This is a genomic window from Rhodococcus sp. NPDC080181, from assembly GCF_040702225.1.
In the GTDB taxonomy this organism is placed as follows: domain Bacteria; phylum Actinomycetota; class Actinomycetes; order Mycobacteriales; family Mycobacteriaceae; genus Rhodococcoides; species Rhodococcoides fascians.
On record NZ_JBFBKN010000007.1, the window covers coordinates 57672 to 114423 of the forward strand.

General features: G+C 64.8%; 59 protein-coding genes (1 of these 59 running past the window's edge). 20 read left to right on the plus strand and 39 right to left on the minus strand.

The annotated features are described in order from the left end of the window. Nucleotides 1–178 precede the first annotated feature (178 nt). Together AB0O58_RS10605 and AB0O58_RS10610 are read left to right on the plus strand one after the other, a co-directional pair. Nucleotides 179–433: a hypothetical protein gene (locus AB0O58_RS10605; RefSeq protein WP_032370974.1), complete on the plus strand. Its 255-nt coding sequence runs from the start codon at nucleotides 179–181 to the stop codon at nucleotides 431–433. A gap of 127 nt (nucleotides 434–560) precedes the next feature. Continuing rightward, nucleotides 561–1484 (plus strand): YdcF family protein, encoded by a 924-nt coding sequence (locus AB0O58_RS10610; RefSeq protein ID WP_283550138.1) that lies wholly within the window; start codon nucleotides 561–563, stop codon nucleotides 1482–1484. Here AB0O58_RS10610 and AB0O58_RS10615 read toward each other — a convergent pair. Then, nucleotides 1478–2071, minus strand: coding sequence for a TetR/AcrR family transcriptional regulator (locus AB0O58_RS10615; protein WP_222096921.1), 594 nt, complete (start codon nucleotides 2069–2071; stop codon nucleotides 1478–1480). The two genes, AB0O58_RS10610 and AB0O58_RS10615, sit on opposite strands and share 7 nt — an antisense overlap. Nucleotides 2072–2152: 81 nt before the next feature. Between AB0O58_RS10615 and AB0O58_RS10620 the strand changes: the two genes are divergently transcribed. Then, nucleotides 2153–2632, plus strand: a complete 480-nt coding sequence (locus AB0O58_RS10620) for a DUF4188 domain-containing protein (protein WP_283541486.1) — start codon at nucleotides 2153–2155, stop codon at nucleotides 2630–2632. Between the two features lie 11 nt (nucleotides 2633–2643). Here AB0O58_RS10620 and nuoN read toward each other — a convergent pair whose 3' ends face one another. The 14 genes from nuoN to AB0O58_RS10690 form a co-directional block, all read right to left on the minus strand. Beyond that, complete coding sequence (gene nuoN / locus AB0O58_RS10625) at nucleotides 2644–4206, minus strand: NADH-quinone oxidoreductase subunit NuoN (RefSeq protein ID WP_052067050.1); 1563 nt, start codon at nucleotides 4204–4206, stop codon at nucleotides 2644–2646. After that, on the minus strand, nucleotides 4203–5741 hold the full coding sequence (locus AB0O58_RS10630; RefSeq protein ID WP_283541487.1) for an NADH-quinone oxidoreductase subunit M: 1539 nt from the start codon (nucleotides 5739–5741) through the stop codon (nucleotides 4203–4205). Before AB0O58_RS10630 ends, nuoN begins: the two co-directional genes overlap by 4 nt. Further along, a complete protein-coding gene (nuoL, locus tag AB0O58_RS10635; protein ID WP_283541488.1) occupies nucleotides 5738–7609 on the minus strand; it encodes an NADH-quinone oxidoreductase subunit L in 1872 nt (623 codons plus the stop codon). Before nuoL ends, AB0O58_RS10630 begins: the two co-directional genes overlap by 4 nt. A gap of 16 nt (nucleotides 7610–7625) precedes the next feature. Then, nucleotides 7626–7925, minus strand: coding sequence for an NADH-quinone oxidoreductase subunit NuoK (gene nuoK, locus AB0O58_RS10640; RefSeq protein ID WP_032383367.1), 300 nt, complete (start codon nucleotides 7923–7925; stop codon nucleotides 7626–7628). Then, the gene (locus AB0O58_RS10645) at nucleotides 7922–8689 is read right to left on the minus strand and encodes an NADH-quinone oxidoreductase subunit J (RefSeq protein WP_283541489.1); all 768 of its coding nucleotides are present in this window, start codon (nucleotides 8687–8689) and stop codon (nucleotides 7922–7924) included. Before AB0O58_RS10645 ends, nuoK begins: the two co-directional genes overlap by 4 nt. Continuing rightward, nucleotides 8686–9231 carry an NADH-quinone oxidoreductase subunit NuoI gene (nuoI, locus tag AB0O58_RS10650; RefSeq protein WP_027496782.1) on the minus strand — a complete coding sequence of 182 codons (546 nt, stop codon included), beginning with the start codon at nucleotides 9229–9231 and terminating at the stop codon, nucleotides 8686–8688. The genes AB0O58_RS10645 and nuoI overlap by 4 nt, the downstream gene beginning before the upstream one ends. Next, nucleotides 9224–10504: an NADH-quinone oxidoreductase subunit NuoH gene (gene nuoH / locus AB0O58_RS10655; RefSeq protein ID WP_032391636.1), complete on the minus strand. Its 1281-nt coding sequence runs from the start codon at nucleotides 10502–10504 to the stop codon at nucleotides 9224–9226. The genes nuoI and nuoH overlap by 8 nt, the downstream gene beginning before the upstream one ends. A 26-nt stretch (nucleotides 10505–10530) precedes the next feature. Next, entirely contained in the window at nucleotides 10531–13104 is a 2574-nt protein-coding gene (locus AB0O58_RS10660) for an NADH-quinone oxidoreductase subunit G (RefSeq protein WP_366238172.1), read from the minus strand. Beyond that, the gene (nuoF, locus tag AB0O58_RS10665) at nucleotides 13101–14402 is read right to left on the minus strand and encodes an NADH-quinone oxidoreductase subunit NuoF (RefSeq protein ID WP_032366451.1); all 1302 of its coding nucleotides are present in this window, start codon (nucleotides 14400–14402) and stop codon (nucleotides 13101–13103) included. The genes AB0O58_RS10660 and nuoF overlap by 4 nt, the downstream gene beginning before the upstream one ends. A 1-nt stretch (nucleotide 14403) precedes the next feature. Further along, a complete protein-coding gene (nuoE, locus tag AB0O58_RS10670; protein WP_032366450.1) occupies nucleotides 14404–15300 on the minus strand; it encodes an NADH-quinone oxidoreductase subunit NuoE in 897 nt (298 codons plus the stop codon). Next, nucleotides 15297–16595: an NADH dehydrogenase (quinone) subunit D gene (gene nuoD / locus AB0O58_RS10675; protein WP_032366449.1), complete on the minus strand. Its 1299-nt coding sequence runs from the start codon at nucleotides 16593–16595 to the stop codon at nucleotides 15297–15299. Before nuoD ends, nuoE begins: the two co-directional genes overlap by 4 nt. Continuing rightward, entirely contained in the window at nucleotides 16595–17275 is a 681-nt protein-coding gene (locus AB0O58_RS10680; protein WP_032370971.1) for an NADH-quinone oxidoreductase subunit C, read from the minus strand. Before AB0O58_RS10680 ends, nuoD begins: the two co-directional genes overlap by 1 nt. Nucleotides 17276–17295: 20 nt before the next feature. Continuing rightward, nucleotides 17296–17850, minus strand: coding sequence for an NADH-quinone oxidoreductase subunit B family protein (locus tag AB0O58_RS10685; RefSeq protein WP_027496776.1), 555 nt, complete (start codon nucleotides 17848–17850; stop codon nucleotides 17296–17298). 71 nt (nucleotides 17851–17921) lie between these two features. Further along, nucleotides 17922–18281 carry an NADH-quinone oxidoreductase subunit A gene (locus AB0O58_RS10690; protein WP_027496775.1) on the minus strand — a complete coding sequence of 120 codons (360 nt, stop codon included), beginning with the start codon at nucleotides 18279–18281 and terminating at the stop codon, nucleotides 17922–17924. Nucleotides 18282–18571: 290 nt separating this feature from the next. On the opposite strand from AB0O58_RS10690, the gene AB0O58_RS10695 reads away from it, so the two are divergent. After that, nucleotides 18572–19285: an aquaporin gene (locus AB0O58_RS10695; RefSeq protein WP_032400591.1), complete on the plus strand. Its 714-nt coding sequence runs from the start codon at nucleotides 18572–18574 to the stop codon at nucleotides 19283–19285. 1 nt (nucleotide 19286) lies between these two features. Here the strand turns inward: AB0O58_RS10695 and AB0O58_RS10700 are convergent, their stop codons facing one another. Continuing rightward, on the minus strand, nucleotides 19287–19736 hold the full coding sequence (locus tag AB0O58_RS10700; protein WP_048318482.1) for a chemotaxis protein CheY: 450 nt from the start codon (nucleotides 19734–19736) through the stop codon (nucleotides 19287–19289). A gap of 89 nt (nucleotides 19737–19825) precedes the next feature. Next, nucleotides 19826–20461 carry a hypothetical protein gene (locus AB0O58_RS10705; RefSeq protein ID WP_141215095.1) on the minus strand — a complete coding sequence of 212 codons (636 nt, stop codon included), beginning with the start codon at nucleotides 20459–20461 and terminating at the stop codon, nucleotides 19826–19828. A 100-nt stretch (nucleotides 20462–20561) separates the two neighbouring features. On the opposite strand from AB0O58_RS10705, the gene AB0O58_RS10710 reads away from it, so the two are divergent. Further along, nucleotides 20562–20837, plus strand: a complete 276-nt coding sequence (locus AB0O58_RS10710; RefSeq protein ID WP_027496773.1) for a hypothetical protein — start codon at nucleotides 20562–20564, stop codon at nucleotides 20835–20837. 2 nt (nucleotides 20838–20839) lie between these two features. Here AB0O58_RS10710 and AB0O58_RS10715 read toward each other — a convergent pair whose 3' ends face one another. Both AB0O58_RS10715 and AB0O58_RS10720 read right to left on the minus strand, forming a co-directional pair. After that, nucleotides 20840–22297, minus strand: coding sequence for an amino acid permease (locus AB0O58_RS10715; RefSeq protein WP_032400590.1), 1458 nt, complete (start codon nucleotides 22295–22297; stop codon nucleotides 20840–20842). 125 nt (nucleotides 22298–22422) lie between these two features. Further along, complete coding sequence (locus AB0O58_RS10720) at nucleotides 22423–22857, minus strand: hypothetical protein (protein ID WP_027496771.1); 435 nt, start codon at nucleotides 22855–22857, stop codon at nucleotides 22423–22425. 70 nt (nucleotides 22858–22927) lie between these two features. On the opposite strand from AB0O58_RS10720, the gene AB0O58_RS10725 reads away from it, so the two are divergent. Further along, entirely contained in the window at nucleotides 22928–23695 is a 768-nt protein-coding gene (locus AB0O58_RS10725; RefSeq protein WP_366238173.1) for a 2-phosphosulfolactate phosphatase, read from the plus strand. 86 nt (nucleotides 23696–23781) lie between these two features. Next, nucleotides 23782–24525 carry a polyprenol monophosphomannose synthase gene (locus tag AB0O58_RS10730; RefSeq protein ID WP_027496769.1) on the plus strand — a complete coding sequence of 248 codons (744 nt, stop codon included), beginning with the start codon at nucleotides 23782–23784 and terminating at the stop codon, nucleotides 24523–24525. 19 nt (nucleotides 24526–24544) lie between these two features. On the opposite strand, the gene AB0O58_RS10735 is transcribed toward AB0O58_RS10730, so the two are convergent. Together AB0O58_RS10735 and AB0O58_RS10740 are read right to left on the minus strand one after the other, a co-directional pair. After that, nucleotides 24545–25342, minus strand: coding sequence for an SDR family oxidoreductase (locus AB0O58_RS10735; protein ID WP_366238174.1), 798 nt, complete (start codon nucleotides 25340–25342; stop codon nucleotides 24545–24547). Further along, entirely contained in the window at nucleotides 25339–26013 is a 675-nt protein-coding gene (locus AB0O58_RS10740) for a lysophospholipid acyltransferase family protein (RefSeq protein ID WP_366238175.1), read from the minus strand. Before AB0O58_RS10740 ends, AB0O58_RS10735 begins: the two co-directional genes overlap by 4 nt. A gap of 53 nt (nucleotides 26014–26066) precedes the next feature. On the opposite strand from AB0O58_RS10740, the gene AB0O58_RS10745 reads away from it, so the two are divergent. Continuing rightward, complete coding sequence (locus tag AB0O58_RS10745; RefSeq protein WP_366238176.1) at nucleotides 26067–26639, plus strand: TetR/AcrR family transcriptional regulator; 573 nt, start codon at nucleotides 26067–26069, stop codon at nucleotides 26637–26639. Here the strand turns inward: AB0O58_RS10745 and AB0O58_RS10750 are convergent. From AB0O58_RS10750 to AB0O58_RS10765, 4 genes are all read right to left on the minus strand, one after another. After that, a complete protein-coding gene (locus tag AB0O58_RS10750) occupies nucleotides 26620–27879 on the minus strand; it encodes a pitrilysin family protein (protein ID WP_366238199.1) in 1260 nt (419 codons plus the stop codon). The genes AB0O58_RS10745 and AB0O58_RS10750 overlap by 20 nt on opposite strands. 94 nt (nucleotides 27880–27973) lie before the next feature. After that, nucleotides 27974–30235, minus strand: coding sequence for a polyribonucleotide nucleotidyltransferase (locus tag AB0O58_RS10755; RefSeq protein WP_027496765.1), 2262 nt, complete (start codon nucleotides 30233–30235; stop codon nucleotides 27974–27976). A gap of 393 nt (nucleotides 30236–30628) precedes the next feature. Then, nucleotides 30629–30898 (minus strand): 30S ribosomal protein S15, encoded by a 270-nt coding sequence (rpsO, locus tag AB0O58_RS10760; RefSeq protein WP_027496764.1) that lies wholly within the window; start codon nucleotides 30896–30898, stop codon nucleotides 30629–30631. A 136-nt stretch (nucleotides 30899–31034) separates the two neighbouring features. Beyond that, complete coding sequence (locus AB0O58_RS10765) at nucleotides 31035–32003, minus strand: bifunctional riboflavin kinase/FAD synthetase (protein WP_027496763.1); 969 nt, start codon at nucleotides 32001–32003, stop codon at nucleotides 31035–31037. A gap of 103 nt (nucleotides 32004–32106) precedes the next feature. Between AB0O58_RS10765 and AB0O58_RS10770 the strand changes: the two genes are divergently transcribed. The 4 genes from AB0O58_RS10770 to AB0O58_RS10785 are packed head-to-tail and all read left to right on the plus strand — an operon-like array spanning nucleotide 32107 to nucleotide 35493. Beyond that, a complete protein-coding gene (locus AB0O58_RS10770; protein ID WP_222080536.1) occupies nucleotides 32107–33069 on the plus strand; it encodes a metal ABC transporter substrate-binding protein in 963 nt (320 codons plus the stop codon). Next, a complete protein-coding gene (locus tag AB0O58_RS10775) occupies nucleotides 33066–33863 on the plus strand; it encodes a metal ABC transporter ATP-binding protein (protein ID WP_045841827.1) in 798 nt (265 codons plus the stop codon). Before AB0O58_RS10770 ends, AB0O58_RS10775 begins: the two co-directional genes overlap by 4 nt. A 3-nt stretch (nucleotides 33864–33866) precedes the next feature. Beyond that, on the plus strand, nucleotides 33867–34739 hold the full coding sequence (locus tag AB0O58_RS10780; RefSeq protein WP_032370821.1) for a metal ABC transporter permease: 873 nt from the start codon (nucleotides 33867–33869) through the stop codon (nucleotides 34737–34739). A 19-nt stretch (nucleotides 34740–34758) separates the two neighbouring features. Continuing rightward, nucleotides 34759–35493, plus strand: coding sequence for a metal-dependent transcriptional regulator (locus AB0O58_RS10785; protein WP_094622522.1), 735 nt, complete (start codon nucleotides 34759–34761; stop codon nucleotides 35491–35493). 43 nt (nucleotides 35494–35536) lie between these two features. Here the strand turns inward: AB0O58_RS10785 and truB are convergent, their stop codons facing one another. From truB to AB0O58_RS10800, 3 genes are read right to left on the minus strand one after another with little or no spacing between them, the layout of a single operon-like run. Further along, nucleotides 35537–36469, minus strand: coding sequence for a tRNA pseudouridine(55) synthase TruB (gene truB / locus AB0O58_RS10790; protein WP_027496758.1), 933 nt, complete (start codon nucleotides 36467–36469; stop codon nucleotides 35537–35539). A gap of 35 nt (nucleotides 36470–36504) precedes the next feature. After that, complete coding sequence (gene npt, locus AB0O58_RS10795; RefSeq protein WP_027496757.1) at nucleotides 36505–37170, minus strand: 4'-phosphopantetheinyl transferase Npt; 666 nt, start codon at nucleotides 37168–37170, stop codon at nucleotides 36505–36507. Next, the gene (locus AB0O58_RS10800) at nucleotides 37167–38090 is read right to left on the minus strand and encodes a metallophosphoesterase (protein WP_027496756.1); all 924 of its coding nucleotides are present in this window, start codon (nucleotides 38088–38090) and stop codon (nucleotides 37167–37169) included. Before AB0O58_RS10800 ends, npt begins: the two co-directional genes overlap by 4 nt. A 232-nt stretch (nucleotides 38091–38322) precedes the next feature. Here AB0O58_RS10800 and AB0O58_RS10805 point away from each other — a divergent pair, with 232 nt between their 5' ends. From AB0O58_RS10805 to AB0O58_RS10820, 4 genes are all read left to right on the plus strand, one after another. Then, on the plus strand, nucleotides 38323–38721 hold the full coding sequence (locus AB0O58_RS10805) for a TOBE domain-containing protein (RefSeq protein WP_032372598.1): 399 nt from the start codon (nucleotides 38323–38325) through the stop codon (nucleotides 38719–38721). A 66-nt stretch (nucleotides 38722–38787) separates the two neighbouring features. Further along, nucleotides 38788–39519 (plus strand): molybdate ABC transporter substrate-binding protein, encoded by a 732-nt coding sequence (modA, locus tag AB0O58_RS10810; protein ID WP_161631831.1) that lies wholly within the window; start codon nucleotides 38788–38790, stop codon nucleotides 39517–39519. Then, the gene (locus AB0O58_RS10815; RefSeq protein ID WP_027496753.1) at nucleotides 39516–40325 is read left to right on the plus strand and encodes an ABC transporter permease; all 810 of its coding nucleotides are present in this window, start codon (nucleotides 39516–39518) and stop codon (nucleotides 40323–40325) included. Before modA ends, AB0O58_RS10815 begins: the two co-directional genes overlap by 4 nt. Continuing rightward, nucleotides 40322–41416, plus strand: a complete 1095-nt coding sequence (locus tag AB0O58_RS10820; protein WP_032387248.1) for an ATP-binding cassette domain-containing protein — start codon at nucleotides 40322–40324, stop codon at nucleotides 41414–41416. Before AB0O58_RS10815 ends, AB0O58_RS10820 begins: the two co-directional genes overlap by 4 nt. 15 nt (nucleotides 41417–41431) lie before the next feature. Here the strand turns inward: AB0O58_RS10820 and AB0O58_RS10825 are convergent, their stop codons facing one another. From AB0O58_RS10825 to rimP, 8 genes are all read right to left on the minus strand, one after another. Continuing rightward, a complete protein-coding gene (locus AB0O58_RS10825) occupies nucleotides 41432–42760 on the minus strand; it encodes an MATE family efflux transporter (protein ID WP_032400581.1) in 1329 nt (442 codons plus the stop codon). Beyond that, a complete protein-coding gene (locus tag AB0O58_RS10830; RefSeq protein ID WP_032366435.1) occupies nucleotides 42757–43755 on the minus strand; it encodes a DHH family phosphoesterase in 999 nt (332 codons plus the stop codon). Before AB0O58_RS10830 ends, AB0O58_RS10825 begins: the two co-directional genes overlap by 4 nt. A 1-nt stretch (nucleotide 43756) precedes the next feature. Then, the gene (gene rbfA / locus AB0O58_RS10835; protein WP_027496749.1) at nucleotides 43757–44245 is read right to left on the minus strand and encodes a 30S ribosome-binding factor RbfA; all 489 of its coding nucleotides are present in this window, start codon (nucleotides 44243–44245) and stop codon (nucleotides 43757–43759) included. 100 nt (nucleotides 44246–44345) lie between these two features. Next, nucleotides 44346–44636 carry a DUF503 domain-containing protein gene (locus AB0O58_RS10840; protein WP_366238177.1) on the minus strand — a complete coding sequence of 97 codons (291 nt, stop codon included), beginning with the start codon at nucleotides 44634–44636 and terminating at the stop codon, nucleotides 44346–44348. 157 nt (nucleotides 44637–44793) lie between these two features. Beyond that, the gene (gene infB, locus AB0O58_RS10845; protein ID WP_032366434.1) at nucleotides 44794–47727 is read right to left on the minus strand and encodes a translation initiation factor IF-2; all 2934 of its coding nucleotides are present in this window, start codon (nucleotides 47725–47727) and stop codon (nucleotides 44794–44796) included. A gap of 97 nt (nucleotides 47728–47824) precedes the next feature. Next, nucleotides 47825–48157 (minus strand): YlxR family protein, encoded by a 333-nt coding sequence (locus AB0O58_RS10850; protein ID WP_366238178.1) that lies wholly within the window; start codon nucleotides 48155–48157, stop codon nucleotides 47825–47827. Nucleotides 48158–48253: 96 nt separating this feature from the next. Next, nucleotides 48254–49261: a transcription termination factor NusA gene (gene nusA / locus AB0O58_RS10855; RefSeq protein WP_027496745.1), complete on the minus strand. Its 1008-nt coding sequence runs from the start codon at nucleotides 49259–49261 to the stop codon at nucleotides 48254–48256. Further along, nucleotides 49258–49833 carry a ribosome maturation factor RimP gene (rimP, locus tag AB0O58_RS10860; RefSeq protein ID WP_032370966.1) on the minus strand — a complete coding sequence of 192 codons (576 nt, stop codon included), beginning with the start codon at nucleotides 49831–49833 and terminating at the stop codon, nucleotides 49258–49260. The genes nusA and rimP overlap by 4 nt, the downstream gene beginning before the upstream one ends. Before the next feature lie 185 nt (nucleotides 49834–50018). Here rimP and AB0O58_RS10865 point away from each other — a divergent pair, with 185 nt between their 5' ends. Both AB0O58_RS10865 and AB0O58_RS10870 read left to right on the plus strand, forming a co-directional pair. Next, the gene (locus AB0O58_RS10865; protein ID WP_027496743.1) at nucleotides 50019–50528 is read left to right on the plus strand and encodes a hypothetical protein; all 510 of its coding nucleotides are present in this window, start codon (nucleotides 50019–50021) and stop codon (nucleotides 50526–50528) included. Continuing rightward, complete coding sequence (locus tag AB0O58_RS10870; RefSeq protein WP_366238179.1) at nucleotides 50525–50965, plus strand: ferritin-like domain-containing protein; 441 nt, start codon at nucleotides 50525–50527, stop codon at nucleotides 50963–50965. Before AB0O58_RS10865 ends, AB0O58_RS10870 begins: the two co-directional genes overlap by 4 nt. On the opposite strand, the gene AB0O58_RS10875 is transcribed toward AB0O58_RS10870, so the two are convergent. Next, nucleotides 50928–52385 (minus strand): MFS transporter, encoded by a 1458-nt coding sequence (locus tag AB0O58_RS10875; RefSeq protein WP_051365127.1) that lies wholly within the window; start codon nucleotides 52383–52385, stop codon nucleotides 50928–50930. The genes AB0O58_RS10870 and AB0O58_RS10875 overlap by 38 nt on opposite strands. A gap of 83 nt (nucleotides 52386–52468) precedes the next feature. Between AB0O58_RS10875 and AB0O58_RS10880 the strand changes: the two genes are divergently transcribed. Beyond that, on the plus strand, nucleotides 52469–53083 hold the full coding sequence (locus AB0O58_RS10880; RefSeq protein ID WP_032366433.1) for a TetR/AcrR family transcriptional regulator: 615 nt from the start codon (nucleotides 52469–52471) through the stop codon (nucleotides 53081–53083). Nucleotides 53084–53086: 3 nt separating this feature from the next. On the opposite strand, the gene AB0O58_RS10885 is transcribed toward AB0O58_RS10880, so the two are convergent. Beyond that, nucleotides 53087–54808 (minus strand): acyl-CoA dehydrogenase family protein, encoded by a 1722-nt coding sequence (locus AB0O58_RS10885; protein ID WP_057474085.1) that lies wholly within the window; start codon nucleotides 54806–54808, stop codon nucleotides 53087–53089. A 91-nt stretch (nucleotides 54809–54899) separates the two neighbouring features. Beyond that, a complete protein-coding gene (locus tag AB0O58_RS10890) occupies nucleotides 54900–56651 on the minus strand; it encodes a proline--tRNA ligase (RefSeq protein ID WP_167327077.1) in 1752 nt (583 codons plus the stop codon). A gap of 70 nt (nucleotides 56652–56721) precedes the next feature. Between AB0O58_RS10890 and yaaA the strand changes: the two genes are divergently transcribed. Further along, a protein-coding gene (gene yaaA / locus AB0O58_RS10895) for a peroxide stress protein YaaA (protein WP_027496738.1) crosses the window boundary here: on the plus strand, nucleotides 56722–56752 show its start. Its footprint extends 713 nt past the window's final position; 31 of the gene's 744 nt are visible here — the first part of the coding sequence; it begins with the start codon at nucleotides 56722–56724; the stop codon falls past the right edge of the window.

Consider the following 56752-nt stretch of genomic DNA (forward strand, 5'->3'; position numbering starts at 1 on the left):
TGTCTACGGTATGCCTCAGCGGCCGGTGACTCCATCGATCTGTTCTAGAACAATGATTGTCGAACATGCGTCGACAACTCGCAGGGGCTCGAGTGGAGCCTGCACGACGACCAGTGCGAATCCGGGATCGGGGACCGAGCAACAACCCATTCGGACAATTCACACTACGGTGGGATTCATGACAATCGAAGATGTGGGCGGCAGGCGAACGGTGACGGCGGATGAGCTTCTTCTGTTGGTGGGTGATCATCTCCTCATCGAGGAGGGTGTCGCGACCGGGTTCATCGAAAGCGCTGGGCAGGTTGCCGAGAACGTGGCGGTGACGGTCACCGACGGCGTCGACGGAACCACCACGACCGAGCGAGTTTTCCTTCCCGACGCCGAGGTGACCATCGAACCAGCCGACCGCGGACGCGCTCCGGTCACGATGTGACGATCGAGTTCAGCCGACACCGAAGTACATTCCTGTAACTCGAGCAACTCGGATCACACCAGCCACACTGGCACCGAACTGAGCTAGGGTGACGAAAACCCGTCATCGTTCAGGAGGGCAGCCGACAATGCGATCCGGCCGACAACAACCGTCGATTCGCGTTGCCGTGGTCTCTTGTATCGCCGTGTTCGGACTCGCCATGGGATCCAGTTCGGCGACGGCCGAGCCCGCCGCGCCGATCTCGACCCCAACGATTGCCGACGCAGTACGTTCGGCCGACGCGCAGCAGTACAACGATGCGCAGAATGCTCTGGTCAAGGGTCGCTACGAGGCCGGTTTCGCCGCACTGGACGCGGTTGCCACCGCCGCACCGAACGATGCCAATGTCGCAGCACTGCAGACGTTCTACGCCAACGCAACCGATGATGCCGACGCGCGAGCGCTGCACTCGGCCCGCCTGCGCGCCCTGTCTCCCCCGCTTGCCGATGCGGTGGATCGGGCTATCGAAGTCATCGACGAGGCGGCGACGGAGGCGATCGACTTCGCGCCTGCGACCGATGGCGTGAGGACGGCAATCGTGGTGCTCGGCCTGGGCCTGAACGACGACGGCAGTATGGCACCGGAATTGGTGCAGCGACTGAAATCCGCTGCCGCGGTCGCCGAGCGTTCTCCCGAATCACCCATCATCGTCACCGGTGGAAATCCGCAGCGCGGCGTCACCGAAGCCGAAGCGATGAAGAAGTGGCTGATCGACAACGAGATTGTGGCCGACCGCATTCACGCCGAGTCCACTGCGAATTCGACGGTGCAGAATGCGCAGCGCGCCACCTCACTGGCCGCTGAGATCGGTGCTGTGAATCTGGTGCTCGCAACAACTCCCAGCCATCTTCGGCGAGCGATCTCCGACTTCGAGATCGCCGGTGCCGACGTGATCGGTGCCGCCACATCCACCCCCGACGATCTTCCGGCCCTGCCCGCGCTCGCACCGACAGCACGGTTGGGCATGACCGTCGACGCCACCAAGATCATCGGGATACCGCGCACCTACTGACGCATCCACCCGCGCAGCACCGACGCCGCCCCGGCGTCGAACATCACCCGACGGTCCTCGTCGTCGGACATCGCGGGTATCGACAACTCGAGCGACACCAGACCGTGCACGATCGCCCAGAACGAGTGGCTGATCACGTCCACCGACGCGCCGCTCATCGTGCCTGCCTCGACGGCGCTCGCCACCGCCGCCCGAAGCGGATCCATCGCGGCGGCGGCGAGGTGTGCCTGATCGGATACGTCGACCGAACCGAGCACTCCGCCGAACATCACTGCGTAGAGGTGTGGGTTGGCCATGGCCCAGCGGCGGTACGCATATGCCAGTTCGCGCAGGTCGACCTCGGATTCCCCGGTGACAGGAACGCTGCGTTGCGCGTCACCGAAACTCGAGAACGACGCGCCGAACAGCGCCACCAGCAGCTCCGCTCGACCGCCGAACAGCGAGTAGATGGCCGTGGTCGAGGTGCCCTGCGCGGCCGCGAGTTTACGCAACGACAACGAGTCGACACCATGGCGCGCAACGGTTTCCGCTGCGGCTTCGAGTAGCCGGGTGCGCAGTTCGGCATCGTGAATTCTGGGTCTCGCCACTTGCGAAATCTATCACAACAGTGTTTTATAACAGTGTCACGTCATGCACTCGGCCCCGAAACGAACAGACGGGAACACGTCATGCAATCCATCATCGACGGCCGCACCACGGTCGAATCCGACCGCGACACCGTCACGGTCTTCCTCATCGGAATGCGCATCAACAATCCCCTTGCCGTTCGCTCCTGGCTTCCTGCCGCGCGCGCGATGCCGCGGATGCTCAGCCACCTCGAGCAGGATCCCACCTCCGGACTGCTCGGCTACCACTCGTGGTTGGGCCGCACCACCATGCTCGTCAGTTACTGGCGCAACGCGGAAGACCTGACGCGATTCGCCTCCGATCCCGACGCACCACATGCCCCCGCATGGCGTGCCTTCAACCGATCGGTCGCTGCGACCGGCCATGTCGGCGTATGGCACGAAACCTATACCGCGACAGCCCAGGACAGTGAAGCGATCTACGTCAACATGCCGACATTCGGCCTCGCGGGAGCCATCGGTGGAATCCCCGTCGGCGCCGGCTCGCACACGTGGAAGCAGCGAACGAAGTCCGCGAAGTAAGCCTGTACGAGCTAGAGGAAGTTCCCGGCCCGCGCGGCGATATCGAGAACGGGCTGAGGAAAGACCCCCAGTGCCACGGTGACGACCACCGACACCCCGATCGCACAGGCCACCGGCGCGGTAGGACGCACCACCGTGGCGGTCCGTTCGCTGGGTTCGGTGAAGAACATCAGCACGATCACGCGCACGTAGAAGAACGCTGCAATCGCACTGCACACCACTCCGACCACGACCAGTGCGGCTCCCCCCGCACCCGAGGCTGCGCTGAACACCGCGAACTTACCGATGAACCCACTGGTGAGCGGGATCCCGGCGAACGAGAGCAGGAACAAACCGAACACAGCGGCGACGAGCGGCGAGCGGCGACCGATACCCGCCCATCGCTCCAGGTCGCTCACCTCACCGCGTTCGTCTCGGGCCAAACCGATGACCGCGAATCCACCCAGCGTGCTGAAGGCATAGGCAAGCAGGTAGAACATCGTGGCCGACACCCCCGAATCACGTACATCACCCGAACTACCCAGCGCAGTCACTCCGGTGAGGATGAACCCGGTGTGCGCCACGGACGAGTAGGCCAGCATCCGTTTGACGTCGGTCTGCGTCACCGCGACAACCGAACCGAGCACCATCGTCGCGATGGCGATCACCCACAACATCGGACGCCAACTCGACTCGAGACCGGGCAGCGCCATTCCGAAGATTCGCAGAATCGCACCGAAGGCCGCCACCTTGGTCACGGTGGCCATCAGCGCCGTCACCGGAGTGGGGGCACCCTGGTAGACGTCGGGAATCCACGAATGGAAAGGCACGGCACCGACTTTGAACAGCAGACCCACCGCAAGCAAGGCGGTTCCGATCAGTGCCAGTGATCTGCCCTGACCGTCTGCCGTGATGGCGTCGGCGATTCCGTCCAATCGGACCGTCCCGGCGTAGCCGTAGAGGAACGCGACTCCGAACAGGAAGAACGCAGACGAGAACGCGCCCAGCAGAAAGTATTTGAGGGCTGCTTCCTGTGAGAGCAGTCGTCGTCGTCTCGCCAGTCCGCACAGCAGATACAGCGGCAACGACAGCACTTCCAGCGCCACGAACATCGTCAGCAGATCCGTGGACGCCGGAAACAGCAGCATGCCGCCGATCGCGAACATCGCCAGTGGAAAGACCTCGGTCTGGGCGACGCCTGCATCGATGGCCTGCTTCTCTGCCACGCTGCCCGGCGTGGTCGAGGCCTGCGGAGTGAACGAGTCGATGCGGCGCTCGGCCCCAGCCCCGGTGACGGCGACGGTGCGCTCCGCCAACAGTGCGATGGCCGGAATTGCCACGAGCACAATGGTTCCCTGCAGGAACAGAGTCGGTCCGTCGATCGCGACGGCCCCGTTCATCGCGGCTGCCTCGGTGCCGGCCAGGCCGAGCACTGCCGCGAGGGCGCCGACCAGCCCTGCCAGAGCGAGACCCACGTGGGTTGCGCGACGAGCACGTAGCGGTACGAACGCCTCGACGAGAACCCCGAGAACCGCGACACCGAAGACGATCAACATGGGCGACAGCAGACCGTACTGCACTTCGGGAGTGGTCATCGTTGACCTCCTGCACTGTCGACGATCGTGGATTGCACTGCTGGAGTGATGATGTCGAGTGCCGGTTTCGGGTACACCCCGAACACGACTAGCAGCGCGAGCAATGGGATCACCACCAACGCCTCACGGGGAACGAGATCGGAGATCTTCTCGTTGCCCTCTCGGACCGGCCCCGTCATCACCCGTTGATAGAGCCAGAGAATGTAGATCGCCGACAGCACGAGCGCACCGGTGGCCACGATTGCGGCGACGCCGTAGCGACCGAATGTGCCGATCAGCACCAAGAATTCGCTGATGAACGGGGCGAGACCGGGTAGCGAGAGCGTGGCCAGACCAGAGATCAGAAACGTTCCGGCGAGCACCGGCGCGACCTTCTGGACGCCGCCGTAGTCGGCGATCGCGCGTGAACCACGACGGGACACGAGAAAGCCTGCGATCAAGAACAATGCGGCGGTGGAGATTCCATGGTTGACCATGTACAGCGTGGCACCGGCCTGACTCTGACCGGTCATCGCGAAGATGCCGAGGATGATGAACCCGAAGTGCGAAATCGAGGTGTAGGCAATGAGTCTCATCATGTCGGTCTGACCGATCGCCAGTATCGCGCCGTACACGATGCCGATCACCGCGAGCGTGATGATCCACGGGGCGAACGTCTGCGACGAACCGGGAAAGAGCTCGAGGCAGAAGCGCAGCATGGCGAAGGTGCCGACCTTGTCCACCACCGACATCATCAGCACAGCAGTCGCCGGGGTGGACTGCACTGCAGCGTCGGGTAGCCACGTGTGGAACGGCCACAGCGGTGCCTTGATCGCGAACGCGAACATGAAGCCGAGGAACAGCGCGTTCAGAACCATCGAATCCACACCGAGTCCCCCCGATGACGCCGCATCCGCGATCGCGCGTAGATCGAACGTCCCGCCGTCGAACGGGCCGTCGGGCCTGGCCGTGACGACGTACAACCCGATGACGGCAGCCAGCATCACCAGTCCACCGAACAGGTTGTAGAGCAGGAACTTCACCGCAGCGCGCGTTCGCTGAACACCGCCGAACCCACCGATGAGGAAGTACATCGGAATCAGCATCGCCTCGAAGAAGATGTAGAACAGCAATACGTCCAAGGCGAGGAACGAGACGATCACCATGGACTCGACCACCAGGATCAACGCCATGTAGGTGTGCGAGACCCGACGCGATCCGTAGTTCGCGACGCGGCTGCCGTCGTGCCAGCCCGCGACGAGGAGCAATGGGGTCAGAACGGTGGTGAGCAACACCAGCACGAGGCCTATTCCGTCGAGGCCGAGCGTGTAGCGCGCACCGAATGCCGCTATCCAGGAATGATCTTCGAGGAACTGGTAGCGATCGCCACCGGAGTCGAATGCCACGGCGAGTACCACCGACACCACGAGTGTGCCGGTAGCGAACCCCACGGCGACACCACGCGCGATTGTCGGACGATCGGCCGGCACCAGGGCGACGACAATCGCGCCGAGAATCGGCAGAACCCACAGGACGGTCAGCCAGGGGAACGTCACAGGACCACCACCATCAGCACGACGAGAACTGCCCCCGCGAACATCGCCAACGCATAGGACCGTACGAATCCGGTCTGCAGCCGCCTCGATCGAGTCGATACTCCGCCGATCGATCTCCCCACCCCGTCCACGACCGCGTCGATACCCGCCTTGTCGGCGAATACCATTGTGTTCGTGAGCTTTTGACCGGGCCGCATGAATGCTGCCTCGTTGAAGGCGTCGCCGTACAGGTCAGCGCGTGCGGCTCTGGTCAGCACCGATACGTCCTCGGGTGGAGTCGGGGGAACGTCACGAGCGATGTACTTCCGGTACGCGACGCCGGCACCCACGAGTACCACCGCCAGAACTGCGACCGTCACGACCCAGGCAGGTATCGCGTGTTCTTCGTGCGCCGATCCCACCACCGGTTCCAGCCACGTCTCGAGGCGTCCACCCACCGCAAGGAAGGCACCCGATGCCACCGAGCCGACGGCCAACAGAATCATGGGGGCTGTCATCGTCGCCGACGCTTCGTGCGGATGTGCCTGCGCCGCCCAGCGTTTCGGGCCGAAGAACGTCATCAGCATCACCCGAGTCATGTAGAAGGCCGTCAAGCCCGCACCGAGCAACGTGACGCAGCCCAGCACCACACCTGCCGCTCCCCCGGCCGCGAACGCGATCTCGATGATCGGATCCTTGGCGAAGAAACCGGAGAACGGCGGAACTCCGATGATGGCGAGGTAGCCGAGACCGAACGTGACGAACGTGATCGGCATCGCGGCACGGAGCCCGCCGAACCGTCGCATGTCGGTCTCGTCGTTCATCGCGTGCATCACCGAGCCGGCCCCCAGGAACAGGCCTGCCTTGAAGAATCCGTGCGACAGCAGCAGCACGATGGCGAAGGCATAACCGGACGGGCCGAGTCCGGCCGCGAGCACCATGTACCCGATCTGACTCATCGTCGAGGCGGCGAGCGCCTTCTTGATGTCGTCTTTCGCACAACCGATGACGGCACCGAACAGCAACGTCACCGCGCCGACCGTGACGGTCGCCGCCCGCGCCACCGGCGAGGCCTCGAACACCGGTCCGGATCGGACGATGAGATACACCCCGGCGGTGACCATCGTCGCCGCGTGGATGAGTGCGGAGACCGGCGTCGGGCCCTCCATCGCGTCGCCGAGCCACGACTGCAGCGGCACCTGGGCCGACTTTCCGCAGGCCGCCAGCAGCAACATCAGTGCCATGGCGGTCGCCACCGATTCACCCGCGTTCCCGATTCCCGCGAACACCACGTCGTACTGCACAGACCCGAAGTTCACGAACATGATCATCAGGGCGATGGCCAAGCCGATATCGCCGACGCGGTTGACCACGAACGCTTTTCGAGCAGCCGTCGCTGCCGATGGCTTGTGTTGCCAGAATCCGATGAGCAAGTACGACGCCAGACCGACACCCTCCCACCCCAGATAGAGGCCGAGGAAATTGTCTGCCAGCACCAGCAGCAGCATGGCGGCGAGAAACAGGTTGAGGTACGCGAAGAAGCGCCGACGCTCCGGGTCATGGCTCATGTACCCGATCGAGTACACGTGAATGAGTGATCCGACCCCAGTGATCAACAGGACGAAACAGATCGAGAGTTGATCGGCACGCATGCCGAAGTCGACCTGCAATTCGTCGACGGGCACCCAGCGGAACACCGTGTGAGTGAGTGTTCTGTCCGACTCGTCCCGTCCCAGCATCGACGAGAACACCAGCGCCGCAACGACGAACGACGACACCGCGGCGGCAGTCGCGAGAAGGTGGCCCCACGAGTTGCAGCGCCGGCCACCGAGCAGCAGGACGGCCGCACCGAAGGCCGGCAGAGCCGGGAGAACCCACAGGATCGACATCGTTTCTGCTCCCCCGTCAGTTCTTCATCAGATTGTTCTCGTCCATCGAGATCGAGCGACGAGAACGGAAGATGGCCATGATGATCGCCAGGCCCACCACCACCTCGGCTGCAGCGACCACCATGGTGAAGAACGCGAACAATTGGCCGTCGAGATTGCCGTGCATGCGAGAGAACGTGACGAACGCGAGATTGACTGCGTTGAGCATCAATTCGATGCACATGAACACGATGATGGCGTTGCGCCTGACGATGACTCCCGCCGCGCCGATCGTGAACAGCAGAACCGACAGGTAGAGGTAATTCTCTGGATTCATCGCGCGTCACCCCCGTCCACCTTGTACTCGATGCCTCGATCGGCGAACAGTGCGTTGACGGACGAGTCCGACTCGCTTCCGTCCGGGAGCAGAGCCCGTCGATCGACGCCGTTGTGACGAGCGAACACACCGGGGCTCGGCAGCGGCGTCACCCTGGAGCCGTCACGGAACCGGTCCTGCGACATCTCACGCTGACCCTTCACCGGTCCCAGAGCCTCCCGGTGCGCCAGAATCATCGCCCCGATGGTGGCCGTGATCAACAGCGCGCCGGTCAGCTCGAATGCCCAGACGTACTCGACGAAGATCAGCTCGGCCAGGCCTTCTACGTTTCCGGTGGAGTTGGCCGCGTCGAGTCCGGCGAAATCGAGTCGCCCGGCGCGGGCCGAGTCGCGCACCAGCACCCCGATGATCAACAGCCCGAAGCCGATTCCGATGACGACGGCCGCGATACGGTGCCCGCGCAGTGTCTCGGTCAACGACTCCGAGGTGTCGACCCCGACGAGCATCAGGACGAACAGAAACAGCATCATGACCGCGCCGGTGTAGACGACGATCTGCACGACACCGAGAAACAGGGCCCCTTGGGCCAAGTAGAAGGTAGCGAGAACCACCATGGTGGCCGCGAGGAACAGTGCCGAGTAGACGGCCTTCGTGCTCATCACCACACCCAGTGCACCGATGACCGCAACGACACCGAGGGTCCAGAACTGCACGGCCTCGCCGGTGGAGGTTGCCTCGAGCGCGAGCTGAACGGTGGCAGTCATCGAACCGGCCCTCGATCGGTGTCGGCCTCGCTCTCGGCACCGGTGACGGCACCGCGGTAGTAGTCCTCTGCCGAACGCCCCGGTGCCATCGCGTGCGGCGGCGGCACCATGTCCGGCTCCAGCGGTGCCAGCAGCGAATCCTTCTCGTAGATCAGGTCGGCTCTGTTGTCACCGGCCAGTTCGTATTCGTTGGTCATCGTCAGAGCCCGTGTGGGACAGGCCTCGACACACAGTCCGCAGCCGATGCACCGGAGATAGTTGATCTGGTAGACCCCGCCGTATCGCTCGCCCGGCGAAAACCGTTCGGTCTCGGTGTTGTCGGCACCTTCGACATAGATCGCGTCGGCCGGGCAGGCCCACGCACAGAGTTCGCAACCGATGCACTTCTCGAGCCCGTCGGCGTACCTGTTGAGCTGATGGCGGCCGTGATAGCGCATCTCGGTCGGCTTCTTCTCCTCCGGATACAGCTCGGTTTCGGGCTTTTTGAACATGGTGGCGAAGGTGACACCGAAACCTGCTATAGGACCGAGGAATTCAGGCATCGGCGTTCTCCTTCTGGGACGCGGCCACGGTGGACCGTGCGCCGGCGTGCCGGCTCGCGATGTTCGTGCCCTGCTTCGGAATGGGAGGTACGGGAAACCCGCCCGCCGCAGCGTCGAACGGTGCGACGGGTGCAGCAGGCGGCAGGTTTCGTGTGCGCGCGCGGCGGCGCAGTAAGAGCAGCAGCGAACCCAGGACGGCGACTGCAAAGATCGTCGACACCACGAATGTGACCAGAGGTACGTCGTATCGCCCGGCCCCCAGAACCCGCACCGTCGCGATCACCATCACCCAGATCAGAGCGACGGGAATGAGGATCTTCCAGCCGAAGTTCATGAACTGGTCGTAACGCAATCGCGGCAACGTCGACCGCAACCAGATGAAGACGAACAGGAACACCCACACCTTGGCGACGAACCACAGCACCGGCCACCACCCGGAATTGGCACCGCTCCACAGACTCAACGGAATCGGAGCCCGCCAGCCACCCAGGAACAACGTGGTCGCGAGCGCCGACACCGTGACCATGTTGATGTACTCGGCAAGCATGAACATCGCGAAACGCAAGGAGGAATATTCGGTGTGGAACCCGCCCACCAACTCCCCCTCGGCCTCGGGCAAGTCGAACGGCGCGCGATTGGTTTCACCCACCATCGCCGTCACGTACACCAGAAACGACGGCAACAACAGGAACACGTACCAGGTGTTCTGTTGCGCACCAACGATTCCGGACGTCGACATGGTGCCCGCGTACAGGAACACCGCAGCGAACGAAAGCCCCATCGCAACCTCGTAGGAAATGACCTGAGCCGTCGAACGCAGTGCACCCAGCAACGGATACGTCGAACTCGACGCCCAACCGGCCAGGACGATCCCGTACACACCCACCGAGGTGACCGCGAGGATGTACAGAACCCCCACCGGCAGGTCGGTCATCTGAAGCGGAGTCGTAGTGCCGAACACCGACACCTCGGGACCGAACGGAATCACCGCGAAGGCCATGAAGGCAGGGACCACCGAAATGATCGGAGCCAGAATGTAAATCGGCTTGTCGACGCCGGTCGGAGTGATTCCCTCTTTCAGAGCGAGCTTGATCCCGTCCATCAGAGACTGCAACAGTCCCCACGGACCCACCCGATTGGGCCCGACGCGCATCTGCATCCACGCCATGATCTTGCGTTCGGCATAGATGGCCACGAGCGGTGTGAGCACCAGAAAAACGAAGACCGCCAGGGCCTTGCCGACCACCAGCCACCACGGATCGGTGCCGAACATCGACAGATCGGTCGGCGCTGCGGCAATCACGATGCACCACCCCCGGGTCGTTCCGCAGGCTCCACTCCCGCACCCATGGGTCGTTCCGCAGGCTCCACTCCTGCACCCTCAGGTCGCTCCGCGGGCTGATCCCTGCGAATCCTCACCACCGCACCCGACTCCGCGCCGAGTGAGCCGTACACCGAAGACCCCGGTGAGTTCATCGGCACCCACACCACGTTGTCGGGTAGATCGGTGACTTTCAGTGGCAACGTGATCGAGCCCCGGCCCGTCTCGACCCTGACCAGGTCGCCGGGCGACGCTTCGATGCTCGACGCCGTCGTCTCGGACAGCCTGATCACAGGTGCCCGGCCGGTCTGCGCGAGATTGTCCTCGCCGTCCTGCATTCGTCCCGAATCGATGAGCATTCGCCAGGTGGCCAGAATTGCCTGGCCGATGGAGAGCGTCGGCATATCTCGCCGTGGTGCCACTCGGGCCACCGGAATCCGTGATCCGCTCCAGGCTCCCAGCCGTGCCAGCTCGCCGCGCGCCGCCGCCGCGTCGGGTAGCGACAGTTCGACTCCCATCTGCGCGGCAATGGCGTCGAGAACGCGTTGGTCGGGTAATACTGCGCCGGCACCGAGTGCCGTGTCGAACGTGCGAGGCCTGCCCTCCCAGTCGACGAAGGTTCCGGGCTTGTCGACCACCGGTGCCACCGGAAACACCACGTCGGCCCGCTCGGTGACGGCGCTGTGGCGTAGTTCCAGGCTGACCACGAATGCCGATCGGTCCACCGCGTCGAGCGCACCCTGCGGATCGGGCAGATCGTCCGGGTCGATCCCTGCGGTGATCAGGGCGCGGTCAGGCCCGGTATCCGCCAGTATCGCCGCGGTATCTCGGCCCGCGTCCGTAGGCAGTTCTGTCACTCCCCACACGGCTGCCACCTCGGCGCGGGCGGCGGCGTCGGCGACGGGCCGCCCGCCCGGCAGCAGGTTCGGCAACGTGCCTGCGTCGAGGGCACCGCGCTCTCCTGCCCGTCGCGGAATCCATGCCAGGTTCGCTCCGGTGTCGTCGGCCAACTTCGACGCTGCGGACAATGCACCGGGAACGGAACCGAGCCGCTCGCCCACGAGCACGATCGCTCCCGGGCTCCGGAGGAGCTGGGCGATCGATTCGGTACCCCGGTCACCGACGTGCAGTGCGTCGAGCCACTGTGGTTCCTCGCCGGGAATCGACTGCAGGAGCACCCCGTCGAGCTTGCGCAGACCGCGGCTGGCCCAGGGTGCGATCGACGCCACGACCACGCCGCGCGTCCGGCGCGCCTTGCGCAACCTGAGGAACATCAGCGGTGACTCTTCTTCCGGCTCGAACCCCACCATCAACACCACAGGAGCGTTTTCGAGATCCGAGTAGGTCACGCCCAGCCCCGTCGCCGCTATACGACCGGCCAGGAACTCCGCTTCCTCGGCGCTGTGAGCACGGTTGCGGAAGTCGATGTCGTTGGTGTGCAGCACTGTTCGCGCGAACTTGGCGTATGCGTAGGAGTCTTCGACAGTCGATCTTCCGCCCACGAGTACCGCAGCGTTCCCGATCGACGCAGCCAGTCCCGTTGCCGCCGCCGCCAATGCAGCCGACCAGGACGTCTCGACCAGAGCCCCCGATTCGTCTCTGACCATCGGTGCGCCGATGCGGTCCGGCTCGCTGGCGTACTTGAATGCCCACCGGCCCTTGTCGCAGTTCCACTCTTCGTTGACCTGGGGATCGTCACCAGCCAACCGGCGGAGGACCTTGCCACGACGATGATCCGTGCGTTGCGCACAGCCTCCTGCGCAGTGTTCGCACACGCTCGGCGAGGACGTCAGATCGTACGGGCGCGCCCGGAACCGATACTCGGTGTTCGTCAGTGCACCCACGGGGCAGATCTGGACGGTGTTCCCCGAGAAGTAGGAGTCGAACGGCTCGGTGCCGAAGATGCCGACCTGTTGCACGGCACCGCGTTCGAGCAGCTCGATGGATGGATCACCGGCAACCTGCGCCGCGAAGCGAGTACATCGAGCGCACAGGACACAGCGTTCGCGATCGAGCAGAACCTCGGCCGACAACGGAATCGGTTTGGGATACGTACGTTTGGTCTCGGTGAACCTGGACTCGGTGCGACCCGCGGCCATCGCCTGATTCTGCAGTGGACACTCACCGCCCTTGTCGCACACCGGGCAATCGAGAGGATGATTGATCAGCAGCAATTCCATGACGCCACGTTGCGCTTTGCCCGCGACCTCCGACGTCACCTGAGTGCGCACCACCATGCCCTCGGCCACGGTCGTCGTACAGGACGCCAACGGCTTGCGTTGCCCCTCGACATCGACCAGACATTGGCGGCAGGCACCCACCGGATCGAGCAGCGGATGATCGCAGAATCGCGGAATCTGTACGCCCATCAACTCGGCCGCGCGGATCACCAACGTGCCCTTGGGAACACTGATCTCGTGGTCGTCGATGGTCAGTGTCACCATCTCTACTCGGGTGACCGACTGATCGGGATTGGCAGGAGTGGAGCCTGCGGAACGACCCGGGGATGCAGGAGTGGAGCCTGCGGAGCGACCATGTGCTGCTGCAGTCATGACGTCAGCTCCTCTGCCATCAGGGTCGATCGGTGTGGATCGAATGGGCATCCCTGCTCGGTGACGTGACGGATGTATTCGTCACGGAAGTACTTCAGCGAAGACACGATCGGGCTGGCGGCACCGTCCCCCAACGCGCAGAAGGACTTTCCGGCGATGCCGTCGGCGATGTCGAGCAAGGTTGTGAGGTCGGCCTCGGTGCCGGTTCCACCGTCGAGGCGGCGCAGGATTTGTACCAGCCAGTACGTGCCTTCCCGGCACGGTGTGCATTTGCCGCAGGATTCGTGTGCGTAGAACTCGGTCCAGCGCAGCACCGCTCGCACCACGCAGGTCGTCTCGTCGAATATTTGCAAGGCCTTGGTGCCCAGCATCGATCCGGCGGCACCGACGCCCTCGTAGTCGAGTGGGACATCGAGATGCTCGCCGGTGAACATCGGCGTCGAGGATCCTCCCGGCGTCCAGAACTTCAGTTCGTGTCCCGGTCTGATCCCGCCCGCGTAGCCGAGCAACTCCCGCAGCGTGATCCCCAACGGTGCCTCGTACTGGCCTGGACGGCAGACGTGGCCCGAGATGGAGTACAGCGTGAAGCCGGGTGACTTCTCGCTACCCATCGATCGGAACCACTCGATTCCCTTGCGCAGGATCACTGGAACGCTGGCGATCGATTCGACGTTGTTCACCACAGTCGGGCGTGCGTAGAGGCCCGCCACTGCGGGGAACGGTGGCCGCAGCCGAGGTTGTCCGCGCCGACCTTCCAACGAGTCGAGGAGGGCTGTTTCCTCGCCGCAGATGTACGCGCCGGCTCCGGCGTGGATCACCAACTCCAAGTCGAATTTCGTTCCGAGAACACCCTTTCCCAGATAGCCCGCCGCGTAGGCCTCGGCGACCGCAGCCTGCAGCCTGCGTAGCACCGGCACTACCTCGCCGCGGACGTACACGAATGCATGGGATGCGCGAATTGCGTACGCGGCGATCACTATTCCTTCGACCAGCGTGTGCGGGCTCGCCATCAGCAGGGGCATGTCCTTGCAGGTACCCGGCTCGGACTCGTCGGCATTGACCACCAGATAATGCTCTTTACCGTCGTTCTGCGGGATGAAGCTCCACTTCGTTCCGGTCGGAAATCCTGCGCCGCCGCGACCGCGTAATCCGGATTCCTTGACGAAGGCGATGAGGTCGTCGGGGTCCATCGCGAGGGCCTTCTCGAGCCCGCGGTATCCGTCGTGGCTGCGGTAGACGTCGAGCGTCCAGGAATTCTTCTCGTCCCAGAACTCGCTCAACACCGGCGTCAGGGCCATGTCACGCTCCGTTCGTCGGTGGATCGGTCTCGGTGGTGTTCGGTTGTGGTGGCACAGTCGCCGAGGGTGCCGGTGCGGGCTTGTCTCGCACCGTCTCCGGTGCGGCCGCGGCGCCGACGTCCGGGTGATCGTCGTTCGGTCGTGCCCCGGCCTCGGGTGCCGACATCGCGTGTTCGCGCGCGTATCGCAGTCCGGCCAGGGTGGCATCGCCTGCACTACCGGTCGCTTCGAGTGCCTCGGGCCGATCGTCGGAAAATCCGGCGAGAATCCGCTCGGTTTCGCGGAACGTGCACAGCGGTGCTCCACGCGTCGGTGTGACCTGGGTGCCGGATCGAAGTGCATCGACCAGATCCCGCGCAGACGACGGGGTGCTGTTGTCGAAGAACTCCCAATTGACCATCATCACCGGGGCGTAATCGCATGCGGCATTGCACTCGATGTGTTCGAGGGTGATCGTGCCGTCGGCGGTGGTACCTCCGTGCTCGACATCCAGGTGATCACGCAGCGCGTCCATGATGGCGTCGCCGCCCATGACAGCACACAGCGTGTTGGTGCACACGCCGACGCGGTACGTCCCGGTGGGTTCGCGTCGATACATCGAGTAGAAGGTCGCGACTGCAGTCACCTCCGCCCCGGTGAGTTCGAGTACCTCCGAGCAGAATTCGATTCCAGCGGGCGTGAGGCAGCCGTCCTCGGCTTGCACGAGATGGAGCAGCGGCAGCAGGGCCGATCTGGCCTGCGGATAGCGCGCGACGACGATATCGGCGTCGGCGTGCAGCCGGGCGAGCACCTCGGCGGGATACGACGTTCGTGCACCCGGCGTGGCCAGTTGCACCGGTTCGTCCGGCCGGGCTCCGAGTTGGATCAGAACCGGTTCCGACTGGGGCTGCGCGGTCATCGATCCACCCCACCCATCACCGGGTCGATACTGGCGACCGCGGCGATGACGTCGGAGATCATTCCGCCCTCGCACATTGCCGCCACCGCTTGCAGGTTGGTGAAGGACGGATCTCTGAAATGCACTCGGTACGGCCTGGTTCCACCGTCGCTGACGATGTGTACCCCGAGCTCCCCGCGCGGCGACTCCACCGAGGACAACACCTGGCCGGCCGGGACCCGCATTCCCTCGGTCACCAGTTTGAAGTGGTGAATCAGCGATTCCATCGAGGTGTCCATGATGGTCCGCACATGCTCCTGAGAGTTGCCCAGGCCATCGGGTCCCGAGACCAGCTCGGCCGGCCACGCGATCTTCTTGTCGTCGATGACGACCGGGCCGGGACGCAGGCGGTCGAGGGCCTGTTCGACTATCTTGAGCGATTCCTTCATTTCTTCGACGCGAATCAGATATCGCCCGTAGCAGTCGCATCCGGTGTCGGTCACCACGTCGAACTCGTAGTTCTCGTACCCGCAGTACGGATCGGACCGTCGCAGGTCGTAGGGCAGTCCGGTCGAACGCAGCACCGGACCGGTGACGCCCAGCGCCATACATCCGGTGAGATCCAGATAACCTACGTTCTCGGTTCTGGCTTTCCAGATCGGGTTGTCGTTGAGCATGAGTTCGAGGTCGCGCAGGCGTCCCGGCAGCACGCGAAGGAGCTCACGTACCCTGCCGACCGCGTCCTCGGGTAGGTCCTGCGACAGTCCGCCCGGCCGGATGTAGGCGTGGTTCATGCGCAGGCCGGTGATGGCCTCGAAGACGTCGAGTATCAGCTCGCGCTCACGGAACCCGAACAGCATCGCGGTGACCGCTCCCAATTCCATTCCGCCCGTGGCCAATGCGACGAGATGCGACGAGATGCGATTCAGCTCCATCAGCATCACCCGGATCACCGTGGCGCGCTCGGGAATGTCGTCGGTTATACCCAGTAGCTTCTCCACGCCGAGGCAGTATGCGGTTTCGTTGAAGAACGGCGACAGGTAGTCCATGCGGGTGACGAACGTGACGCCCTGGGTCCAGTTTCGGTACTCGAGATTCTTCTCGATTCCCGTGTGCAGATACCCGATCCCGCAACGAGCCTCGGTGACGGTCTCGCCCTCGATTTCGAGAATCAACCGCAGCACGCCGTGTGTTGACGGGTGCTGCGGGCCCATGTTGACCACGATCCGCTCGGTACTCGATCCGCGGGCCAACTCGACGACGTCGTCCCAGTCCTGTCCGGAGACCGCGTAGATGGTTTCGTCCGTTGCACTCATCAGTTGTACGACCTGCGCTCGTTGGGAGGCGCGACGCGAGCGCCCTTGTACTCGATGGGAATTCCGCCCAGCGGATAGTCCTTGCGTTGTGGATGACCGACCCAGTCGTCGGGCATCTCAATCCGCGTCAATGCAGGATGACCGTCGAAGACGATGCCGAAGAAGTCGTAGACCTCGCGCTCGTGCCAGTCGTTGGTGGGATACACCCCGCACAGCGACGGACTGTGTGGATCGTCGTCGGGGACGGCAACTTCGAGTCGGAGCCGACGGCCGTGCGTGATGGAGACCAGATGGTACACAACGTGCAACTCCCGGCCGATCAGGTCCGGATAGTGCACACCCGATGCGCCGGTACACAATTCGAATCGCAATTCTTCGTCGTCCCGTAGCGCCTGGGCGACGGCAGGCACGTACTCCCGCACCAGATGCAGCGTCAATTCGCCGCGATGAATCACCACCCGTTCGACGGCGGCGTCGAACGTAGCGACGGGGTTCACAGCAAGAAGGACGGTGGCCAACCGATCGACGAGGGCATCGAAGTAGCCGCCGTAGGGCCGCGTCGCGGTGTCCTCCGCTGCCGCCGGCGGCACCAATCGGCCGTAGCCCGACGTGTCGCCACTACCGCGAACCCCGAACATCCCGCGTGGCCGCTGAGACATTTTTCCTGGCGGCTGAGACATCCCACCCGGCGGCTGCGCCGTCATCGGAGCAAACCCTTCAGATCGATCGTCGGGGTGGACGAGAGTGCAGCCGCCTCGGCGGCCGCTCGCACCTGTTCCCGGTTCACACCCAACGGCATCTGCTGAATCTTTTTGTGCAACTCCAGGATTGCGTTGAGCAGCATCTCGGGCCGAGGCGGGCACCCGGGCAGATAGATGTCGACGGGCACGATGTGGTCCACTCCCTGGACCACCGCGTAGTTGTTGAACATTCCGCCCGAGGATGCACAGACACCCATGGCGAGAACCCATTTCGGTTCTGCCATCTGGTCGTAGACCTGCCTCAACACCGGAGCCATCTTCTGGCTGACGCGGCCGGCCACGATCATCAGATCCGCCTGCCGGGGGGACGCGCGAAACGCTTCCATTCCGAATCGCGCGAGATCGAAACGGCCGGACGTGGTGGCCATCATTTCGATGGCACAACATGCGAGCCCGAAGGTGGCGGGCCACAGCGAGCCCTTACGTGCGTACCCGGCCAACCCCTCGACGGTGGTCAGCAGGAATCCGCTGGGTAGCTTCTCTTCGAGTCCCATCGATCACGCTCTTTCGCTTCCGCAGAATGAGAACAGTGCATCGTGCCGTCGTCGTATCCGAGATCGTGTGGTCAGTCCCAACCGAGCCCGCCTCGCCGCCACTCGTACACGTAGGCCACCGACACGTTCACGACGAACAACGCCATCGCGACGAGCCCGAACGCACCGAGAACGTCGAGGTGGACGGCCCAGGGATACAGGAAGACGATCTCGATGTCGAAGATGATGAACAGCATCGCGGTGAGATAGAACTTCACCGGAAATCGTTGTCCCGTAGGCGCATGCATCGTGGGTTCGATCCCACATTCGTACGCGTCGAACTTCGCTCGGTTGTATCGGGCGGGTCCCACCATCGTGCCGACCATCACCGAGAAGACTGCGAACGCGACTGCGACGGCACCCAGGACGAGAATCGGAACGTAGGCGTTCATTCGGGCATCCGCTCCCTCGATCGACGACCGCGCCGCCGCGAAAGTAAATGCGACGGCCGTACCAATGTGACCTGAACCACACAGTATGGCTTCGGTGCAGATCTCGCGGGATTTCGAGCAGCCCAGTTTCGTAAACCGTTGACACGCATGGGCCACCCACCCTCGGACCCAAACATTGATGTGATCCACATCACTCTTGCCTCACATGCGGTCCACACCGCGAGGGACGACCAATCACCGAACATTTCCGGCCACCCGACCCGGGCTGCCGCCACCACTAAGGAGAGACGATGAAGTCGATTTCCATCTCGGCGCTCGCCGCCGAGGGACTGGGAACTGCCCTGCTCGTGATATTCGGCGTCGGCACCGCCGTCATCGCGGGCGACACCGTCGGAACCCCGGGCATCGCCCTGGCGTTCGGGCTCACACTGCTTGCCCTCGTCTACGCGATCGGCCCGATCTCGGGATGCCACATCAACCCGGCCGTGACAATTGGCGCCCTGATAGCTCGCGCCATCACCCCGGTCAAGGCTGCGTTCTACATCGCTGCCCAGGCCGTCGGTGCAGTGATCGGCGCGCTGATCGTACTGTTCGTCGCGTCAGGCCGTCCCGGATACGACATGTCGTCGGACGGTCTGGGCACCAACGGATTCGGCAGCTCCTCGCCCGGAGCGTATGGCGTGGCGTCGGTCGCGGTGTTCGAGACGATCGCGACCGGCCTGCTCGTCCTCGTCGTACTCGCCACCACGGCCCCCACCGTTCACCCCGTCGTGGCGGCCGGTATCCCGATCGGCCTGACCCTGACCGTGGTTCACCTGCTGGGCATCGGAATCGACTCGACCTCGGTCAACCCTGCTCGGTCCCTCGGCCCCGCCCTCGTCGCCGGCGGCCCTGCCCTGTCACAACTGTGGGTGTTCGTGGTGTTCCCCATGCTCGGAGCTGTTGTCGCCGGCTCGATACACCGGTTCGTGCTGACGGTGCCCGCATCGGAGAAAACGGTCTGATCTACCGCGATCGAGAGACCCTGGCACCGACGCGACTCGAGTGCTGCCTCAGCAGATCGACCACCGCGCGCCCGAGTCGGATCGGATCCACTGGATGGGGAACTGCGGCCTCGGCGCGCGACCAGTCGGCCAACCACCGGTCGTCGGGGCGTCCGATGAGCACCAGCACCGGCGGGCAGTCGTCGATCTCGTCCTTGAGTTGCTTGGCCAAACCCAGTCCGCCGACGGGCGAGGACTCACCGTCGAGGATCGCCACATCGATTCCACCCGCGTCCAGGTGCTCGATGACCACGGCCGCGGTGGCAACCTCGACGAAGTCGACGACGCCGAGCGCCGGATCGGGCCGGGTGCCCACCGCAGACATCACCTGAGCGCGCGTGGCCGCGTTACTGCTGTACACGAGCACATGCACCTGACCTGCCGAACTTGCTCTCGCTGTGGCGTCGGACACACCGCGATGGTAGCGCGGCCCCCGGTGGACCGGGCCCGAACGCACGTCGCAGAGGTACTTTCGCGTCGTCGACGTCGGTTGGCGGCAGCTCAGGAGATGGTGACGATCACGGCGGCCGGTTCCTCGGTGCTGTGCACCGCGAAGTCAGGACGGTCTGACGCCACGGCGACGAACGACTGTGAGATTCCATCGGCATCGGCCAGGAAGTCGACTGCCACCACGGCGGAGTCCGGCTCGTTTCGAATCCGATCCGGCCCGGCGTACGGAACGACGGTGACATCCGGCTCGGTCGAGGTACCGGCGATGTCGACCTGGAGTACGGCTCGCCCGGGAAGCGCGACCGGCTCACTGGTTCCGTATCGGACGGCCTCGTCGACGTAGCGCACTGTGTAGGACACCGGCCCGTTGCCGCGCAGTCGATACTCGACGGAGGAGGCTCCCAACACCACGTCCGTCACCGCCACGGGTGAGCCGGAGGGTTGACGAATTCCCTCCAGCGACAGTCCCGGCACGACCGGGGGCAGCGTTTCGGTCGGGGCGGTCGGCGCGGTGAACGGGTCACCGACCACGAGCGAGCCGGTGGCGGTCTCGAAGTTCGGTGACGACGACGCATCGGGCGTCGGGCGAGGTGCCTCACCGGCGGAGCAACCGACGAGCAGCACAGCAGCGAGCAGTGGTGCTACGACCGACCCGGCCGCCACAGGCCTGCGATACCCCTCGCTCATCGACTCACCGTACAGATGAAACCGATCGGTTCGATAGTGTCTATCGGCCGCAGTTCGGTCACGGTCCCACCTGCCTCAAATCCTGCTAGCGTCGTCGAGCATGGAGCCCACGAGCTACTCGTCCGGTGAACGCGTGTTCGGACCTCCCAACGGGACGTTCGACGCGGACTGGGCGGCCACTGCGCTGCGGTCCAACCGACCGGAATTGGACCACCCGACCTCGGTGCGACTGGTCGAGCGGGCCTGGGAGTTGCTTCGATCGTCGAATCTTCGTGGCGAGCCACTCGCGACGGCTCTGGATCTCGAGCCCGGCCTCGCCTCGGCGGTCGCGGCCGTGGCAACGGAGACGGCGGAGCTCTACCTCGACCGACGGTAGGTCTATCGGTCGACCACCTCGGTCGCCAACCTCGCATTGCGGCGCCCGTAGGCGAAGTAGATCAACAGACCGAGGGCCAACCAGACCAGGAACCGAATCCACGTCTCCACCACCAGGTTGGCCATCAGGTAGACGCACGAGAGCCCGGACAGAATCGGCACGACGGGAGAGAGCGGAACCCGAAAGGGCCGCTCGAGATCCGGCTTGGTCCGACGCAGGATCGGCACTGCCGCCGAGACCAGCAGAAACGCGAACAGGGCTCCGATGCTGACCATCTCGGCCAATTCCTTCAGCGGTACCAGGGCCCCCAGCAGCGCCACAAACACCACTACGCCGACGGTCAACCGGGTCGGAGTCCCGAAACGGGGAGACACCTTCGCAACCGACTTGGGTAGCAAACCGTCCCGGCCCATCGCGAAGCCGATTCGGCTGATGGTCACCAACTCGACCAGAATGACCGACGTCAGACCCGCGACGGCGGCTATCGAGACCAGAACACCCGCCCAGCCTGCACCCACAGAATCGAACGCCTTGGCAATGGGTGCGCTGTCGTCGAGCTCGGTGTATTTCACCATGCCGGTGACGACGAACGCGACCATCATGTACAGCAAGGTGCATGCCACGAGCGTGCCGATCAGTGCACGAGGCAGATCATGGGCGGGCCGCTCGGCTTCTTCACTGAGATTGGCAACGGCCTCGAATCCTGTGTAGGCGAAGAACACGACCGCTGCAGCGGTGACGACGCCGGCAAATCCGAACGCCGAGGGTGCGATTCCGGCCACGGCCTGCATCAGGGGCTGATCGAGCGTCGAGCCACCGGCCTCGGCGGGCACGGACTCGGGTACGAACGGAACCAGGTTCGACTTCTGGACGAAGAACAGCCCGGCGATCACGATGAACACCGAGATGGCGACCTTGATCAGGACCAGCACGTTGGTCACTCGCGCCGACTCCTTGACTCCCACAGCGGCAATGACGCCCAGCACCGCGACGATGGCAACAGCCCCCACGTTCACCGGCGCTTCCTCGGTGAACAAATTGGGTGGCAGAGAAAAGAGATCCGCGAGGTAGCCGGACCAGCTTCGAGCGACAACGGCAGCACCCAAAGCGAATTCGAGGATCAAATCCCATCCGATGATCCACGCGAACAGCTCCCCCAGGGTGGCGTACGCGTACGTGTACGCACTGCCCGCCGTCGGCACGGCCGATGCAAGTTCCGCATAACACAGTGCGGCAAGCAAACTCACGACACCGGCGATGACGAAGGAGATCACGACCGCCGGGCCGGCATTTTCTTTGGCCTGTACACCGGTGAGCGTGAATATGCCGGTTCCGATGACTATGCCGACCCCGAAACCGACCAAGTCGCGTAACCCGAGCTGCTTGCGCAGACTGCCGGACCCCTCGTCGTCGACGTCGCTCTCGATCTCGTCGACGGACTTCGTGCGAAACATTCCCATTTCCCGACGCTAAGCCATCCGCTGTTCCCGCGCCGGAGGAAAGGTGGTGTTTGTTTTCGCGATTGTCGGTTATCCGGACAAATCAGAAATCCTTGCGTCACAACCGTCCTCGGGACCGAGCGACACTAGGACCGTCCCAAGAATTGTTCGGCAAAAAATCCGGCCAGCAGTACCGCGGTCCCGCCGATCTCGCCGACGATCAGAGCGAGCATGAACAGGTGCGTCCCCGGAACGGGATGGACGAACTGATTCTCGGTGTCTCGCCGGATCCCGTGCACGGTGTAGCCGGCGATCGCGGCGACGAAGAACACCAGCACCACCACCGCTGCGGTCAGGTCGACCACCGTCGGCCAGGCGCTGTAGTGCGCGAGAGCCGCAAGAACGAGCGCAGCGAAGGAGTACATCAATGCTGCCCGATGCGCGATGTCGACGTATCGGTGCGCGGTTCCGTCGCTCGACCTTTTCATCTGGTGGTACTTGAGTACTCCGAGCGCCAACGCCCACATCAGCAACACACCCGACGCGAACACGATCACTTTCGTGTCGATCTCCAACTGCATCCGCGCCTCCCCTGGTTCCGCTGTCCGGGCCGAACGTAGCACCGGACGCAATAGCGGTTACGGTTCCGCAATGCCGGCCGACTCCGCCCACACTCAGAACGACTGCGCATTGCGCTTCGAGTGGGGCCTGTCCGCGATCGACGCCGTGGTCGCCGGTGCCGACATCGCCGTCGTCGTGGACGTCCTGTCGTTCACGACCACTCTGACGGTGGCGATGGACGCCGGAATCGAGGTCGTACCCAGCCGATGGCGCGACGACCGTGCCACCCACCTGGCCGAGCAACACGACGCCGTTCTCGCAGTCGGCCGTTCGGTTGCCACGCCGGGCGACGTCAGCTTGTGTCCTGCCACCGTGCGCGCCGCCGCACCGCCACCGAGACGACTCGTGTTGCCGTCGCCGAACGGTTCCACGATCGCCCACGCACTCGCCGCCCGGGTCGACGCGTGCGTGGGCGCATCGCTCCGCAACGCCGCCGCGATCGCGCAGTGGGTCGTCGACGACCATCCCCACAGCGTGATTGCCGTCATAGCCGCCGGTGAGAGATGGCCGGATTCGTCGTTGCGGCCCGCAGTTGAGGACTTGTGGGGTGCCGGAGCCGTGCTGGCACCGCTCGTGGAGTCCGGCCTGTTCGATCCATCCCCCGAGGCGGTGGTCGCTGCGACCGCGTGGCACGCGGCCGCGTCGGATATAGCTACCGAGCTGCGGCGATGCGGCTCGGGGCGGGAGCTCATAGCGATGGGCCACCCCGAGGACGTCGACATCGCCGCCGAGGTCGGCTCGAGTTCCTGCGTGCCGATACTGCGCGGCGATACCTTCGTCGAGCACCGAGGCCGATAGCCCCATCGGGCCTCTGAAACCCGCACCGACGCGGCCGATCGTGTCCGAAATTTTGATCGGAACACGGAATCACGGATCATACGGTGGTGAGTACGGAACGAGTCGCCCCGAAGACCACCGTCGTTGTACCGACGTACAACGAACGCGAGAACCTCCCCAAGCTGGTCGAACTGCTGGCCGGGCTGAAGGTCGAGGGGCTCGGTGTTCTCGTGGTCGACGACAATTCCCCCGACGGAACCGGTGACATCGCCGACAAACTCGCCATCGACGGTCCCCTCGAGGTCTCCGTTCTGCACCGCACCGAGAAGAACGGTCTGGGCCGCGCATACGTGGCCGGCATGACACGGGCCCTCGACGAGGGAGCCGACATCGTGATCCAGATGGACGCCGATCTGTCGCACCCCACCGAGGTGATTCCGGCGATGATCGACAAGCTGCAGAGCACCGACGCCGCGGTCGTGCTGGGTTCGCGCTACGTCCCCGGCGGTTCGGTCGCGGCGGACTGGCCGTGGCACCGCAAGGCGCTGTCGGCGTGGGCCAACTTCTACGTGAACACGATTCTTCGTCTCGGAGTCAAGGACGCCACCGCCGGCTTCAAGGCATGGCATGCCCGCACGCTCCGCACGATCGACGTTGCGTCGGTGGAGAGCAACGGGTACGCGTTCCAGGTCGAGATGAACTACCGCACCGTCAAACACGGGCTCACTCTCGCCGAGGTACCGATCACGTTCGAGGAGCGTAGCGAGGGCGAATCCAAGATGAGCCTGTCGGTCCAGCTCGAATCTGCCTTGGTGCCCTGGAAGTTGTTGCGGAACAAGAAGAAGCTCTGACCGAGGCGCCGCGCCGTGATCACGGCGTGAAGCGTCGGAAGCCACCTTCGGCGCCGATGACCTGACCGGTGATCGAGCCCGAATCGGGCGAGAGCAACATCGCCACGACCGCTGCGGCCTCGTCCGGTGAGTTCCACCGCCCTCGCGGCATGTGGCGCGAGACGAACTCGTTCAGATCCGCACTTGCCCAACCGGTATCGGTCGGACCCGGATTGATCGTGTTGACGGTGATGCCACGTTCGATCAGGGAATCGGCCACGGTCGGTGTGATCGCGGCGATGGCACCCTTGGTCACCGCATAGGGAATCTCGGTTGGCATCGGCCCCTCTCCCTGCCCGGACGTGAACAGCACGACGCGTCCGCCGTCAGGATGATCGACGTACCGTTGCGCGAATTCCTGCACCAGAAGCAACGACGCGCGCACGTTCACCGCCCACGTCAGGTCGAGGTTCTCTGCCGTCAGAGAACCCAGTTCGCCCAGCTGTGATCGCGCATGGTTGATCACCAACGAGTCGACGGCACCGAACCTGGATTCGACAGCATCGAACAGGGCGGCAGGCGCTTGGACATCGGAGAGATCGATGTCCCGATGACCGAGTCTGCTTGGCGCAGTGGACAACTCGGCGAGAACCTGTACCGCTCCCGGCGTTCCCACCCCCCACGGTTCACTGGCGTCGTAGGCATCGCATGATTGCGCGAAGACGCGGGCGCGCTCGTCCTGCAGCAACCTGCGGGTGATGGCGATGCCGATTCCTTCCCTCCGACCGACGCCGGTGACGAGGACTGTTCTTCCGCGTGCCTGCGCGTCCGAGGTCATGCCGCGTCCTTCACTGTCGCGGCGTACACGTCGACGTAGTCCTGCCCCGACAGGTTCGCCAGCGCTGCCATCACCTCATCGGTGGTCGCCCGCAGAATGGCTTTACTGTTTTCTCCCCCAGCGTATCTCGTGAAATCCAATGGTTCGCCGACGACCATGCGCACCTTGCCCGGCCGCCACATCCTCGAGCCCACCGGGTTGACTCCGAGCGTCCCGTGCATCACCACCGGCACGACGGGCGCTCCCGTCTCGAGCGCTACTCTTGCCAGCCCGGTCTTGCCCTTGTACAACCGGCCGTCGGGAGATCGCGTCCCTTCCGGGTACACCGCCCACACTTTCCGTTGTCGCAGAATACTTTTCGCGGCGTCGAGCGCCGGAGCCGAAGCATCTGCCCCGCGTCGGTCGACGGGAACCTGACCTGTCGCGCTGTAGAACCAACGAAGCGCCGCGCCCTTGATTCCCCGGCCGGTGAAGTACTCACTCTTGGCGATGAACGTGACTCGGCGACGAACCAGGAGGACGAGAAAGAACGAGTCGACGACGGTGAGGTGATTTCCGGCAATGATGACCGGACCGGAGGTCGGAAGATTGTCCAGGCCGACCACCGACGGACGGCCGAGAACTCGGAGGATCGGGCCGATCAGCACATATTTGAAAAGCAGATACCACATTGATCGATCCTCTCGGCTGGACATCGTCACGGCTGAGAGTAGACAATGTCTACGTGGCTGACAACCTTCGGACTCGACTGGTGGACGCAGGCGTCCGCCTGCTCGAAAACGAGGGACAGGGCGGGCTCACCATCAGAGCGGTCACGCGTGAAGCCGGCGTATCGCACGGCGCACCGAGACGGTATTTTCCGACACTGAGCGCTTTGGCCGCAGCCGTGGCCCGAGTCGGCCTGGTCGATCTCTCGACCGCACTGAATTCTGCTGCACAGCAGTCGGATTCGCCCCGAGATGCACTGGATGCGATGGCGCACGCGTACGTGCAGTTCGCGGCGCGGCGCCCCGCGATGTTCGCGCTCATCTTTCGACACGACCTGCTCGAGGGCTCCGGCGAGAATCTGCGCGCACAGTCGCGACCCCTGTTCGAGGCTCTCACCTCGACACTCGATGCCGTCGTGCCGGAGAATCCACAGTTCACAGCGCTGAGACTGTGGACCTCCGTGCACGGAATTGCGGCGCTCCACGCCACCCGAGCGTTCGAGCCGATCACCGACACCTCGGCGGTGCCGGACCTGATCCGATGCGCAGTGCGCGACGTGATCGCCGACGCTACCGGACCAGGGACTTGACCGACGCGGGCAATTGCCGGACCGACTTGTACGGGCCGACCACCGCGGCACCGAAGGGCCGATCGAGCAACACCGCCGCGACCTCACGCACCTCGTCGTTGCCGACACTGTCGATACGCGCCAGGGTGTCGGTGATGTCTCGGTGATTGCCGTAGTTCAGTTCGCTGCGACCGATACGGTTCATCCGAGAACCCGAATCCTCCAGTCCCAGCACCAATCCGCCGCGCAACGAACCCTTGGCGCGAGCGCACTCGGCATCGGTGATGCCCTCGGCCGCAACCTTGGCGAGCACCTCGCGAATCACCGTGGTGACCTCGCCCAGGTTCTCCGGCTGACATCCCGCGTACACCGAGAACGCGCCGCTGTCGGCAAACGTATCCACCGAGGAGTACACCGAGTAAGCCAGTCCGCGCTCTTCCCTGATCTCCTGAAACAGGCGAGAACTGAGCCCACCGCCGACAGCAGAATTCAGTACCGACAACGCCCAGCGGTGTCCTTCGTGACGTCCGAACGCCCGCACGCCCAGGCACAGATGCGCCTGTTCGCTGTCCCGGGTGGTCAGGCTCAGCGTCGGATTCTGGCGCAATCGCGCTGTACCGCTACGCCTTTCGGCCGGCCGTAGGCCCTTTTCCAGATGACCCGCGAAGGCGCGACGTACCAAGGACACGATCTGCTTGTGATCGACGTTGCCTGCGACGGCGACGACCATCCGTTGCGGCGTATAGCGGCGAACATGGAACGAGTGCAGTTGAGAACGGGTCATCGATTCGATGGATTCGACAGATCCGATGATCGGACGCCCGATCGGGTGATCACCGAACATCGCTTCCAGGAAAGCATCTCCCAGGAGATCCTCGGGATCGTCGTCGCGCATGGAGATCTCTTCGAGGACCACCTGACGCTCGACGTCCACGTCTGCCGATCTACACCGACCACGAAGCACCACATCGCTGACGAGATCGATCGCGAGCGCGACGTCCTCGTCGAGCACGTGCGCGTAGAAGCAGGTGCTCTCCTTCGAGGTGAACGCGTTCAGCTCTCCCCCGACTCCGTCCATCACCTGGGCGATCTCGAGCGCACTGCGCGTCGGAGTCGACTTGAACAGCAGATGTTCGAGGAAGTGCGCCGCACCGGCAACGCTGGGTTGCTCGTCGCGCGAGCCGACGCCGACCCACACACCGACCGATGCCGAGCGAACGCCGGGAACGAACTCGGTGACGACCCGAAGCCCGCCGGGCAGAGTCGTGCGTCGAACGCCCGTGTCGGTGCCGCTGGTCTCTGGAACGGCCGAACGGTACGTCCCGAGGGGACGTACCGTTCGACTCGCTTGCTTCTTACTCAGCGCTGACCTCGGCGGGTGCCTCGGGAGCGTCGGCGGGAGCAGCTGCGTTGTCGTCTTCGACGGGAACGAGGCTGATCTTGCCGCGGTTGTCGATATCGGCGATCTCGACGCGCAACTTCGACCCGACGCTCACGACGTCCTCGACCTTGTTGATGCGCTTGCCGTTACCGAGCTTCGAGATGTGCACCAGTCCGTCGCGGCCCGGGAGCAGCGAAACGAATGCACCGAAAGCCGTTGTCTTGACGACGGTTCCGAGGAATCGCTCGCCGACCTTCGGCAGCTGCGGGTTGGCGATGGCGTTGATCATATCGATCGCGGCCTGTGCGGACGGGCCGTCCGCTGCACCGACGTAGACAGTGCCGTCATCTTCGATCGAGATGTTGGCACCGGTCTGCTCGGTGATGGAGTTGATCATCTTGCCCTTGGGCCCGATGACCTCGCCGATCTTGTCGACCGGCACCTTGATCGCGGTGACGCGAGGTGCGTACGGGCTCATCTCGTCCGGGGTGTCGATGGCCTCGGCCATGACCTCGAGGATCGTCGTGCGAGCGTCCTTCGCCTGCGACAGCGCGCCCGCGAGCACCTTCGAGGGGATTCCGTCGAGTTTGGTGTCGAGCTGCAGGGCGGTGACGAAGTCCTTGGTTCCGGCGACCTTGAAGTCCATGTCGCCGAACGCGTCCTCGGCACCGAGGATGTCGGTGAGGGCGACGTAGCGAGTCTCGCCGTCGACCTCGTCGGACACGAGGCCCATCGCGATACCGGCAACCGGGGCACGCAGCGGCACACCGGCATTGAGCAGCGACAGAGTCGATGCGCAGACCGAGCCCATCGAGGTCGAGCCGTTGGAGCTCAATGCCTCGGAGACCTGGCGGATGGCGTACGGGAACTCGGCCTGGCTGGGCAGCACCGGCAGCAGAGCGCGCTCGGCGAGCGCTCCGTGGCCGATTTCGCGACGCTTCGGCGAACCGACGCGGCCCGTCTCACCGGTGGAGTACGGCGGGAAGTTGTAATGGTGCATGTAGCGCTTGGACGTCTCGGGCCCGAGCGAGTCGACCTGCTGCGCCATCTTGACCATGTCGAGGGTGGTGACGCCCAGGATCTGGGTCTCGCCGCGCTCGAACAGAGCCGATCCGTGGGTACGCGGGATGATCGCGACCTCGGCGGACAACGACCGGATGTCGGTGATGCCGCGGCCGTCGATGCGGAAGTGATCGGTGAGGATGCGCTGGCGAACCGACTTCTTGGTCAGTGCGCGGAACGCGGCACCGATCTCCTTCTCGCGGCCGGCGAAGCTGTCTCCGACCGAGGTGAGGACCTGAGCCTTGACCTCGTCGAGCTTGTTCTCGCGCTCGGCCTTGCCGGCAATGGTCAGTGCCTCGTTGAGCGGGATCTTCGCCGCGTTCTCGACGGCTTCGAAGACGTCGCTCTGGTACGCCGGGAAGACCGGGTAGTCGCCGGTCGGCTTGGCGGCCTTGGACGCGAGCTCCTGCTGCGCGGTGCACAGGGCTGCGATGAAGGGCTTCGAGGCCTCGAGGCCCTCGGCGACAACCGCCTCATTGGGTGCGGTAGCGCCGCCCTCGATGAGCTCGATGACGTTCTCGGTGGCCTCGGCCTCGACCATCATGATCGCAACGTCGGCGTCGGCACCGGAGCCGGAGACGATGCGGCCGGCGACGACCATGTTGAACACGGCCTTCTCGAGCTGCTCGTTGGTCGGGAACGCAACCCACTGCTTGTCGATCAGCGCGACGCGAACGCCGCCGATCGGACCGGAGAACGGCAGACCGGCGATCTGGGTCGATGCCGACGCGGCGTTGATCGCGACGACGTCGTACAGATCGGCGGGGTTGAGGCTCATGACCGTGATGACGACCTGGATCTCGTTGCGCAGTCCGTCGACGAACGTCGGACGCAGCGGCCGGTCGATCAGGCGGCAGGTGAGGATCGCGTCGGTGGACGGACGGCCCTCGCGGCGGAAGAACGATCCGGGGATACGGCCCGCGGCGTACATGCGCTCTTCGACGTCGACCGTCAGCGGGAAGAAATCGAATCCCTCACGGGGGTGCTTGCCCGCCGTCGTTGCCGACAGCAGCATGGTGTCCTCGTCGAGGTACGCGGCGACTGCGCCTGCGGCCTGCTGTGCGAGGCGACCCGTCTCGAAGCGGATGCTCCGCTTACCGAAAGAGCCGTTGTCGATGATCGCTGTTGCTTCGTAGACGCCTTCTTCGGCGTCCAATGTTGTGGTGTCCGACATGTGTTCTGTTCTCGTCCTCTCGTCTTTGCCGTGCCCGCGTGGACACACCACCAGCCCTCCTGGCTGTGGCGGCATACCTGTGCCGTCCATCTCCGAGAGTTCGTCTCGGGACGCGGCTGCGCGGAGGCGGCCATCGATCGAAGCCCTCCGGATCTCGTATCCGAAAAGCCACTACCGAAGACCGACACCACGGCGTGACAGGCATACACGGCGGTGTGCGGATACCGTGTATCCGCTGGTCGTGCTGACTATCCTGATGCTGCGGTACAAACACAGAAAGCCAACGAGGAACAGTCTAAGCACTGCCTCGTTGGCTACTGCACTATTGCTGCGAGTCGGGTGTACACCGGCGCGTCGAACCATGCATCGGCAACATCCTCGCGTCGATCGAAATTATCGACGCAGACCCAGACGCTCGATGAGCGAACGGTAGCGAGTGACGTCTACCTTCGCGATGTACTTGAGCAGACGACGACGACGTCCGACCAGCAGCAACAGGCCGCGGCGGGAGTGGTGATCGTGCTTGTGCATCTTGAGGTGCTCGGTCAAGTCGACGATGCGCTTGGTGAGCATTGCAACCTGCGCCTCGGGCGAACCCGTGTCGGTGGGGTGCAAGCCGTACTCGCCGAGAACGGCCTTCTTCTGTTCGGTGGTCAATGCCACTGGTACTACTCCTGATCAATGACGTCCGCGTGAAAGGAAGCAACGGGCCCCGCCGTGGACGATGCATGATCATCCGGGCGGTATCGAAGCCGGTGCAGCCGCCGCGGACCGCAGCGAACACCGAGGAGTCAGCCTATCAGGCTGCGCTGGCGGCCAGGATCGAGCGGGCCCGGTCGGCGTCCCGGCCCATCTCCTCCACGAGAGCTTCCATGGAATCGAACTTCTCCATTCCGCGCAGTCGCTCGACGAAGTCGACTGCCACGTGCTGCCCGTATAGGTCTCCCTCGCCGTCGAGCACGAACGCCTCGACGGTCCTGGTGCGTCCCGAGAACGTCGGATTCGTGCCCACCGACACCGCCGCCGGGTGCCGCTCCCCCGGAGTGACCGTCCCCATGATCGGACCCGGACCGAGCACGGTGAACCAGGCCGCGTAGACCCCGTCCGCCGGTATGGCCGAGTACATCGGCGGAGCGACATTGGCTGTGGGATAGCCCATTTGACGGCCGCGTCCGTCGCCGTGCACGACGACACCCTCGACGCGATGCGGGCGGCCGAGCGCTGCGGCTGCTGCCGCGACGTCCCCGGCGTCCACGCACGACCTGATGTAGGTGGACGAGAACGTGACGGCATGCTCGGCCAACAGGTTGACTCCGTCGACCGCGAAGCCGGACCGTTCGCCGATCTTGCGCAGCATGGGGACCGTCCCGAGCGCCTTCTTCCCGTAGGTGAAGTTCTCTCCGACGACCACTTCTGCAACGTGCAGGCGTTCGATGAGGATCTCGTGCACGTATCGCTCAGGGGTGAGTTTCATCAACTCGGGCGTGAACGGCATGACACAGAACACATCGATACCCAGTTCCTCGGCCAGTTCGGCACGCCGGGTCAACGTCGTCAACTGCGCGGGGTGACTACCCGGACGGACCACTTCCATCGGGTGGGGATCGAAGGTCATGAGCACGCTGGGTACGCCGCGTTCCCGAGCTGCGGCCACTGCTCTACCGATCAACTGCGCATGTCCGCGGTGAACGCCGTCGAACACACCGATCGTGAGCACACATCGGCCCCAGTCGGCAGGTACATCGTCGAGACCTCGCCATCTCTGCACACCGCGAAGCCTACGGCCCGACGGCCGCTCGGTCATCCTCGGACAGGCGTGTCGCGTGCGGCAGGTATGGACAAAAGGGTGTCCCCACGGTAAATATTTCGGGGTGCCTAACTTATTTCTTCGATCCCGCGGAGTTCGCGTGAGTCGAATCGTTGCGAGCTGGGCCGTGGCGGGACTGCTGGTAGCGACGTCGATCGGATGCGCTCGCGCGGTCGGCGACGAGGAGCCGACGTCGATGGACGACGGCAGACCGTTGGTGCTGACGACGTTCACGGTGCTGGCCGACATGGCCGCGAACGTTGCAGGCGACCATCTCCGTGTGGAGTCGATCACCAAGGCCGGAGCCGAGATTCACGGGTACGAGCCCACACCCGGCGACCTACGCACTGCCGAAAGCGCCGATCTGATCCTGGACAACGGTCTGGGACTCGAGGCGTGGTTCGAGAAGTTCGTCGAGCGGGTGCCCGCACCGCACGCGGTCGTCAGCGCACACGTGGAACCCGTCTACATCCGCGACGACGCGTATGCGGGCAAGGCCAATCCACACGCATGGATGTCGCCGGTCGTGGCGGAGACCTACATCACCAACATCGCCGACGCGTTCGTGGCGCTCGACGCTGTCCATGCCGAGGAATACCGCGCCAACGCCGCCGCGTACATCACCGAGCTGCGGTCGGTCGGCGACGAACTGGAATCCGATCTGGCCCAACTTCCGGCGCAGCAACGTGCTCTGGTGACGTGTGAGGGCGCGTTCGGCTATCTGGCCCGCGACTTCGACCTGCAGGAGGCGTATCTGTGGCCGGTCAATGCCGAACAGGAAGGGACACCCAAACAAGTGGTCCGCACCATCGATTTCGTACGTGACAACGACGTGCCTGCCGTCTTCTGCGAGTCGACCGTCTCGGACAAGGCTCAGCTCCAGGTCGCCGAGGACACCGGTGCCCGCTTCGGCGGAAAGCTGTACGTCGACTCCCTCAGCGCCGCCGACGGACCCGTGCCCACCTACCTCGATCTGCTGCGTTACGACGCGCGGCTGATCGCCGACGCGTTGGTGGGCACGCGATGACCCGGCACATCTCGGGTGCGAACCGGGACGGTGCCGCGCTGACCGTCGACGCCGTCGACGTTCGGTACCGAGACGTCGTGGCGCTGGTCGGCGCGAGCCTGACCCTCGCACCCGGACGCGTCTGCGGCCTGGTCGGAATGAACGGATCGGGTAAGTCGACGCTGTTCAAGGCCATCATGGGCGTCGTCAAGACCGATGCCGGTTCGATCACGGTCTTCGGCGGCGACCCCGCCCGGGCCCGCAAAGCCGGGACGGTCAGCTACGTGCCCCAGGCCGAATCGGTCGATTGGACCTTCCCCATCAGCGTCCGGGACGTGGTGATGATGGGTCGTTACGGCAAACAGAACTTTCTCCGAACCCCTCGTGCGGCAGACAGAGCTGCGGTGGACGCGGCCCTGAGACGAGTCGATCTCACCGAGCTCGCCGATCGACAGATCGGGCAACTCTCCGGCGGACAGCGCAAACGGGCATTCGTGGCCCGCGCCATCGCTCAGGAAGCGTCCTTGCTGCTCCTCGACGAGCCGTTCGCAGGAGTGGACAAGAAGACCGAGGCGACGATCACGCGACTCCTCCGAGAACTGGCCGCTCAGGGTGCGTCCGTCCTGGTGTCCACCCACGATCTGCACGCCCTTCCGGAACTGTGCGACGAGGCAATCCTGCTGCAGCAGCGGGTCCTGATGCACGGCAGTCCAGCCGAGGTGTTGCGCCCGGAGAACCTGGCACTGGCCTTCGGCATGGACCCGTCGAAGATCGACGAACTGGGCGCGAGCTCTCCTACTTCGGAAGCGAGCTGAACCGTGTACCTGATCGACTTCGTCGTCAATCCTCTCGAATACACCTTCATGCAGCGTGCGCTGTTGGTGACCGTCACCGCCTCGATCGTCTGCGCAGTGTTGAGCTGCTGGCTCGTACTCATCGGCTGGTCACTGATGGGAGACGCCGTATCGCACGCGGTACTCCCCGGCGTCGCCCTGTCCTATCTGCTGGGTGCGCCGTTCGCCATCGGCGCGCTGCTGTTCGCACTCATCGCGGTCGGTGCCATCGGGGTGGTTCGCAACACCACCATCGTCAAGGAGGACGCCGCGATCGGCGTCGTGTTCACCACGTTGTTCGCCCTCGGCGTCGTCCTGATCTCCAAGTTTCCGAGCCAGATCGACCTCAACCACATCTTGTTCGGAAACCTGCTCGGGGTGTCGCAGTCGGACATGATCCAGGTGTTCGTGCTCGGCGGGCTGGCGTTGGCCGTGATGGTGATCAAGCGTCGCGATTTCACTCTGTTCGCCTTCGACCGCACGCAGGCTCGCGCGGTCGGTATCAATCCGAGCGTGATCTCGGCCGCGATGTTGACGCTGCTCGCGCTGACGACCGTCGTGGCGCTACAGGCCGTCGGCGTCATCCTGGTCGTCGCCATGCTGATCACACCCGGCGCAACCGCATACCTACTCACCCACAGCTTCGGCCGCATGCTGATGATTGCCCCCGCCATCTCGGTGGGCTGCGCCCTGGTCGGTATCTACGCCAGTTTCTATCTCGACGTCTCCTCGGGTGGCAGTGTGGTGCTGGCTCAAGGCCTGGTGTTCGTGCTGGCGTACCTGTTCAGCCCGGCGCAGGGCATCGTCACGCGCGCTCTGCGCCGCCGAGGACAGGTGACGGTGACTCCGGCCGGGTGAGATGTCTTTTTCCATTGGATTGCCTAAGCTCGGCGACGTGGCGCAACGAAAAGACGATCCAGCTCCGGCCGACGAGGGCGTCCAGCTGTCCGCAGTTGCGCAGGACTACCTCAAGGTCATCTGGACGGCCAGCGAATGGAGTGAAGACTCCGTCAGCACCAAGATGCTCTCCGAACGAATCGGCGTGTCCGCTTCCACGGTGTCCGAGGCGATTCGCAAACTCGCCGATCAGGGCATGGTGGACCACGCCCGGTACGGTGCCATCTCACTCACCGAGAAGGGCCGACTGGCGGCCATCGGCATGGTCCGTCGACATCGCCTCATCGAGACCTACCTCGTTCGCGAACTCGGGTACGGCTGGGACGAGGTCCACGACGAGGCAGAAATCCTCGAACATGCGGTATCCGATCTGATGATGGATCGGATAGACGCCAAACTCGGCCACCCCGAACGAGATCCACACGGGGACCCGATTCCGTCGGCCAACGGATCCATCGACACGCCGTCCGCAACCAGACTGAGCGAGTACCTCGACGGTCAGTCGGGACGAGTGGCTCGTATCTCCGATTCGGACCCCGCAATGCTCCGGTACTTCGATTCGGTCGGCATCGAGCTCGATCTACCGATCACCGTGGTCGAACGACGCGACTATGCCGGCACGGTGGCGATCGAACTCGCCCGACGCGGCAGCACGGAGTCCATCGATCTCGGTCACCGCGCCGCCGAAGCGATCTGGATGGTTCCGGCCACCTGAGCGGTGCAGTCCCCTCGGTCGCAGGGCCGACTCGAACGGGAAATCAGTACCCGCGCAGTGTTGCCGGCCGCACCACCATCACCGAGCTCGCCCGCTTGCCCTTTTCCTGCAGCAACGCGATGGTGTGCCCGGTGGGATCGACAGCCGCGTAGACCCCCTCGATTCCGACGGGATCGAGCCAGCGTCCCTGGCTGAGCGACTCCGCTTCGGCGGCATCGATCTGTCGGTGCGGAAATGCGGTGCGCGCGGCCTCGTCTATATCGAGGCCCACAGCGGGATTCTCGGCCAATTCCTCGAGCGTCACGGCGTGGTCGAGCGTGAACGGCCCGACCCTGGTTCTGCGCAGAACCGTCAGGTGACCGCCGACGCCCAGTGCTGCGCCGAGATCCCGTGCGAGCGCGCGCACGTACGTCCCCGACGTGCAGTCCACCTCGACATCGAGGTCGACGAACCGGCCATCGGAATCGACGACGTCGCGGCGAGCCGTCACGTCGAAGCGAGTGACAGTGACCTTGCGAGCGGCGAGGGTGAACTCCTCACCGGCGCGCGAGAGCTTGTGTGCCCGCTGACCGTCGACCTTGATGGCACTGACACTGGCCGGAACCTGCTCGATGTCACCGGTGAGTGCGGCAACCCCGGCCGCGATGTCCGAATCCGAGACATTCGTGGCCGGGACGTCGGCGAGCACCTCACCCTCGGCGTCATCGGTCGTCGTACTGCGCCCCAGTCGCACGGTGGCGGTGTACGACTTGGTCGTCAGCGTCAGCAGTCCGAGCATCTTGGTCGCGCGCTCGACGCCCAGAACCAGCACCCCGGTCGCCATGGGGTCCAACGTCCCCGCATGACCGACCTTTCTGGTCTGCAACAACTTTCGGCACGACGCGACGACATCGTGACTGGTGACGCCCGGCCCCTTGTCGACCACCAACACACCGGCACCGACGAGACCGGACGAGATCTTTCCGCGAGCACTCACGAGAGTGCATTGTGCCAGGCGCGACGAGCCGGTCGTCACATCACCGAGATCGCCGTCATCACCAAACCGTCGGACACCATCCATCGACCGTCGAAAGCCGTCAGCGGAGGTCCGGACACGGTGTCGCCGGGGACCAGCAGTTCGGATCGAAACGTTCCCGAGATGTCGTCACCGGTGCCGGTGCGCTCGAACGTGATGTGCGCGTCCTCGAACCCCAGCCAGCGACCGGTCAGCGGCTCCCAGGCCTTGTACGTCGCCTCCTTGGCGCAGAACAACACTCGATCCCAGTGGACGTCTTCTCGGCCCGCGGTCGAGAGCCACTCGCGCTCGGCTTCGAGGCTGACCGCGTCGAGCACACCGTCGGGAAGAGGTCCGTGTGGCTCGGCATCGATTCCCACCGAGCGAACCTGCATGGCGTAGCCCAGAACGGCACCGCGGTAGCCGTCGCAATGCGTCAACGATCCCACCACTCCCTTCGGCCACTGCGGTGCGCCGGAGGTGCCGCGCATGATCGGCGCGGGCTCCACACCGAGCTTCTGCATCGCCACACGCGCGCAGTGTCGAGCCGAGGTGAACTCACGCTTGCGCTTGTCCACCGCCTTGGCGACCAACGGCGCTTCGAGTGGGTGCGGCATCAAACCCGGTGGATCGGTGAACAATTCGGCCGAGACGACCCCGTTGGGGAGAATCGATTCGATCACTGGCCTGCCCTCATCTTCTCGACCTCTGCCTCCATCTCGGGCGTCACGGTGAAGTGCCCGCCCCATTTGTTCAACGTGCCCGGCGGATACTCGGGAACCGGAAGAATTTGGCGCAGAACGTTGTTCGGCAGTCCACGGCGCTGCCATTCGCGCGGGTAACCCACCGAGACCTCCTCGAAGCGGACGCCGTCGTAGTAGGTGGTCCGCGGGATGTGCAGGTGACCGTACACCGAGCAGATCGCGTTGTACCTGGTGTGCCAGTCGGCCGTCAGCGTCGACCCGCACCACAGGGCGAACTCCGGGTAGAACAACACCTCGGTCGGCTGACGCACCATCGGAAAGTGGTTGATCAGCACGGTGGGAACCGTGGTGTCCAGCGCGTCGAGGCGCTCGCGGGTGGCGTCGATACGGGCATGGCACCAGGCATCGCGCGTCGCATACGGCTGAGAGGACAGCAGGAACTCGTCGGTGGCGACGACGTTCTTCTCGCGCGCGATCGCCAGCCCGTGCTCCTTGTCCCGCGCACCCTGCGGGAGAAACGTGTAGTCGTAGAGCAGGAACATCGGCACTATCGTCGCGGGTCCACCTTCGCCTTCCCAGAGCAGGTAGGGATCCTCGGGAGTGACGACGTCGATCTCGCGGCAGAGATTGACCAGGTACTCGTACCGAGCCGCTCCGTGGATCTGAACGGGGTCCTTCACCGTCGTCCACAACTCGTGATTGCCCGGAACCCAGATCACTTTCGCGAAGCGGCTGCGCAGCAGCTCGAGCGCCCATTTGATGTCGTCGGTCTTCTCCGAGACGTCTCCGGCGACGATCAGCCAATCCTCGGGTGACTCGGGATGAATGTCCTCGGTGACAGGTCGATTGCCTCGATGTCCGACATGAATGTCGCTCACTGCCCATAACTTGGCTGCCACTGATGATCCCTTCCGATGCACTCGGCCGCCGACGTCGAATCGCCACAACCGCCCGAGAACGTACCAACCTCCAATACTCCCCGGAGATTCCGCAGCGGTGCACGCGGGGTGAACCGCTGCGGTTCGTCGGACGGCTCCGAAAGGAGGGTCCACGCACCAACGACCGCAGATTCGGGTATATGGTGCCATCCATGACGCTTTTGCGGATAGGTGCAGGAAACGGCATCGTGCGATGACGGCACCGCCGATACGGGTACGCGACGCCGCCGCACTGCTCGGAGTCAGCGACGACACCGTCCGCCGGTGGATGGACAGCGGGACCCTGCCCTCCCGCGACGACGAGACGGGCCGCAAGGTCGTCGACGCGCGCGCTCTCGCGCAGTACGCCCGCGAGCACGCCGCTCCCCCGCCCGAGGTGGCATCGGGCGGTAGCTCTGCCCGGAACCGACTCGTGGGGCTGGTCACCGACGTGGTCTCCGACGCGGTCATGAGCGAGGTCCGCATGCAGTGTGGGCCGTTCACCATCGTGTCCCTGATGAGCACCCGATCGGTCCAGGAATTGGGGCTCGAACCGGGCTCCATCACCGTCGCGGTCGTCAAGGCCACGACCGTCATTGTCGAAACTCCCTAGAACCGAAGGACGATGTCAGTGAAGAACATTCGAGCGGTTCACGGTGCTCTGGTCGCGGTCGCCCTGATGCTTGCAGGGTGCGCGGCCGACCCCGCTGCCGAGGACGCTCCGCAGGACGGGGGTTCGAGCACGCTGACCGTGTTCGCGGCGGCATCACTGCGCTCGACGTTCACCGCCCTCGGCACCCGCTTCGAGCAGGAACATCCCGGCACTACCGTCGATTTCAGCTTTGCGGGCTCCTCCGATCTGGCCGCGCAACTGGTCAACGGTGCACCTGCCGACGTGTTCGCCTCTGCCGATACCAAGAACATGAGCACGATCGTCGATGCCGGCCTCGTCGCCGGCGACCCGGTCGATTTCGCCTCCAACACCCTCACCATCGTCACTGCCCCGGGTAACCCCAAGGCCGTCCGGTCGTTCGCCGATCTGGCGAAACCCGATGTGCTGACGGTGATCTGCGCGCCGCAGGTGCCGTGCGGCGCGGCCACGGCAGCCGTCGAGAACGCCACTGGAACCGACATCCCGGCAGTCAGCGAGGAGTCGTCCGTCACCGACGTTCTGGGCAAGGTCACCTCCGGTCAGGCCGACGCCGGACTGGTGTATGTCACCGATGCAACGGGGGCCGCAGACGCCGTCACCGCCGTGCCTTTCCCGGAATCGAGCGGGGCGGTCAACACCTATCCGATCGCAGCATTGAGCGGATCCGACAACGTGGACACGGCCCGCGCCTTCACCGACTTCGTCGCCGGACCGATCGGCCGTGAAGTGCTGACGCAGGCCGGTTTCGCGGCACCGTGACCGGGCACGCCGCGGGCACAGGTCCGACCGTCGGCGTACCCGGATGGATATTCGTCCCTGCCGCTGCCGGAGCGCTTCTCGTCGTCGCGCCGTTGGCCGCGATGTTCACCCGAATCGACTGGACGAACTTCTTCGGGCTCATCACGTCCGAGTCCGCAGTAGCCGCACTGCTGTTGAGTCTGAAGACGGCCTCGGCGAGCACGGTGTTGTGTGTGCTCCTGGGTGTGCCGATGGCAACGGTCCTCGCCCGCAGTTCGTTTCGCGGTCTGTCGACGCTGCGTTCCCTCGTCGTCCTCCCACTGGTGCTCCCCCCGGTGGTCGGCGGTATCGCCTTGCTCTACACGTTCGGTCGCCAGGGGCTACTGGGCGAACATCTCGATGCCTTCGGAATCCGGATCGCGTTCACCTCGACGGCCGTGGTGCTCGCCCAGGCCTTCGTGTCGTTGCCCTTCCTGGTGGTCAGCGTCGAGGGCGCGCTGCGCACTGCCGGTGACCGATACGACGTGGTGGCCGCAACCTTGGGCGCTCCCCCTACGACGGTCCTGCGCCGCGTCACCCTCCCCTTGATCCTGCCCGGGTTGACGTCCGGAATCGTTCTCGCGTTCGCGCGCGCACTGGGAGAGTTCGGCGCGACCCTGACGTTCGCCGGTTCTCTCGAGGGAGTGACCAGAACCCTGCCCCTCGAAATCTATCTGCAACGCGAGTCCGACCCCGACGCGGCGATAGCCCTGTCGCTCGTCCTCGTCGTCGTCGCGGCAGTGGTGGTCCTGGCCGCTCGCGGTACTCGAACGACGGGAACACCATGAGTTCGCTACACCTGCGCGCCACCGTCGCGGACCGGGGCGTCGATCTCGAGCTGGATGTCGCCGAGGGTGAAACAACGGCGATCCTGGGACCGAACGGCGCAGGTAAATCCACACTGCTGCAGCTCGTCGCGGGCCTGGTGCCACCCGACGACGGCATCATCCGCCTGGGCGAGGACGTTCTGACCGACACGACCGCAGGGACGGCCGTTCCGGTGCACGCCCGCGGCATCGCGACTCTGGCACAGGAGACACTGCTGTTTCCTCACATGGCCGCACGGACGAACGTCGCATTCGCACCACGTAGTTCCGGCGCCGACCGGAGGACGGCCAGGGCAGTGGCCGATCGGTGGCTCGACGCAGTCGGAGCCTCTCACCTGGCCGAGCGCCGCCCGGCACAGCTGTCCGGGGGCCAAGCTCAGCGGGTTGCCATCGCCCGCGCACTCGCCGCCGATCCCCGACTCCTCCTGCTCGACGAACCGCTCGCCGCGCTCGACGTCGACACGGCCCCGGCCATCCGAAGACTGCTGCGCACCGTACTCCGAGAGAACGGTCGTACGGCACTGATAGTCACCCACGATCTGCTCGACGTCGTCGCACTCGCAGACACCGTCGCCGTCGTCGACGGTGGACGCGTCGTCGAACGCGGGTCGGTCGCCGACGTTCTGACCGCCCCGCGAAGCGAGTTCGGTGCTCGCATGGCCGGGGTCAATCTGATCTCGGGCCACGCACTCACCGTCGGCGACACCACCGCGCTGCGCACGCCGTGGGACACCGTCGTGCACGGCTCGGGGCAACACGGTTCGGGGACGCCGGTGGTCGCAGTCTTCTCCCCCGCTGCGGTTTCGGTACACCTCACCGCGCCGCACGCCAGCCCGCGCAACGTCTTCGAAGTAGTCATCGAGGAGATGGAAGTGCAGGGCTCGGGCATCCGCGTCCGAGCTCGTCCGCACCCCGACGGCACACCGGGTATCGCGGCTGACATCACCGCCGCCGCAGTATCGGAGCTGGGCCTCGAACCCGGCCGACGGGTGTTCTTCGTCGTCAAGAGCCGCGAGGTGGTGCTGCATCCGGCCCTGGTGTCACGGCGGTGATGCATGCGAACGCGATCAGTCTCGCAGTTGCCGATCGCTACCGGTCACGAGCCATTTACCCGATAGCACTCGACCGGCGACCGCGACCATGCGCAGGCAGACGAACACACCCAGACCCAGCCAGATGCCCACGACACCCCAGTCGAACACCAGGGCAGACCAAATGAACGGCAGGAACCCGACGATCGCACACGCCATCGTGGCGTTACGCAAGAACGCGGCATCGCCGCTGCCCAACAGCACCCCGTCCAACGCGAACACCACACCGGCGACCGGAATGATCGCCACGAAGATCCACCAGATCGCCTGCATCTGATCGATCACCGAGGCGTCGGTGGTGAACAATCCCGGGACGACCGGCTGCCCGGCGGCGAACACCGCCGCCAGGACCACCGCGAAGACCGTCGACCATGCCGTCAACCGGCGAGCGAGCGCACGCGCGTCCTCGGTCCTGCCCGCGCCCAGAGCCGCTCCCACGAGTGTCTGCGCGGCGATGGCCAACGAGTCGAGCATCAACGACACCAGGTTCCACAGATGCAGCACCACCTGATTTGCCGCCACCGACGCGGCACCGAACCTCGACGCGACCGCTGCGGCAGACAGGAAGCACGCCTGGAACGCGAGACTGCGCACGATCAGATCGCGGCCGAGTACCAGCTGCGCCCGCATGACCGACCAGCGCGGGCGCAACGGCGCACCCGACCGCCCGAGGGCACCGACGAACAGAGCGCCTGCGACACCTTGGCCGATGACGTTCGCAACGGCCGAGCCCACCAATTCGAGCCGGGGAAATCCGAGCAGGCCGTGGACGAGGAGTGGACACAGCACCGCCGACACGCCGAAACCGAGCACGACGAACCGCAATGGTGTCGTCGTGTTCTGCACGCCGCGCATCCAGCCGTTCCCGGCCAGCGATATCAGAATGAACGGCACCCCCACCAGCGCCACGCGCAGCCACAGCAGTGCCTCCGCGGCAATGTCACCGCCACCGGCCAGTAGCGACACGACGGGGGCGGCGAACAACTGGACCACGAGGACGATCGCGAGACCGATCGCCACCGCCAGCCACGTCGCCTGCACCCCTTCCTCGACGGCGTCGCGCTCACGACCAGCACCGTGCATGCGCGCCGCACGCGCAGTGGTTCCGTAGGACAGGAAGGTCAGCTGCGTGCTGACCTGAGCGAGGACGAGCCCCCCGATCGCCAGGCCGGCCAGAGCCAACGCGCCGAGCCGGCCGACGACCGCCGCGTCGAACAGGAGGTAGAGGGGTTCGGCGGCCAGAACTCCGAGCGATGGAAGCGACAGCCCGAGAATTCTGCGAGCCGTGACAGGGGTGGAACTCACGACGCCGACAAGGCCTCACGGAGCGCATCGATCACGTCGGGGAGCTCACCGGTCGCGGTGTAGCCCGCGGCGTTGTGATGTCCACCGCCGCCGAGCCCGGTCGCCACTGCAGATACGTCCACCTGCGTCTTGGATCTGAGCGACACCACCCAGACCGACCCGAAATCCTGCTGCTTCAACACCGCAGCCACCTCCGCCTCGGAGGTGGTCCGCACGATGTCGATGACACTCTCGATCTCCTCCGACCTCAGACCGGCCGAATCCTCGCTCCGGATGACGGCGTACACGAGCCCCCGTCCGCCCGCCGCGTCGGGCAGCAACTCGGCCGAACCCAGTACCGCCCCGAGCATCGGCAGCCAGTCGAAGGGGTGCGTATCGAGGAGGCGACGGGCGATACGTGCACCGTCGATGCCGGTCGCGAGCAATCTCTCCGCGAGCAGATGCGAACCCGGCCGCACCCACCGGAACGACCCGGTATCGGTGACCAGACCCGCGAACAACAGATGCGCCAGGTCCGCATCGATGTCGACACCCCACCGATCCAGCAGGCGGACGATCACGGCCGTGGTGGACTCGGCGGACGCGTGGACGACGTTCAGTGTTCCGAACCGCGTGTTGCTCCGGTGATGGTCGATGACCAGGGACTCTGACGCGGAGTCGAGCCGCTCGCCGAGCGAACCGAGTCGACCTCGGCTCCCGGCGTCCACGGTGACCACCAGATCGACCGATTCGGCCACCTTCTCCGGCTCCACCAGCAGATGCCGGTTCGGTAGCTCTTCCATCGATTGAGGCAGAAACGCAGGCGCGGCGAACGCCACCTGCACCTGCGCGCCGCGACGTTCGAGTACCGAACCGATTGCCAATCCGCTGCCGATCGTGTCGGCATCCGGCTGGACATGGCAGAGCACGGTCACCGAGGAAGCGCGCTCGAGCATCTCGATCGCACGCGCCAGATCCTCGTCCAGCTCGAACTCCGAACCAGAACCATCGGACATCTCAGTCGGCTTCGGCTGGCTCGACGGCTTCTGCATCGCCGCGATCCGCGGGGGACTCCTCGCGGGGAGCCTTGTACGGGTCCGGGTCTCCGGCAGGCTTCGCGTTCGCCCGGGCGCGAGCCAGCTCCTCGTCGGCTGCGCGAGCGCGTTCGAGCAGCTCTTCCATGTGCCGGGCGGTGTCGGGGACGGTATCCGTCACGAACGTCAGCGTCGGAGTGAACCGCACACCGGTACCGGCTCCGACCTTCGAGCGGAGAACGCCCTTGGCCTTCTCCAGACCCGCCGCAGCTCCCTGCAGATCGGGCGGGGTATCGAGATCCTCGCCCATCACCGTGTAGTACACCGTGGCGTCGTGCAGGTCTGCCGTCACCTTCGTGTCGGTGATGGTCACGAACGCCAACCGTGGATCTTTGATCTCGTGGTCGATCGCCGTCGCAACGATAGCGGCGATTCGCTTGGACAACTTACGAGCCCTGGCCTGATCCACCACGACAATCACACTCCTCTTTCATGGCCGGACGTCACTGCAGTGCGACGTCTCGGCGATTACGCTCCAACATTCGCCGAACACGTTCGACGAACTCCCCGATCTAATCCTCGGGGCCGAAAATTCTTCGGCGTACTGCCAACAGTTCCAGATCCTGACGCTCGGCGACGTGCCGCTCGCACTCGTCGAGCTTGTCGTGCAACAGGTCGACGTTCGTGCCCGCCGCTGCCACGCCCAACATCGAACGCCGAATACGTTCTCGCTCACCGGTTTCGGCGGCAGACACTCCCAGCCTCTGCAGATCGCCGAGAACCGGTTCCACCATCGACCGTTTCTCGGCGAGCGAACGCACGTGCCCCAACAACACGTCCAACTCCAAAGCACCCAGATACACGCTGACGTCGCCCCTTCGATCAGCTCCGACGACAAAGCCGGTGGCGGTACATATGTCGTACCACCACCGGCTCGTCCCCGGAGTGCAGTGTCACTCCCCTGGCTTCACCACCGAGCCGACGCGACCGGGAACGGAGCTGTTCAGCTCCGGACCTGTTCTAGTCGCGCGGCTTTTCACGGAGCTCGTACGCCTCGATGACATCGCCCACCTTGATGTCGGAGTACGTCACCGTCAAACCACACTCGTATCCCTCACGAACCTCGACTGCGTCGTCCTTCTCGCGGCGAAGCGAGGAGATCGTCACGGTCTCGGCCACGACCGCATTGTCACGGAGCAGGCGCGCCTTGGCGTTGCGACGGATCGTACCGGAGGTGACGAGGCAACCGGCGATGTTTCCGACCTTCGAGGAACGGAACAGCGCGCGGATCTCGGCCTGGCCCAGAGCGACCTCTTCGTAGATCGGCTTGAGCATGCCCTTGAGGGCCTTCTCGATCTCGTCGATGGCCTGGTAGATCACCGAGTAGTACCGAATGTCGACGCCCTCGCGGTTGGCGAGTTCGGTTGCCTTGCCCTCGGCCCGCACGTTGAAGCCGATGATGATCGCGTTGGATGCCGACGCCAGGTTGACGTTGGTTTCCGTGACGCCACCGACACCGCGGTCGATGACGCGCAACTCGACTTCGTCGTCGATCTGAATACCGAGCAAGGCCTCTTCGAGCGCCTCGACGGTTCCCGAGTTGTCACCCTTGAGGATCAGGTTGAGCTGCGAAGTCTCCTTCAGAGCTGCATCGAGATCGTCGAGGCTGATGCGCTTGCGACTCTTGGCCGCCAGAGCATTGCGCTTACGGGCATTACGGCGATCGGCGATCTGACGGGCGATCCGGTCCTCGTCGACGACCAGAAGGTTGTCGCCTGCACCGGGCACCGACGTGAAGCCGATGACCTGAACGGGCCGGGACGGCATCGCTTCGGTGACGTCCTCGCCGTGCTCGTCGACCATACGACGCACGCGGCCGTAGGCGTCGCCGGCGACGATCGAGTCACCGACGCGCAGCGTTCCGCGGGCGATGAGCACGGTGGCCACCGGACCGCGACCGCGGTCGAGGTGTGCCTCGATGGCGACACCCTGGGCATCCATGTCCGGGTTGGCACGCAGATCGAGTGACGCATCGGCCGTCAGCAGCACCGCTTCGAGGAGGGCATCGATGTTGGTGCCCTGCTTGGCGGAGATGTCGACGAACATCGTCTCGCCGCCGTATTCCTCGGCGACCAGACCGTATTCGGTCAGCTGCTGCCGGATCTTGTCCGGGTTCGCGCCTTCCTTGTCGATCTTGTTGACCGCGACCACGATCGGCACGTCGGCCGCCTGGGCGTGGTTGATGGCTTCGACCGTCTGCGGCATGACACCGTCGTCGGCCGCGACCACGAGGATCGCAAGGTCGGTGGCCTTGGCACCACGAGCACGCATGGCCGTGAAGGCCTCGTGACCGGGGGTGTCGATGAAGGTCACGAGACGCTCGTTGCCTTCGAGCTCGGTCAACACCTGGTACGCACCGATGTGCTGCGTGATGCCGCCGGCCTCGCCTTCGCGCACCGTGGTGTTACGAATCGAGTCGAGCAGTCGAGTCTTACCGTGATCGACGTGGCCCATGACGGTGACCACCGGGGGACGCTGCTCGAGATCTTCCTCGCCGCCGGCATCTTCGCCGTAGGTGAGATCGAACGAATCGAGCAGTTCGCGATCCTCGTCCTCGGGACTGACGACCTGCACGACGTAGTTCATCTCGCCGCCGAGAAGCTCCAGCGTCTCGTCGTTGACCGACTGCGTCGCGGTGACCATCTCACCGAGGTTGAACAGTGCCTGCACGAGTGCAGCGGGGTTGGCGTCGATCTTGTCTGCGAAGTCCGACAGCGATGCTCCGCGGGCGAGACGAATGGTCTCGCCGTTGCCGCGGGGCAGCCTGACGCCGCCGACTGCGGGAGCCTGCATGCTCTCGTACTCGGCGCGTTTCGCCCGCTTCGACTTGCGACCGCGGCGCACTGCTCCGCCGGGCCGACCGAACGCACCTGCTGCTGCGCCACGCTGACCGGGACGGCCACCGCCGCCGGGACGGCCACGGAAGCCACCTGCGGGAGCGCCGCCTGCCGGTGCACCACCGGGAGCGCCGGGAGCGCCACCGCCGCGGTAGCCACCGCCACCGCCGCCGCCCGGACGTCCACCCGGTGCGCCGCCGGGGCGACCGGGACGGCCTGCTGCGGGGCCGGGACGTGCCGAACGAGTCGGCATCGCACCCGGATTGGGGCGAGGAGGCATGGAGCCCGGGCTGGGCCGAGGTCCGGCCTGACCCGGTGCGGGACGGGGGCCGCCCTGTCCGGGAGCCGGACGAGCGCCGCCTGCCGGTGCGGCCGGGCGGGGTCCGCCCTGTCCGGGAGCCGGTCGTCCGCCGCCGGGGCGCGGAGCACCGGCACCGGGAGCGGGTCGCGGGGCCGGTCGTTCGACCGGAGCCGACGAGTACGGGTTGTTTCCGACGCGCGGAGCCTTCGGGCCGGGCTTGGGGCCAGGACCAGCGGGCTTGGGGGCGGCCGGAGCCGACGCGGTTGCCTCGGCCGACGCGGCAGGTGCCTGCTCGACCGGAGCAGCGGGTGCTGCCGGACGAGGGGTGGGCGCAGCCGGTGCCGGCGTGGGCGCAGCGGCCGGTGCCGAAGGGGCAGCGGGAGCTACCTCTGCGGGCGACTGCGCTGCCGGAGCTTGCGCTGCGGGTGCCTGTGCAGCGGGGGCCTCGGGCTCGGCCGGGCGGGATGCCGGCTTGGGTCCGGGACGAGGTCCACTCGGCTTTGCTGCGCCGGGCTTCGCGGCGGAATCCGACGCACGATCTGCTGCTGCGCGACCGTTGGGTGCTGCTGCACCGGACGCCGGCGCGTCCGCGTTTGCGGACGGGAAGGATTCACGAAGTCGACGAGCCACGGGGGCTTCGACTGTGGATGATGCGGACTTGACGAACTCGCCTTGCTCTTTGAGCCGTGCGAGTAGTTCCTTACTGGTGACACCGAGTTCTTTTGCCAACTCGTGCACGCGGGCCTTGCCTGCCACTGCTCTCCTCACTGAGAGGCCGAGCGAGGCTTGGTGCCCGCACGACCTCGGGTTATCTCCGATGGACGTTCATCGTTGGTGCTTCACGGTGTGCTCATCAGTGCTGTTGCCTGTTCTTGTCGACGGGTGTTGCTCTTGTCGTGTGCTCGCCGTGCAGCCGTTCGTGCTCGTCGAGCACGTCCGATACTGCGGACGATTCCACATTTCCCGATATCCGAAACGCGCGGCCGAAGACTCGGCGACGTTCCGCATTGTGCAGGCATTCTCGGTTGTAGTGCAACCAAGCACCACGACCGGACATCGAATGCCGGATGTCGGGGACGAGAGCGAATTCGTACGAACCAGCTTCTCGAACCACGATCCTCAACAGATCGGCGGCCGGCACTCGCTCCCTGCACCCGACACATGTACGAATCGGCCGGCTTGTCACAACCGGATTCTCGCGTTCACGTCTCCGAGCGGAGAGGTCGTTACCGAACCATCGACCACTCTACCGCTGTATTGCCTCGATCTCCGCATTCCGGCCCTAGGCGCTGGTCGTCTCGGGTGCCGCCGCGTCACTGCGGATGTCGATACGCCAACCGGTCAATCGAGCGGCAAGTCGAGCGTTCTGCCCTTCCTTGCCGATCGCCAGCGACAACTGGTACTCCGGGACCACCACTCGCGCCGCGCGAGCGGCTGCGTCCACCACGGTCACAGACACAACCTTCGACGGCGACAGTGCATTCCCGACGAACGTCGCCGGGTCCTCGTCGAAGTCGATGATGTCGATCTTCTCGCCGGCCAGTTCGCTCATCACATTCCGCACGCGCTGCCCCATCGGCCCGATACATGCACCCTTGGCGTTCAGGCCCGAGACCGTCGACGCGACCGCGATCTTCGAGCGGTGCCCTGATTCACGCGCTACCGCCACGATGTCGACCGAACCGTCGGCGATCTCGGGCACCTCGAGCGCGAACAACTTGCGCACCAGATTGGGGTGTGTGCGCGAGAGCGTGATCTGCGGGCCGCGGTTGCCCCGCGCGACTCCGACGACGTAGCACTTGATGCGCTCACCGTGCTCGTACGTCTCCCCCGGAACCTGCTCGGCGGGCGGAAGCAGGCCGTCGGCCCCGTTCGCCTCGCTGCCGATCCGGACGATGACGGTGCCCTTGGCGTTGGCGCGCGTATCGCGCTGAATGACGCCGTTGACGATTTCACCCTCGTGGGTCGAGTACTCCCCGAAGGAGCGCTCGTGCTCCGCATCGCGCAAGCGCTGCAGAATCACCTGACGAGCGGTGGTGGCAGCGATCCGGCCGAAGCCTTCCGGCGTGTCGTCCCACTCGGAGATCAGATTGCCCTCGGCGTCGAACTCCTTGGCCATCACCCGGACGGAACCGGTCTTGCGATCGACGTCGATTCGCGCGTTGGACTGGTGCCCCTCGGTATGCCGGTAGGCGGTCAACAGCGCGGTCTGGATCGTCGAGATCACCATCTCGATCGGAACGCCCTTGTCCGCCTCGATGGCGCGCAGAGCTGCAATATCGATATTCACTTGTCCGACCCTTCTTCCGGTGCTTCCACATTCACGATTTCGTCGGTGTTCGCGGGTGACGGCCTACCGCCCACCACGCCGCCCGCAAGATCCATCTCTTCTGCGGTCGGCCGCGAAAATTCTACCTGCACAACAGCTTTCACAACATCGGCCAGCGCGATCGATCGTGTCGAGAGAACTCCCTTGTCCTTGATCACGAGGGCAACCGAGTCACCGTCGAGAAGTCCGACGCGGCCCTCGACCTTGCCGTCGGCGAGTTCGATCCGCACCTTGCGACCACGCGCGCGACGCCAATGCCGTGGTTGTGTCAACGGGCGATCGATTCCGGGAGTGGTGACCTCGAGGGTGTACGGCGCTTCGCCGAAATCGGTCACGCCGTCGAACACATCGGAGATCACCCGGCTCAACTCCGGCAGCGCGTCGAGGTCGACGCCGTCTTCACGGTCGACCATGATGCGCACGGCACTGTGCTTACCGGCAGCGACCACGTTCACGTCCTCGAGGTCGTAGCCCCGATCTCGAACCAGGTCGCCGAGCAGTTCGACAACCCTTTCCTGGGACGGAACAGGCATGTCGCGAACTCCTCGTGTGTAGTTGTCGGCAATGCGGCACAGGTGCGCCGGACCGCGTTTGGTGAACCAACAGACTACCGCCCCGCAGGTGGTGCTCGCGACCACGCACGGCCGAGGCGACACACGGGCACGGCGCGTGTCGCCTCGAGGGTCCGACACGGTCGAGGGTCTGGCACGATATCGGGGTGCCCACGCCGACCGCCCCTCTCTCGTTGAACAGACGTGGGTTGTTCCGGCTCGCCGGTGCCGCCGTACTCACAGCGGCCACGGCGTCGACCGTCACGGCTTGCGGCGCGGAGGAAATCTCCGGTCCCGCACTCGATTCTCTGACGGCACAGTTGCGCTCCGCTCGCTCCGACGCCGCGGCTGCGTCTTCGGCGGCAACGGTCGCTCCCGATTACGCAGGAGCTCTCGGCGTGGTCGCGGCCCAGCGGACCGAACATGCGGATGCACTCGAGACCGAGATCGCCCGGGCTACCGGAGCGACCACCGACACCTCGTCGGCGACTGCCACGACGACCACGAGCGCGGCCCAGTCCGCGCCGCCACCCGATCTCGGCGCGGTGCGCGATGCGCTGACCGCCTCGGCACGCAGTGCGGCGACCGCCGCCCGCGACGAAAGCGGTTATCGCGCCGGCCTTCTCGGGTCGATCAGTGCCTCGTGCACGGTGTTCGCTCAGGTGGTACTCGCATGAGCGATCTCGGACCCGAACAACAGGGGCTCGTCGATGCACTCGTCGCCGAGTACGCAGCCGTCTTCGCGTACGGGATCGTCGCGGCGTTCTCCAACCCGACCCGAGCAGACATGGTGGCCGCGTGCACCGCGGCACACCGAGCGCGTCGAGACTCGACCATCGACGCACTCCGCGCGGCCAGCGTCACAACGCCCCTGCCCGATCCGGCATACGCGTCTCCGTTTCCGGTGACCGATGCGATCTCGGCTGTGCAGCTCGCTGTTCAGGCAGAGATCGACACGAGTGTGGCGTGGCGCTCGGCCGTCGAGCGCAGTCGATCCGGCGGCACTCGCGAGATGGGCGTCCAGGCACTGACCGAGGCCGCGATCAGACTGGCCACATGGCAGCAGATCCTCGGCGTCACACCGTCGTCGACGGCTTTTCCCGGTCAGCCGTGACCACGTCGTCCGCCGGACCGGCGGAACGACCCGGCATGAACAGTGCCGCAACCAATCCGATCGCCACCGCCCCTGCGCCTACGAGTAGAGCGGGTGCCAACGCGTCGGTGTATCCAGCGGGGGTGAGTGATCCTCCGTTTCCGATGAACACCGCCGTCAGGACGGCGATTCCGAGCGCAATTCCCACCTCCCGCACAGTGGAGTTCGCACTGCTCGCCGTGGCGTGATCGTCGTCGTCCATGTCTCGCAACACTGCGGTCGCCGAGGGCGCGAAGGTCAACCCCATGCCGACTCCGGCCATCAACAGCGCGGGCACCATCGACAGGTAGGCGGTGTCGGGTCCGAGGATCAGTGCCATCCACACCAGTGACAGCGACTGCAACGCCAGTCCGGACACCAACAAGCCGCGCAGGCCGACTCGATCGGCCACGAGACCCGCAATGGGTGCGACCACCATAGGCGCGGCGGTCCAGGGCAATGTGCGAAGGCCCGCCTCGAACGGGCTGTAGTGCATCACTATCTGCAGGTACTGAGCAAGCAGGAACACGGCCCCGAACATGCCGAGCGAGAACGTGATTCCGATGATGTTCGCCAGCGTGAAACTGCGTGATCGGAAGAGCGTCAACGGCAGTACCGAGAACGGGGTTCGCCATGCTCGGGAGACGAACGCGAGGAGAAGCACCGCAGAGCCGACGAAGCTCGCGAGCACGGTGGTCGATGCCCATCCGTCGTCGTTGCCGTGGACCACCGCCCACACGAGCAAGAACACCCCGCCGCCCGCGAGCACCACACCCAGTAGATCGAGAGGTTGCCTGCGTCCGGTCGACTCGGTCAGGGCGATGTACGCCAGCGGTACCGCGACGAGCGCCACCGGGACGTTGATCCAGAAGATCGCCTGCCAGGAAATACCGTCGACGACCGCACCACCGACGACAGGCCCGAGTGCGACACCGAGGCCCGAGACACCGCCCCAGATTCCGATTGCCATGGCGCGCTTGGCAATCGGGACGACAGCTGCGAGCAGAGTCAGTGACAGCGGCATGATCGCCGCGGCACCGAGGCCCTGTATCGCCCGCGCGGCGATGAGCATTGCCGGACTCGTGGCGAGCGCGCTGGCCACGGAGGCCGCGGTGAACAGCGCTATCCCGCCGAGGAACACCGCGCGCCTGCCCCAGCGATCGCCCAAGGTTGCTGCAGTGAGCATGAATGTCGCGAAGCTCAGTGTGTAGGCGTTGAGGAACCACTGCAGCTGTCCGACCGACGCATTCAGATCCTGCTGAACCACCGGCAGCGCGCTGGTCATCACCAGATTGTCGAGGGTCGCCATGAACATGGGCAGGGATGCGGCGACGATTCCCAGCCACACCGGAATAGACCGAGCGGCGGGGTGCACTGCAGGCGGAGAGGCTGTAGCGGTCATGGCGAACGTCCCGTCTCGAGTTTGTAAGCATCGAATGATTACTTATGATGCGACCGTAAGTTATCGACTGATAACCTGTCAACATGTCCGACACTCCCACGCCCAAGCCCCGAGCAACCCGAATGGACGCGGCCGACCGTCGAGAACTCGTCCTCGACGCCGCGACACGAGCGTTCGCACGCGGGGGCTTTGCCGGGACGAGCACCGATGCGGTGGCCAAGGAAGCGGGCGTGTCGCAGCCGTATGTGGTTCGGATGTTCGGAACCAAAGTCGAATTGTTTCGGCTGGTCTTCCAACGCTCCATCGACGGCATCATGACGGCATTCGACGCAGTGCTCGCTTCGGGGCCTCTGGACCCAGCGGACGACGAGACCTGGGCCGACCTGGGCGGTGCCTACGCCGATCTGGTGGCCGATCGCGACCTCTTGATGGTCATGATGCACGGGTTCGGTGCAGGGTCGGTACCCGAGATCGGCCGCCAGGCACGAGAAGGAATGGGCGCGATCTACAACCAGATCCGCAGCGGTACCGGGTGTTCGGAAGATCAGGCTCGGCAGTTCATCGCACACGGAATGCTGCTCAACGTCTTGTTGTCGATGCAGGCACCGGAGCATCCGGAGGACAGCGACGGACTGCACGAGATGACGATGTGCGCGTTCGGAACCAAGCTCGTCCCAGCCGATTCCGGACAGCTGTGACGCCTAGGGACGCATCTCGTACCGACCGTCGTACGTGACGACGTCGTTCCAGACCGTCTCGAATCTTGCTGCGTCCACCACCGGCTTGCGTACGGCGTCCAGCGCCCATTTCTGCTGCGCATCGGTCGACGACGGCTTTCCGTACAGCGCGACGGCGTAGCCGGAGAAGTCCCTGATCTGGAAGTCGAAGATCTGGTCCAGCATGTCGGTGGAGATCTCGTCGGCCTGTTCGAGGATCAGGTGGCCGTAGACGACGAGTGAGAACAGATGCCCCACCACGAGCAGGAAGTCGAGGTCCTGTTGCTGCGACTCGTCGGGGGCGCACTCGGCGAGGAACGACGCGAACGCCTGGGCCTGCTCGTAGAAACGACCCACGTTGGGAACACCGGAATGCTTGCGATACACCGGGTTCCAATCGTGGAACCGAACCGAACTCGCGCCGCGAGCGGGGCCTTGGGCGAAGAAGAATCCGTCGTCGACGGCGTCGGTGAACCTGGTGACCTCCGCCTGATCGGTGGGCGAGAACATGTATGCCGGCATGAACTTGAGCATCAGGGCGACGTTGACATGCACCGTTCCCTCGAGTTTCGGCAGTGTTCCGATCAGTTGCGCGGCTTCACGGAAGTAGGTGTTCTTCTCGTACCCCTTGGCGGCGATGACGTCGTGCAGCAAGCGGACCACCGTCTCGCCCTCGGACGTCACCTTGGCCTTGGTCATGGGGTTGAACAACAGGTAGCGCCGGTCGCCGGGACCCGCAGCGCGGAAGTAGTCCAGCGCACGCGCACTGAACAGCTTCATGGCGGTCAGCCGCGAGTAGGCATCGACGAATGCACTGCGCACATGGGGGAATTCGGTGACACGGTTGCCGTACAGAATCCGATTGTTGGCGTGTGTGATCGCCTCGTAGAACGCGTGCTCGCAGATGCCGATCGAGCCGGTGCAGAGGTTGAACTTGCCGACGTTGACTGTGTTCAGTGCAGCCGAGAACGCGTCGGGTCCGGTATGCAGAATGTCCTCGCCGCGAACGGGATAATTCTCGAGCGAGAAGGTGCTGACGTACATCTGGCCGTGAACGACGCTCTCGCGCAACCGATACGCGGGATGCGAGCTGTCGGCGACGAAGAAGACGTACGACTCCGGCCCGTCGATGTCGGTGCGTCTACCGAACACCGACACCATGCCCGCCACGTTGCCGTTACCGATGTAGTACTTCTCCCCTGACACGGTGAACTCGAGGTCGTCGTCGGCGGAGGGGGTCAACAGCATGTCGGTGGAGTAGACGTCGGCACCGTGTGCGCGCTCGGACAATCCGAATGCCATGACGCCGCCGCGGTCGAGCTCACGCGCTGCGCGGCGCTTGGCGTCGTCGTTGTCGCTCATCCAGATCGGGCCGAGGCCGAGCACCGTGACCTGCCAGGTGTACCAGTAGGCCAAGCCGTAGAACCCGAGAATTTCGCTCAGAGCAGCGTTGCGGGCAGCGTCCCAACGAGCGTTGGGCAACCCGTTCGCGTATTCGGCCGGCGTCGAGAACGTGGCGAACAGTTTCTGGGCTGCGACGAACTCGAGGAAGTCGGCGGGCCAGACTCCTTCGAGATCGTCGGCGAGCAGCCTGGCCTTACCGCGATCCTCGAACCAATCGATCAGTGCGCGGAGCTGACGACGAGACTCCTCGTCGAGCTCGGCGGGATCGAAAGTTGTCGGATCGAACAGCGCAAACTGAGCCACGGTGTGACCTCTCCTAGTCGTGTGACCCGAAGCTACCAGCGAGTAGACCGGCGCGTGGGGAGATCGAGCGTGGAGAGATCGGGACGGGCTGTTACGTGGTGGCGCGCACCGCGGCGACGATCTCGTCGACCGCGGAATCGATGTCGAGTTCACGGCTCTCACCCGAGAAGCGGTCCCGGATTTCGACCCTGCCATCGGCCCAACCGCGGCCGAGGACGACGACGAGCGGAACACCGATCAGTTCGGAGTCCTTGAACTTCACGCCGGGCGAGGCCTTGCGGTCGTCGAAGAGAACCTCGATGCCCTGCGAATCGAGTTGCGTTGCAATGGATTCTGCGCCGGCGCGCGCGGCCTCGTCCTTGTTCGCGATCACCAGATGTACGTCGGCGGGTGCTACCTCCGACGGCCACCGAAGGCCCTTGTCGTCGTGCATCTGCTCGGCGATGACGGCCACCAGACGGGAGACACCGACGCCGTAGGAACCCTGTACGAGTCGCACGGGCTTGCCGGTCTCGCCGAGTACGTCGACCGAGAATGCATCGGTGTACTTGTAGCCCAACTGGAAGATGTGCCCGATCTCGATTCCGCGAGCGCTGACCAGCGGCCCCTGTCCGTCGGGTGACATGTCCCCGTCACGCACCTCGGCGGCCTCGATGGTGCCGTCGGGAACGAAGTCGCGGCCGGCCACGAGGTTCACCACGTGCTTGCCCTGCACATCGGCACCGGTGATCCACGATGTTCCGTTCACCACCCGGGGGTCGACGAGGTAGCGAACTCCGTTGGCCTGCAGCGCACGTGGCCCGATGTATCCCTTGATCAGGAACGGGTGAGCAGCAAAGTCCGCGTCGGTCAGCAATGCGAATTCGGCAGGCTCGAGCGATGCTTCGAGACGCTTCTCGTCCACCTCACGGTCACCGGGCAGGCCGATGGCCAGCAGCTCCCACTCGCCACCGGCGGACCGCACCTTGAGCAGGATGTTCTTGAGCGTGTCGGCACCGGTGACGGCACGACCCAGATCTGCGCCGTTCGCCCACTCGACCAGCGTCGCGATGGTGGGAGTGTTGCCCGTCTCGTAGTCGACCGCGGCAGGCTGCCCCTCGATGGCGATGGGGTCCGGTGCCGGGGTAGTGACGGCCTCGACGTTGGCCGCGTATCCCGATTCGATGCACCGAACGTAGGTGTCCTCGCCGATGTCGCTCTCGGCCAGGAATTCCTCGGACGCACTTCCGCCCATCGCGCCGGACGTCGCGGCGACGATGACGTAGCTGACCCCGAGCCTGGCGAAGATGCGCTGGTAGGCGTCGCGGTGTGCGGCGTAGGACCGCTTCAGTCCGTCCTCGTCCATGTCGAAGGAGTAGGAATCCTTCATGACGAACTCGCGTCCGCGCAGAATGCCGGCGCGAGGACGCTCTTCGTCGCGATACTTTGTCTGAATTTGGTACAGCGTGACCGGCAGGTCCTTGTAGGAGTTGTATTCGGCCTTGACCGTCAACGCGAACAACTCTTCGTGGGTCGGACCGAGCAGCATGTCGTTGCCCTTGCGGTCCTGCAACCGGAACAATGCGTCCCCGTATTCGGTCCACCGGTTCGTCGTCTCGTACGGCTCACGCGGCAGCAGGGCGGGCAGCGAAATTTCCTGCGCCCCGATGGCGTTCATTTCCTCGCGCACGACGCGTTCGACCTGTCGCAGCACTCGGAGACCCAGCGGCAGCCACGAATAGACGCCCGGCGCGATACGACGAACGTAGCCGGCGCGAACCAACAGCTTGTGGCTGTCGACCTCGGCGTCGGCCGGGTCGTCGCGAAGGGTACGAAGGAACAGCTGCGAAAGACGGGTGATCACGGGTTGTCAGACTAGTCGGTGGTGCAGCGCCTGCGGGTAGGCGGCCGCGAAGTGAGTAGCCTTGACCCCCGTGCTGATTCTGCTGCCTCCCTCCGAGACGA

What these genes read in the sequence shown, in the direction of transcription:
- AB0O58_RS10685 (WP_027496776.1), bottom strand. Translation starts at nt 17,850, where the DNA reads ATGGGACTCGAAGAGAAGCTACCCAGCGGATTCCTGCTGACCACCGTC.
- AB0O58_RS10620 (WP_283541486.1), top strand. Translation starts at nt 2,153, where the DNA reads ATGCAATCCATCATCGACGGCCGCACCACGGTCGAATCCGACCGCGAC.
- nuoH (WP_032391636.1), bottom strand. Translation starts at nt 10,504, where the DNA reads ATGTTCGGCACCGATCCGTGGTGGCTGGTGGTCGGCAAGGCCCTGGCG.
- nuoF (WP_032366451.1), bottom strand. Translation starts at nt 14,402, where the DNA reads ATGGCCCTGACGCCGGTGTTGAGCGAGTTCTGGGACGAGAAGAATTCC.
- AB0O58_RS10720 (WP_027496771.1), bottom strand. Translation starts at nt 22,857, where the DNA reads ATGCAGTTGGAGATCGACACGAAAGTGATCGTGTTCGCGTCGGGTGTG.
- nuoN (WP_052067050.1), bottom strand. Translation starts at nt 4,206, where the DNA reads ATGACCACTCCCGAAGTGCAGTACGGTCTGCTGTCGCCCATGTTGATC.
- AB0O58_RS10695 (WP_032400591.1), top strand. Translation starts at nt 18,572, where the DNA reads ATGAAGTCGATTTCCATCTCGGCGCTCGCCGCCGAGGGACTGGGAACT.
- AB0O58_RS10690 (WP_027496775.1), bottom strand. Translation starts at nt 18,281, where the DNA reads ATGAACGCCTACGTTCCGATTCTCGTCCTGGGTGCCGTCGCAGTCGCG.
- AB0O58_RS10605 (WP_032370974.1), top strand. Translation starts at nt 179, where the DNA reads ATGACAATCGAAGATGTGGGCGGCAGGCGAACGGTGACGGCGGATGAG.
- AB0O58_RS10715 (WP_032400590.1), bottom strand. Translation starts at nt 22,297, where the DNA reads ATGGGAATGTTTCGCACGAAGTCCGTCGACGAGATCGAGAGCGACGTC.
- nuoD (WP_032366449.1), bottom strand. Translation starts at nt 16,595, where the DNA reads ATGAGTGCAACGGACGAAACCATCTACGCGGTCTCCGGACAGGACTGG.
- nuoI (WP_027496782.1), bottom strand. Translation starts at nt 9,231, where the DNA reads ATGCCTGAATTCCTCGGTCCTATAGCAGGTTTCGGTGTCACCTTCGCC.
- AB0O58_RS10880 (WP_032366433.1), top strand. Translation starts at nt 52,469, where the DNA reads ATGTCCGACACTCCCACGCCCAAGCCCCGAGCAACCCGAATGGACGCG.
- AB0O58_RS10875 (WP_051365127.1), bottom strand. Translation starts at nt 52,385, where the DNA reads ATGACCGCTACAGCCTCTCCGCCTGCAGTGCACCCCGCCGCTCGGTCT.
- AB0O58_RS10740 (WP_366238175.1), bottom strand. Translation starts at nt 26,013, where the DNA reads ATGTGGTATCTGCTTTTCAAATATGTGCTGATCGGCCCGATCCTCCGA.
- AB0O58_RS10755 (WP_027496765.1), bottom strand. Translation starts at nt 30,235, where the DNA reads ATGTCGGACACCACAACATTGGACGCCGAAGAAGGCGTCTACGAAGCA.
- AB0O58_RS10870 (WP_366238179.1), top strand. Translation starts at nt 50,525, where the DNA reads ATGAGCGATCTCGGACCCGAACAACAGGGGCTCGTCGATGCACTCGTC.
- rimP (WP_032370966.1), bottom strand. Translation starts at nt 49,833, where the DNA reads ATGCCTGTTCCGTCCCAGGAAAGGGTTGTCGAACTGCTCGGCGACCTG.
- nuoL (WP_283541488.1), bottom strand. Translation starts at nt 7,609, where the DNA reads ATGTCGATCCTGTGGGTTCTCCCGGCTCTGCCGGCCTTCGGTGCGGCC.
- nuoK (WP_032383367.1), bottom strand. Translation starts at nt 7,925, where the DNA reads ATGAATCCAGAGAATTACCTCTACCTGTCGGTTCTGCTGTTCACGATC.
- AB0O58_RS10820 (WP_032387248.1), top strand. Translation starts at nt 40,322, where the DNA reads ATGAGTTCGCTACACCTGCGCGCCACCGTCGCGGACCGGGGCGTCGAT.
- AB0O58_RS10660 (WP_366238172.1), bottom strand. Translation starts at nt 13,104, where the DNA reads ATGACTGCAGCAGCACATGGTCGCTCCGCAGGCTCCACTCCTGCATCC.
- AB0O58_RS10830 (WP_032366435.1), bottom strand. Translation starts at nt 43,755, where the DNA reads ATGTCCGATGGTTCTGGTTCGGAGTTCGAGCTGGACGAGGATCTGGCG.
- AB0O58_RS10710 (WP_027496773.1), top strand. Translation starts at nt 20,562, where the DNA reads ATGGAGCCCACGAGCTACTCGTCCGGTGAACGCGTGTTCGGACCTCCC.
- AB0O58_RS10735 (WP_366238174.1), bottom strand. Translation starts at nt 25,342, where the DNA reads ATGACCTCGGACGCGCAGGCACGCGGAAGAACAGTCCTCGTCACCGGC.
- AB0O58_RS10645 (WP_283541489.1), bottom strand. Translation starts at nt 8,689, where the DNA reads ATGACTGCCACCGTTCAGCTCGCGCTCGAGGCAACCTCCACCGGCGAG.
- AB0O58_RS10775 (WP_045841827.1), top strand. Translation starts at nt 33,066, where the DNA reads ATGACCCGGCACATCTCGGGTGCGAACCGGGACGGTGCCGCGCTGACC.
- AB0O58_RS10705 (WP_141215095.1), bottom strand. Translation starts at nt 20,461, where the DNA reads ATGAGCGAGGGGTATCGCAGGCCTGTGGCGGCCGGGTCGGTCGTAGCA.
- AB0O58_RS10610 (WP_283550138.1), top strand. Translation starts at nt 561, where the DNA reads ATGCGATCCGGCCGACAACAACCGTCGATTCGCGTTGCCGTGGTCTCT.
- modA (WP_161631831.1), top strand. Translation starts at nt 38,788, where the DNA reads ATGCTTGCAGGGTGCGCGGCCGACCCCGCTGCCGAGGACGCTCCGCAG.
- AB0O58_RS10680 (WP_032370971.1), bottom strand. Translation starts at nt 17,275, where the DNA reads ATGTCTCAGCCGCCAGGAAAAATGTCTCAGCGGCCACGCGGGATGTTC.
- AB0O58_RS10805 (WP_032372598.1), top strand. Translation starts at nt 38,323, where the DNA reads ATGACGGCACCGCCGATACGGGTACGCGACGCCGCCGCACTGCTCGGA.
- AB0O58_RS10725 (WP_366238173.1), top strand. Translation starts at nt 22,928, where the DNA reads ATGCCGGCCGACTCCGCCCACACTCAGAACGACTGCGCATTGCGCTTC.
- nuoE (WP_032366450.1), bottom strand. Translation starts at nt 15,300, where the DNA reads ATGACCGCGCAGCCCCAGTCGGAACCGGTTCTGATCCAACTCGGAGCC.